Annotated in this window: 41 protein-coding genes and 1 pseudogene (1 of these 42 running past the window's edge); 22 read left to right on the top strand and 20 right to left on the bottom strand. The window is 64.9% G+C overall.

Annotation, left to right across the window (positions count from 1 at the left end; translation table 11 throughout):
• Positions 1-87: 87 nt before the first annotated feature.
• Positions 88-693, bottom strand: a pseudogene (locus tag AX767_RS22180) (serine hydrolase domain-containing protein); the annotation flags it as partial.
• 188 nt (positions 694-881) lie between these two features.
• Positions 882-1,643, bottom strand: a complete 762-nt coding sequence (locus tag AX767_RS20795; protein ID WP_068633196.1) for an SDR family oxidoreductase — start codon at positions 1,641-1,643, stop codon at positions 882-884.
• A gap of 256 nt (positions 1,644-1,899) precedes the next feature.
• Between AX767_RS20795 and AX767_RS20790 the strand changes: the two genes are divergently transcribed.
• Positions 1,900-2,808, top strand: coding sequence for a ZIP family metal transporter (locus tag AX767_RS20790; RefSeq protein WP_068633194.1), 909 nt, complete (start codon positions 1,900-1,902; stop codon positions 2,806-2,808).
• A gap of 10 nt (positions 2,809-2,818) precedes the next feature.
• On the opposite strand, the gene AX767_RS20785 is transcribed toward AX767_RS20790, so the two are convergent.
• Together AX767_RS20785 and AX767_RS20780 are read right to left on the bottom strand one after the other, a co-directional pair.
• On the bottom strand, positions 2,819-3,373 hold the full coding sequence (locus AX767_RS20785; RefSeq protein WP_068633193.1) for a DUF2325 domain-containing protein: 555 nt from the start codon (positions 3,371-3,373) through the stop codon (positions 2,819-2,821).
• A gap of 55 nt (positions 3,374-3,428) precedes the next feature.
• On the bottom strand, positions 3,429-4,862 hold the full coding sequence (locus tag AX767_RS20780) for an aldehyde dehydrogenase family protein (RefSeq protein WP_068633191.1): 1,434 nt from the start codon (positions 4,860-4,862) through the stop codon (positions 3,429-3,431).
• A 61-nt stretch (positions 4,863-4,923) separates the two neighbouring features.
• On the opposite strand from AX767_RS20780, the gene AX767_RS20775 reads away from it, so the two are divergent.
• From AX767_RS20775 to AX767_RS20750, 6 genes are all read left to right on the top strand, one after another.
• Positions 4,924-5,688 carry a sterol desaturase family protein gene (locus AX767_RS20775; RefSeq protein WP_068633189.1) on the top strand — a complete coding sequence of 255 codons (765 nt, stop codon included), beginning with the start codon at positions 4,924-4,926 and terminating at the stop codon, positions 5,686-5,688.
• 1 nt (position 5,689) lies between these two features.
• On the top strand, positions 5,690-6,601 hold the full coding sequence (locus AX767_RS20770) for a fatty acid desaturase (RefSeq protein ID WP_156481101.1): 912 nt from the start codon (positions 5,690-5,692) through the stop codon (positions 6,599-6,601).
• 9 nt (positions 6,602-6,610) lie between these two features.
• Positions 6,611-8,512, top strand: a complete 1,902-nt coding sequence (locus AX767_RS20765) for a StlD/DarB family beta-ketosynthase (protein ID WP_068633185.1) — start codon at positions 6,611-6,613, stop codon at positions 8,510-8,512.
• A 10-nt stretch (positions 8,513-8,522) separates the two neighbouring features.
• A complete protein-coding gene (locus AX767_RS20760) occupies positions 8,523-9,446 on the top strand; it encodes a DUF6999 family protein (protein WP_068633183.1) in 924 nt (307 codons plus the stop codon).
• Positions 9,447-9,569: 123 nt separating this feature from the next.
• On the top strand, positions 9,570-10,397 hold the full coding sequence (locus AX767_RS20755; RefSeq protein ID WP_068633182.1) for an enoyl-CoA hydratase: 828 nt from the start codon (positions 9,570-9,572) through the stop codon (positions 10,395-10,397).
• 34 nt (positions 10,398-10,431) lie between these two features.
• On the top strand, positions 10,432-11,409 hold the full coding sequence (locus AX767_RS20750; protein WP_068633180.1) for an NAD(P)H-dependent flavin oxidoreductase: 978 nt from the start codon (positions 10,432-10,434) through the stop codon (positions 11,407-11,409).
• Positions 11,410-11,415: 6 nt separating this feature from the next.
• Here AX767_RS20750 and AX767_RS20745 read toward each other — a convergent pair whose 3' ends face one another.
• Positions 11,416-11,964: a peroxiredoxin gene (locus AX767_RS20745; protein ID WP_068633178.1), complete on the bottom strand. Its 549-nt coding sequence runs from the start codon at positions 11,962-11,964 to the stop codon at positions 11,416-11,418.
• A 113-nt stretch (positions 11,965-12,077) separates the two neighbouring features.
• Between AX767_RS20745 and AX767_RS20740 the strand changes: the two genes are divergently transcribed.
• From AX767_RS20740 to AX767_RS20730, 3 genes are all read left to right on the top strand, one after another.
• A complete protein-coding gene (locus AX767_RS20740) occupies positions 12,078-13,652 on the top strand; it encodes a phospholipase D family protein (RefSeq protein WP_068633177.1) in 1,575 nt (524 codons plus the stop codon).
• Between the two features lie 117 nt (positions 13,653-13,769).
• Positions 13,770-14,324, top strand: coding sequence for a hypothetical protein (locus AX767_RS20735; RefSeq protein WP_156481100.1), 555 nt, complete (start codon positions 13,770-13,772; stop codon positions 14,322-14,324).
• A gap of 6 nt (positions 14,325-14,330) precedes the next feature.
• Positions 14,331-14,591: a hypothetical protein gene (locus AX767_RS20730; protein ID WP_156481099.1), complete on the top strand. Its 261-nt coding sequence runs from the start codon at positions 14,331-14,333 to the stop codon at positions 14,589-14,591.
• A gap of 28 nt (positions 14,592-14,619) precedes the next feature.
• Here AX767_RS20730 and AX767_RS20725 read toward each other — a convergent pair whose 3' ends face one another.
• Together AX767_RS20725 and AX767_RS20720 are read right to left on the bottom strand one after the other, a co-directional pair.
• On the bottom strand, positions 14,620-16,521 hold the full coding sequence (locus AX767_RS20725; protein ID WP_068633170.1) for a YhgE/Pip domain-containing protein: 1,902 nt from the start codon (positions 16,519-16,521) through the stop codon (positions 14,620-14,622).
• A gap of 28 nt (positions 16,522-16,549) precedes the next feature.
• A complete protein-coding gene (locus tag AX767_RS20720; RefSeq protein WP_156481145.1) occupies positions 16,550-19,036 on the bottom strand; it encodes a sodium-translocating pyrophosphatase in 2,487 nt (828 codons plus the stop codon).
• 278 nt (positions 19,037-19,314) lie between these two features.
• On the opposite strand from AX767_RS20720, the gene ppa reads away from it, so the two are divergent.
• On the top strand, positions 19,315-19,854 hold the full coding sequence (ppa, locus tag AX767_RS20715; RefSeq protein ID WP_068633166.1) for an inorganic diphosphatase: 540 nt from the start codon (positions 19,315-19,317) through the stop codon (positions 19,852-19,854).
• A gap of 186 nt (positions 19,855-20,040) precedes the next feature.
• Positions 20,041-20,493, top strand: a complete 453-nt coding sequence (locus tag AX767_RS20710; RefSeq protein ID WP_068633164.1) for a fasciclin domain-containing protein — start codon at positions 20,041-20,043, stop codon at positions 20,491-20,493.
• A gap of 3 nt (positions 20,494-20,496) precedes the next feature.
• Here AX767_RS20710 and AX767_RS20705 read toward each other — a convergent pair whose 3' ends face one another.
• The 3 genes from AX767_RS20705 to AX767_RS20695 are packed head-to-tail and all read right to left on the bottom strand — an operon-like array spanning position 20,497 to position 23,106.
• Positions 20,497-20,883 (bottom strand): FHA domain-containing protein, encoded by a 387-nt coding sequence (locus AX767_RS20705; protein WP_068633162.1) that lies wholly within the window; start codon positions 20,881-20,883, stop codon positions 20,497-20,499.
• Positions 20,884-20,935: 52 nt separating this feature from the next.
• The gene (locus tag AX767_RS20700) at positions 20,936-22,147 is read right to left on the bottom strand and encodes a GNAT family N-acetyltransferase (protein ID WP_068633160.1); all 1,212 of its coding nucleotides are present in this window, start codon (positions 22,145-22,147) and stop codon (positions 20,936-20,938) included.
• Positions 22,148-22,197: 50 nt separating this feature from the next.
• Positions 22,198-23,106, bottom strand: coding sequence for a DMT family transporter (locus AX767_RS20695; RefSeq protein WP_237288511.1), 909 nt, complete (start codon positions 23,104-23,106; stop codon positions 22,198-22,200).
• A gap of 112 nt (positions 23,107-23,218) precedes the next feature.
• On the opposite strand from AX767_RS20695, the gene AX767_RS20690 reads away from it, so the two are divergent.
• Complete coding sequence (locus tag AX767_RS20690; protein ID WP_068633157.1) at positions 23,219-24,898, top strand: NAD+ synthase; 1,680 nt, start codon at positions 23,219-23,221, stop codon at positions 24,896-24,898.
• A gap of 11 nt (positions 24,899-24,909) precedes the next feature.
• Entirely contained in the window at positions 24,910-25,248 is a 339-nt protein-coding gene (locus AX767_RS20685) for a P-II family nitrogen regulator (RefSeq protein ID WP_068633155.1), read from the top strand.
• Here the strand turns inward: AX767_RS20685 and AX767_RS20680 are convergent.
• The 6 genes from AX767_RS20680 to AX767_RS20655 all read right to left on the bottom strand — a co-directional run bounded on the left by AX767_RS20680 (position 25,245) and on the right by AX767_RS20655 (position 28,571).
• Positions 25,245-25,835, bottom strand: coding sequence for a TIGR00730 family Rossman fold protein (locus AX767_RS20680; RefSeq protein ID WP_068633153.1), 591 nt, complete (start codon positions 25,833-25,835; stop codon positions 25,245-25,247). The genes AX767_RS20685 and AX767_RS20680 overlap by 4 nt on opposite strands.
• A 27-nt stretch (positions 25,836-25,862) precedes the next feature.
• Positions 25,863-26,261 (bottom strand): diacylglycerol kinase, encoded by a 399-nt coding sequence (locus AX767_RS20675; RefSeq protein ID WP_068633151.1) that lies wholly within the window; start codon positions 26,259-26,261, stop codon positions 25,863-25,865.
• A complete protein-coding gene (locus AX767_RS21475) occupies positions 26,258-26,824 on the bottom strand; it encodes an RDD family protein (protein WP_068633149.1) in 567 nt (188 codons plus the stop codon). Before AX767_RS21475 ends, AX767_RS20675 begins: the two co-directional genes overlap by 4 nt.
• A gap of 12 nt (positions 26,825-26,836) precedes the next feature.
• Positions 26,837-27,364 (bottom strand): DUF3106 domain-containing protein, encoded by a 528-nt coding sequence (locus AX767_RS20665; protein ID WP_168164846.1) that lies wholly within the window; start codon positions 27,362-27,364, stop codon positions 26,837-26,839.
• Positions 27,365-27,576: 212 nt separating this feature from the next.
• Entirely contained in the window at positions 27,577-28,008 is a 432-nt protein-coding gene (locus tag AX767_RS20660; protein ID WP_068633144.1) for a DUF3619 family protein, read from the bottom strand.
• Complete coding sequence (locus AX767_RS20655; protein ID WP_068633142.1) at positions 28,005-28,571, bottom strand: RNA polymerase sigma factor; 567 nt, start codon at positions 28,569-28,571, stop codon at positions 28,005-28,007. The genes AX767_RS20660 and AX767_RS20655 overlap by 4 nt, the downstream gene beginning before the upstream one ends.
• A 261-nt stretch (positions 28,572-28,832) precedes the next feature.
• On the opposite strand from AX767_RS20655, the gene AX767_RS20650 reads away from it, so the two are divergent.
• From AX767_RS20650 to AX767_RS20620, 7 genes are all read left to right on the top strand, one after another.
• Positions 28,833-30,617 carry an acetolactate synthase 3 catalytic subunit gene (locus AX767_RS20650; protein ID WP_068633140.1) on the top strand — a complete coding sequence of 595 codons (1,785 nt, stop codon included), beginning with the start codon at positions 28,833-28,835 and terminating at the stop codon, positions 30,615-30,617.
• A gap of 105 nt (positions 30,618-30,722) precedes the next feature.
• Positions 30,723-31,214 carry an acetolactate synthase small subunit gene (ilvN, locus tag AX767_RS20645; protein WP_068633138.1) on the top strand — a complete coding sequence of 164 codons (492 nt, stop codon included), beginning with the start codon at positions 30,723-30,725 and terminating at the stop codon, positions 31,212-31,214.
• Positions 31,215-31,265: 51 nt separating this feature from the next.
• On the top strand, positions 31,266-32,282 hold the full coding sequence (gene ilvC, locus AX767_RS20640) for a ketol-acid reductoisomerase (RefSeq protein ID WP_068633136.1): 1,017 nt from the start codon (positions 31,266-31,268) through the stop codon (positions 32,280-32,282).
• A gap of 87 nt (positions 32,283-32,369) precedes the next feature.
• Positions 32,370-33,194, top strand: a complete 825-nt coding sequence (gene pssA, locus AX767_RS20635; RefSeq protein WP_068633135.1) for a CDP-diacylglycerol--serine O-phosphatidyltransferase — start codon at positions 32,370-32,372, stop codon at positions 33,192-33,194.
• Positions 33,195-33,371: 177 nt separating this feature from the next.
• Complete coding sequence (leuA, locus tag AX767_RS20630; protein WP_068633133.1) at positions 33,372-35,075, top strand: 2-isopropylmalate synthase; 1,704 nt, start codon at positions 33,372-33,374, stop codon at positions 35,073-35,075.
• Between the two features lie 42 nt (positions 35,076-35,117).
• Entirely contained in the window at positions 35,118-36,656 is a 1,539-nt protein-coding gene (locus AX767_RS20625) for a 2-isopropylmalate synthase (protein ID WP_068633131.1), read from the top strand.
• Between the two features lie 117 nt (positions 36,657-36,773).
• A complete protein-coding gene (locus tag AX767_RS20620) occupies positions 36,774-37,985 on the top strand; it encodes a serine hydrolase (RefSeq protein ID WP_068633129.1) in 1,212 nt (403 codons plus the stop codon).
• A 25-nt stretch (positions 37,986-38,010) separates the two neighbouring features.
• Here the strand turns inward: AX767_RS20620 and AX767_RS20615 are convergent, their stop codons facing one another.
• The 3 genes from AX767_RS20615 to aat are packed head-to-tail and all read right to left on the bottom strand — an operon-like array spanning position 38,011 to position 40,334.
• The gene (locus tag AX767_RS20615; RefSeq protein ID WP_068633127.1) at positions 38,011-38,805 is read right to left on the bottom strand and encodes an IclR family transcriptional regulator; all 795 of its coding nucleotides are present in this window, start codon (positions 38,803-38,805) and stop codon (positions 38,011-38,013) included.
• A 30-nt stretch (positions 38,806-38,835) separates the two neighbouring features.
• Entirely contained in the window at positions 38,836-39,585 is a 750-nt protein-coding gene (locus tag AX767_RS20610) for an arginyltransferase (protein ID WP_068633126.1), read from the bottom strand.
• Positions 39,582-40,334: a leucyl/phenylalanyl-tRNA--protein transferase gene (gene aat, locus AX767_RS20605; protein ID WP_068633124.1), complete on the bottom strand. Its 753-nt coding sequence runs from the start codon at positions 40,332-40,334 to the stop codon at positions 39,582-39,584. The genes AX767_RS20610 and aat overlap by 4 nt, the downstream gene beginning before the upstream one ends.
• Before the next feature lie 82 nt (positions 40,335-40,416).
• Between aat and AX767_RS20600 the strand changes: the two genes are divergently transcribed.
• Positions 40,417-42,744 (top strand): xanthine dehydrogenase family protein molybdopterin-binding subunit, encoded by a 2,328-nt coding sequence (locus tag AX767_RS20600; protein WP_068633122.1) that lies wholly within the window; start codon positions 40,417-40,419, stop codon positions 42,742-42,744.
• 10 nt (positions 42,745-42,754) lie between these two features.
• Here AX767_RS20600 and pobA read toward each other — a convergent pair whose 3' ends face one another.
• Positions 42,755-43,089, bottom strand: the 3' end of a protein-coding gene (gene pobA / locus AX767_RS20595; protein WP_068633120.1) for a 4-hydroxybenzoate 3-monooxygenase. The gene runs 847 nt beyond the window's last position; only the last 335 of its 1,182 coding nucleotides appear in the window; the start codon falls outside the window, past its right edge; it ends in the stop codon at positions 42,755-42,757.

Raw genomic sequence — 43,089 nt, 5'->3', positions numbered from 1 at the left:
GCGATCGGTCGCCAGTGGCTCCGCGATGCGCTGCTGCCGCACCGGTTCCGGCACGTAATAGCTGGTGTCGGTCATTCCGAGCGGATCGAGCAGACGGGCCTTTTCAAAGGTGTAGAGCGACTGGCCCGACGCCACTTCGATCACACGTCCGAGGATGTCGGTCGACTGGCTGTAGTCCCAGGTCGTGCCGGGCTGGTAGGCCAGCGGCAGTTTGGCGAGGCGCTGCGAGAACTCGGCCAGTGTCGGGTCGCCCGCGCCGAGGTTCGCGGCGTTGTAGGCCTGTTTGACCAGGCCCGGGCCGAAGAATCCGTAGGTGAGGCCGGAGGTGTGGCGCATCAGGTCCTGCACGCTGATCGGCCGGCGCGCCGGCACGGTCTCAAGCACCGGCTTGCCGTCAGCGCCCGGTTTCTCTACGCCGACCGTCATGTTGGCGAACTCGGGCAGGTACATCGCAATCGGGTCGTCGAGCTTCAGCTTCCCATCTTCGACCAGCATCATCGCGGCCACCGTGGTGATCGGCTTGCTCATCGAGTAGATGCGAAAGAGGCCGTCCTTGACCATCGGCGTGCCGGCGGCGGTATCGAGCTTGCCGATGGCATCGAACCAGGCGACCTTGCCCTGACGCGACACCAGCAGCACCGCGCCGGGGATCTTGTTGGCGGCGACGTCGGCTTTCAGCACGTCGCTGAGCATCTGCAATCGTTCGCCGGACAGGCCGACGCGCTCGGGGCTGGCGGCCGGCAGCAGTTGTGCTGAGGCCAGGAGTGGCAGCGCCAGGGCGACACCGAGCAGGGTGCGGCGCGCGATGCGGTTCATGGAATTCACGGTTCTGTCTCCTTCTTGTTGGAAATGTCAGGGCGGTCTGTGCCGCCTTTTTCCCCTCAGACGCAGCGGCCGCCGTCGACCTCGATGCACACGCCCGTGATGAACGATGCCTCATCGCTCGCCAGATACAGGGCCGCATTGGCGACATCGAGCGCGGTCGAGAAACGGCCGAGCGGAATGGTGGCGCGGAACTTGGCCTTGCGTTCTTCGGTGAGCGGGCCGCCGGCGAATTCGGCCGCCAGGCCGGTGTCGGGGTTGAACACCGGGTTGATGCAGTTCACGCGGATGTTGTCGGGGCCGAGCTCGGCGGCGAGCGACTTGCTGGTCGTGATGACCGCGCCCTTCGAGCCGTTGTACCAGGTGAGGCCGGGCCGCGGACGCACGCCCGCGGTCGAGGCGATGTTGATGAAGCTGCCGCCGCCGTTGGCCTGGAAGGCCGGCACCGCGAACATCGTCGCCAGGTAGATGCTCTTCACATTGACCGCGTAGCAGCGGTCGAATTCTGCTTCGCTGACTTCGAGGGCCGGGCGGTTGCGGTGCGTCCAGCCCGCGTTGTTGACCATCGCGTCGAGCTTGCCATGGCGCTCGACGGCGGCGGCCACCAGCGCCTTCATATCGGCGGATTTCGTGACGTCGGCTGCGAAGAACGAAGCGCGGCCGCCCTCGCGCAGGATGGCGTCGACCACCAGCTGCCCCGCGGCCGGGTTGATGTCGTTCACGACGACCTGCGCGCCTTCGGCGGCCAGCCGCTTGGCGATGCCTTCGCCGATGCCGCCGCCGGCGCCGGTCACGATGATCGATTTGTCTTTGACGCGCATGGCGTGTGTCTCCAGAAGTGTGGTGAAAAAGTGAGGGGTGCCAGTGTAGGCAAGGCCGTTAGCCCCCTACACTCGATCGCTTAAATAAGAACGATTATCATTTGCAGGCCGAGGCGGGCATTCGTTTGGCATCGGCGCCTACGACGGCCAGGGGTCAATCCGTCGCCCTGCGAATCGTTCGACGTTTTAAAACCGTGACAACCGGGCCGACCGCCCTGGTGACCCGCCGCGTCCCGCGGCAAAGGAAACCCGTTCGATGGAAGACCTGCAAACCACCGCGCTACCGAGGCGCAACCGCGCCCTGCGCGAGTGGCTGGGCCTGGGCATCGTCGGTGCGGGCGTGTTGGTGCTCGTGGCGCAGTTCTGGCATGACGTGCAGGGCAATCCGGTGGTGCTGGAGGCACTCATCGGCGGCTCCGTCGCGGCATTGGCCACGGCGCTTGGCACCTTGCCGGTGTTGTTCGCGCAACGTCTCTCCGACAGGGTGCAGGACACGCTCTTCGGTTTTGGCGCAGGTGTGATGCTGGCGGCCTGCGCGTTTTCGCTCGTGATCCCCGGCATCGCAGCTGCCAAGGCCGGCACCGCGTTCGGCGGTGGCCCGTGGGTGGGCGGCGGCATCGTCGGCATCGCGATCCTGCTCGGTGGACTGGCGTTGCTGTTGATGGAGCGCGTGTTGCCGCACGAGCATTTCATCAAGGGGCGCGAAGGCCACTCGGCGCAGAAGCTGCGACGCACGTGGCTCTTCGTGATCGCGATCGCCTTGCACAACCTTCCCGAAGGGCTGGCAATCGGTGTCGGCTATGCGGGCAACGAAGGTCTGCGCGCCGACGCTCTGGCCATGGGCATCGCCATCCAGGACGTGCCGGAAGGCCTGGTCGTCGCGGTGGCGTTGCTGGCGGCCGGCTATAAGCGCTCGTTCGCGGTGACGCTCGGCATGGCCTCGGGGTTGATCGAGCCGGTGGGCGCTGTGCTGGGCGCCGCCGTTGTCGGCTACTCGGCCGCGCTGCTGCCGTGGGGGCTGGGTTTCGCGGCAGGCGCGATGCTGTTCGTCATCAGCCACGAGATCATTCCGGAGTCGCACCGCAAGGGGCACGAGGCGTGCGCGACCGGCGGCCTCATGGTCGGCTTCGTGCTGATGATGTTGCTCGACACGGCGCTCGGCTGAGCGCTGCGCTTCAAGACTCTCCGGTCGCGCTGGCTTCGCGTCCGGCGCGCGCCATGAAGCGGATCGGCTGCGGCTGATCGACCAGCACGCAGCGCTTGCCGGTGCGCTTGCAATGGTCCTGCACGCGCCAGTACGCGTCGTGGCTCACGCAGCCGGTCTGGCAAATCACGAGGTCGGCAGCGCGCAGGCTCGCTTCGAGTGCCTCGCTGTCGTCCGCATCCGCACCGTCGTGCTGCAGGAACTGGCCGCCCGCGCGCTCGATGACGCGCCGCGTGGCGCGCGCGTTCGGCGCGTCCTTGCCGATGCAGAGCACGGCCTTCTGGTGCACGTCGAGCGGCACGGCAGCGAGTTCGAGCGCTGCGCGATCTTCACGCGCGAAGGCGAGCGCCGTGTCGCGGGCGATGAGCAACGCGCGCAACTGCAGCGTGTCGGATTCGAGGCGCACGATGCGCGCCTGTTGCTCGGTCAAGAGGCCGGCACAACGCCGTTGCACCGCGCCGTATTGCGCCAGCAGCGCGCGGTGTTCGCGCAGCAGCAGGTCGACATCCGACGGTGCAGCGATCATGCGGAATCCTTTCAGTGGAAGACCGCCAGATGATAGCGATTCTTATCTTGGCTGCTTAACCGTGTCGCACCGCCACGGTCTTCAACGTGGTGAACCCGTACAGCGCCTCGAAGCCCTTTTCGCGTCCGTAGCCCGACGACTTCACGCCGCCGAAAGGCAGCTCGACACCGCCGCCCGCGCCGTAGTTGTTGATGAACACCTGGCCGGCGCGCACGCGCTTGGCCATGCGGAACTGGCGCGCGCCGTTGGTCGTCCACACGCCGGCGACCAGGCCGAACTGCGTGGCGTTGGCGAGCGAGACGGCTTCGTCTTCGTCGCTGAACTGCATCGCGGCGAGCACCGGGCCGAAGACTTCTTCCTGCGCCAAGCGGTGCATCACCGGCACGTCGCGCAGCAGCGTGGGCGCCTGGTAGAAGCCGGTCTCGGGCGCTTCCTCGACGACGATGCCTTGCGCCACCATCGGGATGCCGTCGTGCTGTGCATCGCTCAGGAAGTCCCACACGCGCTGCTGCTGCGATTGGCGGATCAGCGGACCGACGTCGAGGTCCATCGCGGCCGGGCCGACGCGCAGCGCCTCGAAGGCGTGGCCGAGGCGCTCGAGCACCAGCTCGTACACCTCGCGCTCGATCAGCACGCGCGAGCCGGCCGAACAGGTCTGGCCGCCGTTCTGCACGATCGCGTTGATGAGCACCGGAATCGCGGCGCCGAGGTCGGCGTCCGCGAAGATGATCTGCGGGCTCTTGCCGCCCAGCTCGAGCGTGACCGGGCAATGTCGCTCCGCCGCGACCTGCTGGATCAGCGTGCCGACCGACGGGCTGCCGGTGAAGCTGATGTGGTCGATGCCCGGATGCCGCGCGAGCGCATCGCCGACCTCATGGCCGTAGCCGGTGACGATGTTCAGTGCGCCCGCCGGGAACCCGACTTCGGCTGCCAGTTGTGCCACGCGGATGAGCGACAGGCAGGCGTCTTCCGCCGGCTTGACCACACACGCATTGCCCGCCGCCAGCGCGCCGCCGACGCTGCGCCCGAAGATCTGCATCGGGTAGTTCCACGGAATGACGTGGCCGGTGACGCCGTGCGGCTCGCGCCAGGTGAAGACGCTGTAGCCGTCTTGGTACGGAATGGTTTCGCCGTGCAGCTTGTCGCAGGCGCCGGCGTAGAACTCGAAGTAGCGCACCAGCGCCAGTGCATCGGCGCGCGCCTGCTTCACGGGCTTGCCGCAATCGCGTTGCTCCAGCAGCGCGAGCTCGCCGGTGTGCTCGGCGATCTTCTGCGAAAGCTTGTAGAGCAGCCGGCCGCGGTCGGCCGCGCTCACCTTGTGCCAGACGTTGTCGAAGCAGTCGCGCGCTGCGCGCACCGCGGAATCGATGTCGTCGGCGTTGCTGCGCTGCAGCTCGTCGAAGACCTGGCCATCGGAAGGATCGATGACGGGGAGGGTGCGGCCGGAGGCGGACGGCACGTTGGCGTTGGCGATGAAATTCAGTTGCATGGCGGAATTCTCCTGCAAGCGTCGCGGATCCGCTCGCGAGCGGTGCTGAGATACTCCGGCTGTGGCACAAATTTTCCAGTCCCTCTCCGCAATCCAGGCCATGGCCTGGGGTCTGCTGTTCTTCGGCAGCATCTACCTCAGCTTCGGTGCGATCACCTGGTGGCTCACGCGCAAGCTGCTGCCTGCGCTCGCTATCGGGCGCGTGCTCGACCCCCGGCCGCTGCGCGCCGGGCAGTTGCGCGAGGAGTTCACGCAGTCGGGCCTGTCGATCCTGATTTTCGGGCTTGGCATGGTGTTCCCGTGGGGATTGCTGCAGCTGGGTTGGGCCCGGCTCGCTGTAGACCCGTCGGGCTGGCGTATCGCCGCCGAGATCCTGGTGCTGGCGGTTTGGAACGACGTGCATTTCTGGATCAACCACCGCTTGCTGCACACGCGCTGGCTGCGTCGCTTCCACGGCCCGCATCACCGCTCGATGGTGAGCACGCCGTTCTCGAGCTACAGCTTCCATCCGATCGAGGCGGCCATGCTGGGCAATGTGATCCTGCTGCCGATGCTGGTGCACGACTTCAGCTTCTGGGCGCTCGCATCGGTGCCGATCTTCAGCCTGTTCTTCAACAATGTTGGGCATGCCAACTACGACTTCTTCACGCGCGTGTCGTATGGCCATTGGTTTGCCGCGAGCCGGCGCCACCATCTGCACCATGCGTGTCACAGCGGCAACTACGGCTTCCAGTTCACCTTCATGGACCGGTTGTTCAGGACACGGCTGGCGGGTGACGCAGCCGATGCGCAATTGAATGCGTTCCGGGCGCGGCAAAAAAGCTGACATGCGCGAGCGACCGCGATTGCGCAACCTCCGCGACTGGCAAAGCCTCGCCTACCTCGCCGCGCTCCCCGCGCTCGCGGCTTGGCAATGGTTCAATGGTTTCTCATGGCCGCTCTACGCGCTGCTGCTGTTCCTCACGCTCGGCATCGGCGTGATTCACCACAACCACACGCACCTGCGCATGTGGCGCGGTCGCACCGCCAATCGCGTGACGGACTTCGGCATCACGCTGCTTCAAGGCCATCCGACTTTCGTCTTCTGGCCGGCTCACGTCGCCAACCACCATCGGCATCGCCATGGACCGAAAGACGTTGCGCGCACCTATCGCTTCGCGGGCGGCGACACCAATCATCTGACCGGCTACCTCCTGCATCCGCTGCAGGCCGCTTGGGTTCTTTATCCGCTCTTCATCAACTGGTTGAAGGCGCTGCGACGCCAACGCTCCGGTGCCTTCGGCTACTGCGTCGCGCAGTACGGCGTGTGGCTCGGCTCGTGGGTGGTGCTGCTCGCCATCGACTGGAAGAAGGCGCTCGTCTTCGTGATCGTGCCGCAGCTGCACGGCCTGCACTGGCTGCTCGCGACCAACTACCTGCAGCACGCACATGCGGATGGGCATCCGCCGGGAGCGTCTGGCGATACGCAAGGGCGCACGCTCAACTACGCGCGCAACTTCGAGGGTCTGGTCAACCCGCTCCTGTTCAACATCGGGCTCCACACCGCTCACCACGAGAACCCGCATGCCCACTGGTCCGAACTCACCCGGCTGCACCGCGCGCACTACCGCCACCGCGTCGACCCCGCCCTCAACGAACGCGGCCTGGTGCCGTACATGCTGCGCGTCTACCTGCTCGGCGCGGTGCTGCCGCGCTTTCGCAGCCACTCGCTCATGGCTGTGAAGCCAACCACCCACTGAACCGACGACATGCCTGTTCCTTTCAAAAGCGTCTACCTCCAGAGCGCCGGCTACTTCATGCCGGGCGCACCCATCGGGAACGAGCAGATGGATGCGTTCATCGCGCCACTCAATCGCATGTCGCAGCGGATCAAGCGCCGCATCCTGGCCGAGAACGGCATCCGCCAACGCCACTACGCGATCGATGCCGAAGGCGAAACGGTGTTCAACAACGCGCAACTCGCAGCCGGTGCCGTGCGCGATTGCCTTCAGCGCGGTGGCGTCGATCTCGCGAGCGTGTCGCTGCTCGCGACCGGCTCTTCGGGCGGCGACACGCTGATGCCCGGCTTCGCCAACATGTTGCAGGGCGAACTCGCCGCGCCGCCGATGGAAACGTTGTCGGTGCACGGCATTTGCGCCGCGGGCGTGTCGGCGATCCAGGCGGCGGCGCAGGGCATCGAGCTCGGCGCACACACCAGCGCGCTGGCGGTCGCGAGCGAGCTGCCATCGCGGCTTTTCAAGCGCTCGCGCTTCGCGGCGCGCGGCTACGAAACGGACTTCGATTCGCACTTCCTGCGCTGGATGCTGTCCGATGGTGCCGGTGCGTTGCTGCTGTCGAATGCCGCATCACTCGCGGGCCAGCCGGGGCTCAAGCTGCGGCTGAAGTGGGTGCACCAGCGCGCGTTCTCCGGCGACTATCCGGTCTGCATGCAACTGGGCCTCACCGAAGACCGGCAAAAGGGCCACCTCGACTACGGCTCCTGGCAGGAAGCTGAAGCCGCGGGCGCACTCTCGCTGCGGCAAGACATCCGGCTGCTGCCGCATCTGTTCGACATCGGCATCCACGAGTACGCGACGCTGGTCAAGGACGGCTGGGTCGACCCGGCCCGTGTCGACCACTTTCTGTGCCACTACTCGTCCGAGAAATTCATCCCGGTCGTGGAAGACCTGATGGGCAAGGCGGGTCTCGCGATTCCGCGCGAACGCTGGTGGAGCAACCTGGCGTGGCGCGGCAACACCGGCGCGGCGTCGATCCTGATCATGCTGGCCGAGTTCTTGCACACGCGGACCGTGAAACCGGGCGAACAGATCTTTTGCTACGTGCCGGAGTCGGGTCGCTTCATGGCGGCCTACATGCTGCTCGAGGTGGAAGGCGAGGGCGCTTCGAAGTCCGAGGCCCGGCCAACGGTCCAGGCCGAGATCGCGACGCAGAAAGCGGACGTGATCGCGCCGCCGCACGACCCCGCACAGGCACCGGCCGCGTTGCGCGACCTGCTCACCGAGCTCGCGTCGATCTGGCACGACTACCGCTCACAGGTCTGGCGCACACCGCTCGTGCGCAAGATCCGCGAGCGCCGCTTCACGCCGCCCGACTACCTGAACTGGATGGAACACTGGGTGCCACAGGTGCGCGAAGGCAGCCTTTGGATGCGCGAAGGCGCGGCTTCGTTGAGCGGCGACTACGCCGCGCTCGCGGCGCTGATCGGCGTACATGCCGGCGAGGAGCAGAACGATTTCCAGATCCTGTTCGACGACTACCGCAAGGCTGGCGGCACGGTGAGCGAGATCACCGCGCTGCGGCGCAACCCGGGTGGCGAGGCGCTCAACGCCTACCTGCACGGCTTGGCCGCCACGCGCGACCCGATCGGCTTGCTGGGCGCGATCTACATCATCGAAGGCACCGGTCAGCGCATCGTGCCCGCGTTGTTGCCACTGCTGAAGGCATCGTTGTCGTTGCCGCCCGACGTGTTCCGTTTCCTCGAGTACCACGGCCACAACGACGAGCACCATTTGAGCCGCTGGCTGATGGCCGTCGAAATGGTGATGTCGCTCGACACCACCGGCCGCGCGCCGCAGCAGATCATCGACACAGCCAAACACACCGCCGCGCTGTACCTCATGCAGTTCCAGCATGTCACGCAGGACCGTTGAAGACCACGCCATGAGCACGACACCCACACCCCCGGACTTTCTTTCGAAGCCCTGGGATGAGCGCGACCCGAGCCCCTGGCTCGCGCTCTATCTCGACCAGAGCACGCCGCTGCCCGACGACGTGAAGACCGCGTGGCTCACCGATTCGAGCTCGGCCTCGCGCCAGTACCTGTTGCCTTTCTTCCGGCCACTGGCGCGCGCTTTCATCATCCTGCTGCAGGTGGTGAAGGTGTTCGTGCCGCGCAACTGGTCGCACTCCGGGCTGCTGCACCGCTTTCTCGCGTGGGGGCTCAAGCGCTTCGTGTCGCCCGAGGCGAACTGGCTGATCCTGCGGCACTTCCACCTGGGCTCGCAGGTGCTTGCCTTCATCGGGCGCAATTCGCCGGCACCGGTGGCGACGAGCCCGCTGGAGCCGGCCGACATCGACGCGCTGAAGGACCACATGTTCCTGAAGCACGACCTGAACCTCTTCAACTTCGTGATTCGCCTGAACAAGGCGCTGCGGGAGCAGGGCCTCGAACTGCGCAAGCCCCAGCACCTCGATCTGTCGATGATTCGCAACCCGGACCTGAAGCTCGAAGACATGCCGCGCGGCAAGCTCAATTTCCTCGACCTGCAGAGCGCCATCGAGCTCTTCACGCCGCTCTACCAGCTGATGCTGACCGACAACGACTTCTGGCGCGCGGCCAACTCGCTGCAGCTGGACGAGACCATCGGTATCTACACGGCCACGCTGCTCGCGGCGCCGGAGCATCTGGTGCTGGTCAATAACAAGCATCCGCTGGTGCCGCTGTCGACCTTGCGCGCCGGCCACCGGCTGGTGATCCACGGGCTCTCCACTGAAATGCTGCACAGCCTGTTGCAGCGTTTTCAGGTGGCGCAGGCCGAAGGCGTCGCGGTCAACACGACCAGCGGGCCGACCGCGGCCGCCTGAACCCCGCCGCGTCGGCATGCACGCGATTGATGTGCGCGAATCAGTGCATCGAATCCGCTGGGCGGCCAGGCCTGCGAAGCTCGTTGCGGCGCCAGCCGCATCGCATCACCACAACGACTACACATGACCACCACCTCCATCGACACCGGCACCCCCGACCTTCTCGCCTCCCTCGACACGGGCGTGCTCACCCTCACGCTCAACCGCCCCGATGCGCGCAATGCGATGTCGCGCGAGATGAACCAGGCGCTGCAAAAGCAGCTGGCATCCGCCGAGGTCGACCCGGCAGTCAAGTGCATCGTGCTCACGGGGGCCGGCAAGGGGTTTTGTGCCGGCGGCGACGTCAAGGGCATGGCCAGTTCGGGCGACGGCACCGTGGGGGCATTGACGATCGACCAGGCCATCCACGTCCAGCGCATCAACCAGCGCGAGACGGCCGGACGGTTGTTCAAGATGCCCAAGCCGACCATCGCTGCGCTACCGGGCGCAGCGGCTGGTGCCGGCCTGTCGCTGGCGCTGGCCTGCGACCTGCGCATCATGTCGAGCGCCGCGATCATGACCACCGCTTTCGCGCGCGTCGGTTTTTCGGGTGACTACGGCGGCACCTATTTCATGACGCAGCTGGTCGGCGCGGCCAAGGCGCGGCAGTTGTATTTGCTGTCGGAACGCGTGAGCGCCGAAGAGGCGCTCGCCCTCGGCCTGACCAACTGGGTGTGTGCACCCGAAGCGCTGGCCGAGCGCACTCGCGAGATTGCGCTGCGTCTGGCGAACGGCCCGACCGTCGCCTACCGCTATATGAAGGAAAACCTCAATCGTGCGATGGCCGGCGAGGTGGATGATTGCCTCGACCTCGAAGCGACGCACCACATCCATTGCGGCCAGACCGAAGACCATCGCGAAGCCAGTCGCGCCTTCGTCGAAAAGCGCGAGCCGGTGTTCAGCGGCCGCTGAAATCCATTCCCATCGACCTGACAGGCAAGACCCCATGAAGACCCGTATCACCGAACTCTTCGGCATCGAGCACCCGATCATCCAGGGCGGCATGCACTACGTCGGCTTTGCCGAGCTGGCGGCGGCCGTGTCGAACGCCGGCGGGCTCGGCATCATCACCGGCCTCACGCAGCGCACACCCGAGCTGCTGGCGCAAGAGATTGCCCGTTGCCGCGAGATGACCGACAAGCCGTTCGGCGTGAACCTCACCTTCTTGCCGACGGTGAGTTCGCCCGACTACCCGGGCTACATCAAGGCCATCATCGAAGGCGGCGTGAAAGCAGTCGAGACGGCCGGCAACAACCCGCAGAAGTGGATGCCAATGCTGCACGAGGCGGGCATCAAGGTCATCCACAAGTGCACCTCTGTGCGGCACTCGCTCAAGGCGGAGTCGATCGGTTGCGACGCCGTGAGCGTCGACGGCTTCGAGTGCGGCGGCCATCCCGGCGAAGACGACGTGCCGAACTTCATCCTGCTGCCGCGCGCGGCCGAATCGCTCAAGATTCCGTTCGTGGCGTCGGGCGGCATGGCCGACGGCCGCTCGCTGGTCGCGGCGATGGCGCTCGGCGCCGAAGGCATGAACATGGGCACGCGCTTCATCGCCACGAAGGAAGCGCCGGTGCACGAGAACGTGAAGCGCGCCATCGTCGAAGCGAGCGAACTCGACACGCGCCTGGTGATGCGCTCGCTGCGAAACACCGAGCGCGTGCTGAAGAACGATGCGGTCGACCGCCTCATCGTGAAGGAACGCGAGCTCGGCGCCAACCTCAAGTTCGAAGACATCCTCGAAGAAGTGGCCGGCGTCTATCCCAAGATCATGAAAGACGGCGACATGGATGCGGGTGCGTGGTCGTGCGGCATGGTCGCGGGCCTGATCCACGATGTGCCGACCGTGAAGGAACTGATCGACCGCATCATGGCGGAGGCCGAATCGATCATCGTCGAGCGGCTGTCGCGCGCCATCGGGCGTTGACCCGGGCTATTTGCGCAGCGCCTCGACCGCCTTGAGCATGCGCTCGACGTGCTTGTCGGGGTTGAGGTTCTGGTAGTAGTAGGCCACCTTGCCGTCGGGCGCGATCACATACGAAAGCCGGTTGGCGAAGTCGGGCCGTGTTTGCATGAGGGCGTCATAGCTCTGGATCACGGCCTTCGACTCGTCGGAGGCCACCGGGAAACGACTCTGGCAGGACTTGACTGAAAACCGGGTCAGCGTGCCGATGTCGTCTGCCGAGATGCCGATGACGGTGGCGCCCAGCGCGGCGAACTTGTCAGTGGCCTCGGCGAATGCGTGGGCTTCGAGCGAGCAGTCGCTCGAATCGGCCGCCGGAAAGAAATACACCACCACCGGCCCCTTGGCGAGAGCGTCGGCGAGCGAGTAGCGGAAGGTCTTGCCGCCCAGCGCAGCGTTCGCCGTGAACTTGGGCGCAGCATCGCCGATGTCGAGAGCGGCTTGCGCCGAAAAACCGCAGAGCGAAAGCGTCATCGCCAAGGCGGCGCGTGAGAGGATCGAATGCGATGCGTGGCCCATGATGTGGCTCCTGGCAGATGTGGCTTCGATTCTAGGTTGAGGCGCTGTCGGACAACCGGCTGAAACCGGTGCGCGCGCATCTGCGTACTCGAAACAGCCCAGAGGAAAAAACCATGAAGACGCTGAAACTGACCTTGCGCGCGGTGTTTGCCGCCGCCTTGGTTGCCATGCTCGGCGCCTGCGGCACCTTGCCGCCGCCGCGCGAACGCCCTGCGGTCCAGGCCATGGCGGCAGATCCATCGACCAAGCTCGCGAAGATTGCGCAGGCGTCGACGCCGCCCGGCGAGCATTCGGGCTTTCGCCTCATGCCGCTCGGGGTCTATTCGCTCGATGCGCGCATCCAGCTCGCGCAGCGTGCCGAACGCTCGCTGGTGGTTCAGTACTACCAGCTCGAGAACGACGCCGTCGGCCGCTTGTTGTTGCGTTCGCTGCGCGAAGCGGCGCAGCGCGGCGTGAAGGTGCGCGTGTTGGTCGACGACCTCTACACCGCCAAGAGCCAGCAATTGCTGCTGGCCTTGTCGGAAACGCCGAATGTCGACGTGCGCCTCTACAACCCGTTTTGCTGCGCGCGCAACGGTTTGCTTTCGCGCTTCCTGGCTTCGCCTTCGGAAATCGGGCGGCTCAATCACCGCATGCACAACAAGCTGTTCATCGCCGACGGCAAGATGGCGGTGGTCGGCGGTCGCAACATTGCCGACGAGTATTTCGTGCTGAGCGAGGCGCAGAACTTCATCGACATGGATGCGCTGGCCGTCGGCAAGGTGATCCCGCAACTCGAAACCATCTTCGATGCCTACTGGAACAGTGAGCAGGTGCGGCCGATCGACGAGGTCGTGCGTTCGGACGACGGTCGTCAGCTCACCGGCGTGGACTTCGACAACTGGGTCGGCATGGCCGCGCCGCCGCCGAAGATCGAATTGCCGCCATCGGACATTCTGGGCTACGGCCCCATCGGCGAAGAACTCGACGGTGGCCGGCTCGGGCTCCTATGGGGCGAGGCGCTGGCGATCGCCGACCCGCCGAGCAAGCCTGCCTATATGACCGAGGACGAAGCCATCGCCACCAGCGTGACGATGAAGGTGTGGGGCCTGTTGCTCGAAGCGCAAAGCGAAGTCGAGCTAACCTCGCCCTATCTGGTGCCGGGCGAGAAGGGCATGGCCGCCTTCGACGATCTGCGCAAGCGCCAGGTGAAGCTCACCCTGCTGACCAACTCGCTGGCCGCCAACGACGAGCCGCTGGTGCACACCGGCTATGTGCGCTACCGGAAGCGCCTGCTGCTGAGCGGCGCCGACGTGTACGAACTGAGCCCGGAGCGCACCACCGCCGGCAAGCGCTTCGGCATGTTCGGCAAGTCGCTGGGGCGGCTCCATTCCAAGACCGCTGCCATCGACCAGCGGAAGATCTTCGTCGGCTCGATGAACCTCGATCCGCGCTCCGCCAGCCAGAACACTGAAATGGGCGTAGTGATCGATAGCCCGCAACTCGCGCGCGAGATGCTTCGCATCATCAACATCAGCAAGCTGCAGAACTCCTACCGATTGCGTCTGGCCCAACCGGCCGGGACGCTCGAATGGCTGACCACCGACGGCGAGCAGGAGATGGTGCTCACCACCGAGCCGGAATCGAGCTTCTTCAAACGCTTCTACAACTCGCTCATCGCGCCCATCGTTCCCGAGACGTTGTTGTGAACTAAAGGCTGTCTACCGCTTAGCAGAAATCTTCGATAGAGTTGATAACAATTGATACCGTTGGTAAGTAACTCTGTTTTCAAGGTGGATGCGGTGAGCAACACACGTCAAATTGTCATGCAGGTCGTCAAGCGCAACGGCGAACCGGCGCATCACGTCGAGTTCACGCTTGACGACAATTTTGCAGAGCGACTGCGTCAGCTCCGTTCGCTGGTGCCCCCGTTGACCGGGCTCAACCGAGCCCGCGACCTCGTCATCGACAAGGTGCGCGCCCGGCTGCCGGCCGCAATCTGGCGCTGCGGCGCCGGGGATGGGCAAGAGGCCAATCCGGTTGAGGGCTCGTGCATCGTGATCGCGGCCGAAGGATTCTTCAACTGCGGCGCGAAGGACAGCAAGTCCAAGGAAAAGCTGGTCACGTACACATTCCCGATCAGCCGCCTGATCGAGCTGCATGTCGAACGGCCGAGCGGCGAGACCTTCTTCATCCGGAACGGTATCTTCACCAACGACGAACCGGCGGATTCCTCGGCCGGCCGCTGGGTGGCGTTGCTGCACGAGGCCGAGCACTCGCGCTTGCCCGAAGGGCCTTCGCATTTCGACACGCTGCCGGGCGGGCCGCATTCCGATCTGCACATCCCGATCACCCAACCCGTGGCACTTGGCCGCAACTGAACTGCCATGAAACCCCTCTCGTCGTTTTTTGCAGGGGTGGTGAGCGCGGCGCTCGTCCTGGGCTGCGCGGCATCGTACGCGTTGACACACCCGAATTTCCAGAGTGCCGAACAGCTCCTGCAAGCAGCGATCGGTCACGTCCGCGGCGCGCAACAGGCCAACGGCCCGACCTTCGGAGGGCACGCCGCACGCGCCATTGAACTGATGCAGCAAGCACAGCAGGAGATCAGCATCTCCGACGAATACCACCGCGGTATTCGGTACTGAAGCCGTCACGCGCTGCGCGTAGACGCCATCAGACGTCGATGGTCGGCTTGTAGTCGTCCATCCCCACGGCCTTCCATTTGCCGAACAGCGCCATGAGCGCGACGGCCACGGCGCCTGACAGCACGACCATGCCGCACGCCGTGCCCCAGGCGTTGTCGAAGGCGCCGAACATCACGGCGCGGAAGGCCTGCACCACCCAGCTGAAGGGCAGCCAGTCGTGCACCGTGCGAAAGAAGCCCGCCGAAAGCTCGACCGGCAGCACGCCGCCACCTGCCGACAGCTGCAGCGTGAGGAGCAGCACGGTGAGGATGCGGCCGAAGTCGCCGAACACGTGGAGCATGGCCGTCAGCACCGCGAGGAACACGATCGACGCGAGCACCATCGTCACGCCGAGCGCCACGACGCGGGGCGCCTCGACGTGCAGCACCCCGATCAGCGTCGCCAGGACCAGCGCGCATTGCAGCAGCATGACCACGGCGGGCATCGTCATCTTGCCGAGCGTCTTCGACAACCGCGGATAGTGGTGGTGGTCGCTCAGCACGATGCGCATGTTGAAGATGAAACCCGCCATCACCGCGCCGATCCAGAGCGCGACCGACACCATGTTCGGGACGAACGCGCTGCCGTTGTTGGCCACCGGTGCAACCACTTCGATCTTCGGCTCGACCGAATCCGCCAGACCTTGCGCGCTGCCCTCGATGCGTGTGATCGAGGTCGGCAGAGCGGCTTCGATGGTGCGCACGCCGGTGAGGAGGCGATCGGCGCCCTGCGCCAGTTGTACGCCCCCCTGCATGAACTCGTCGAGCTTGCGGTCGTCGGGCAGCTTGCCGGCCATGGTGCGCACGCCCGCCGACAGTGCGGTCATACCGTCGGTGAGCCGGCCGACGCCGCTCTCGACCTGTGACGCGCCAGCGATCAGCATCTGGTTGCCTTCGATCGCCTGCGCGGTTCCGGCTTGCGCCTGGCCAAGGCCGGCGCGCAGCTTGTCGGCGCCCGCTGCCAACTCCGATGCGCCCGTGGAGAGCCGGTCGCCCACGAAAGGAATGCCAGCCGATTCCTTTTGCATGCGCCGGGCGCCGTCGCCCAGTTGCATCGCACCGCCGGCCAGTTGGCCGATGCCGTCGTCGATTTGCGCCAGGCCGCTGCCCAGTTCCCGTTGACCGGCGGCGACCTGTTGCGCGCCAGACTTCAGCGCGCGCAGGTCGGCGTCCGCCGGCAATTTACTGTCGATGGTGCGGATGCCGCCGTTCACCTGCTTGAAGCCGGTGCCGACTTCGCGCGCCGCGACGCTGTACTGCGCGGAGCCGCTGGCCAACATCTGGCTGCCGTCGCGCAATTGCAGCAGGCCTTGCTTTAGCTGGGTCAGGCGCTCCTGCGAGCCGGCGGCGGCGTTGAGCACCAGTCCCCAGCGCTGCTCGTTGAGCATCTCGTTGACCTGGTGGCCCAGTTCGCCGGCAAAGCGCCGCGCGAATCCGGCGGAGGTGTAGTTGTTGCCTTCGGATGTGTAGACGACGAGCTGGCCTGCGCCGCGCTGCGTCCCCGGCACGGCATTCGCGCTGAAATCGGCGGGGATCAGCAATGCGAAGGCGAGGGTGCCGCGTCGCACCTCGGCTCGCGCCGCTTCGGCGTCGGCCATCGGCCGGAAACCGAAGGCCCGCTTCTCGAGCAACGTGCGGTTGAGTTCCACGCCGACGTTCACAGTGCGGCCGAAATAGGTCACGCCCTTGTCCTCGTTGACGATCGCCACCGGCAGGTCGGCCGTGTGGCCGGCTGGGTCCCAGACGCTGGTGAGGTAGATCAGCGCATAGAGCGCCGGCACCGCGCCGATGGCGGCCATCGCGAGCAGGATGCGCGGAAAGCGCCGCACCAGCGTGAGCTCGGCACGTGCGATGGCCAGGATGCCGAGAAGAAGGGAGGAGAGGTAGCGCATGGGGCGGGCAGGATACCGCCCTTCGGCGTCAGGACCTGACCTTGACCTCGACGCGGCGCGCTTCGGCCGGCGGACCGTTGGCCTCGGTTTGCGCAGGCTTGGCCAGCTCGATCTTTTCGGCCGGCGCACCGGCCGCCTTCAGCGCTTCGCCGACCGCCACGGCGCGCTGCTTCGCAAGCTCGGCGTTCAGCGCAGGATCGCCGCTCGTGTCGTGGTAGCCGCTCACCACCACGGTGCTGCCGCTTTGCACTGCCTTGACCACGTCGGCCAGCGCCGCCCCAGCACCGGGCGCGACCTCGGCCTTGCCGGTCGCGAAATAGAACTTCACGATGCCGTCCTCGACCCTGAACGACGCGGCTTCGATGGCGGCCACCGCGCCCGACACGCTCGGCCCGGCAGGGGCCATCGCGGCGGGCGGCGCCATCACCTTGGGCGGCATCGCCGCAGCAGCATCGCCACCGTGGAACTTCACCACCAGCGGCACGATGAGCAGCGCGACGATGTTGATGATCTTGATGAGCGGATTGATCGCCGGGCCGGCGGTGTCCTTGTAGGGATCGCCGACGGTGTCGCCGGTCACGGCCGCCTTGTGCGCCTCGCTGCCCTTGCCGCCGTGGTGGCCGTCCTCGATGTATTTCTTGGCGTTGTCCCACGCACCGCCGCCGGTGCACATGCTGATCGCGACGAAGAGGCCGGTCACGATGGTGCCCATCAACAGGCCGCCGAGCGCTTTCGGGCCGAGCAGCAAGCCGACCAGAATCGGCACCACCACGGGCAGCAACGACGGGATCATCATTTCCTTGATTGCAGCGCCGGTCAACATGCTCACCGCGCGGCCGTATTCGGGCTTGCCGGTGCCGTCCATGATCCCGGGAATCTCGCGGAACTGGCGGCGCACTTCTTCGACCACTGCGCCGGCCGCGCGGCCCACGGCCTCCATCGCCATCGCGCCGAACAGGTACGGGATCATCCCGCCGATGAACAGGCCGACGATCACCATCGGGTCGCTCAGGTTGAAGTCGATCGCCAGGCCGTAGCCTTCCAGCTTGTGCGTGTAGTCGGCGAAGAGCACCAGCGCAGCGAGGCCGGCCGAGCCGATGGCGTAGCCCTTGGTCACCGCCTTGGTGGTGTTGCCGACGGCATCGAGCGGGTCGGTGATGTTGCGCACGCTGTCGGGCAGGCCCGCCATTTCGGCGATGCCGCCGGCGTTGTCGGTGATCGGGCCGTAGGCGTCGAGCGCCACCACGATGCCCGCCATCGACAACATCGACGTGGCCGCGACCGCGATGCCATACAGCCCGGCGAGCTGGTAGGAGCAGATGATCGCGATGCACACGCAGATCACCGGCCAGGCGGTGGAGCGCATCGATACGCCGAGGCCCGCGATGATGTTGGTGCCGTGCCCGGTGGTCGAGGCCTGTGCGATGTGCTGCACCGGCTTGTACTGCGTGCCGGTGTAGTACTCGGTGATCCACACCAGCGCGGCCGTCAAAGCGAGGCCGACGAAGCAGGCGCCGAACAGTTTCAACACGCTGCCGCTCGGCGCGATCGCGTTGTCCGGAATGATCCAGCTGGTGACGAACCAGAAAGCGATGAGCGACAGCACGCCCGCGACGGCCAGGCCCTTGTAGAGCGCCGGCATCACGTTCACCATGCCTGGCGACGCCTTCACGAAGAAGCACCCGATGATCGACGCAATGATCGATACGCCACCCAGCGCGAGCGGGTACAGCACCGCATTGACCGGGGCGGCCGCGACCATCAACGCGCCCAGCACCATCGTGGCGATCAGCGTCACGGCGTAGGTCTCGAACAGGTCGGCTGCCATGCCGGCGCAGTCGCCCACGTTGTCGCCCACGTTGTCGGCGATCACGGCCGGGTTGCGCGGATCGTCTTCCGGAATGCCGGCTTCGACCTTGCCCACGAGGTCGGCCCCCACGTCCGCACCCTTGGTGAAGATGCCGCCGCCGAGACGCGCGAAGATCGAGATCAGCGACGAGCCGAAGGCGAAGCCGATCAGCGGGTTCAGCAGGTTCGCGAGGTTGGCGCCCGGCGCCGCATTGCCCGCCAGGAACCAGTAGAAGCCCGTCACGCCGAGCAGGCCGAGTCCGACCACCAGCATGCCGGTGATCGCGCCACCGCGGAACGCGACATCGAGCGCCGGGCCGATGCCTTGCGTCGCGGCCTGCGCGGTGCGCACGTTGGCGCGCACCGACACGTTCATGCCGATGAACCCGCAGGCGCCCGACAACACGGCGCCGACGACGAAGCCGACGGCGGTGGTGAGGTCGAGAAAGATGCCGATCAGCAGGGCGAGCACCACGCCGACGATGGCGATGGTGCGGTACTGCTTGGCGAGGTAAGCCGCGGCGCCGGTCTGGATCGCGTCGGCGATCTCCTGCATGCGCGCGTTGCCGGGGTCTTTGGAAAGGATCCAGCTGCGCGCCCAGAAGCCGTAGCCCACGGCCACGAGGCCGCAGACGATGGCGAGGATCAGGGGGGTGTTGCCAATCATGCTTTGCATCTCCATGAAGTTTTTCTGACTTGTGGAGACGGACAGCCCTTGTCCTGCGTGCGAACTCTGCGTGCAACGCATACGGGATCTGGGTTATCCGTCGCGTTGCTTCCTCGAAGCTCTGCGCCGAAAGCGCCGAGCCGATTGGCCAACGGAGTCAATTTACAGGCAAAAGTCACGCCCTGTGTGACTGGTGAGTGACGCGGAAAGTAAAATTCGGGTTTGTCCGCATCCTCGCGAGTCCTTCGCGGTCCCTTTCCATCACTCGAACAAAAGACATGTCCTTCGACAAAGTTTCCCCCGGCAAGAACGTTCCCGACGCCTTCAATGTGGTGATCGAGATCCCGATGAACTCGGACCCGATCAAGTACGAAGTGGACAAGGAATCCGGCGCGCTGTTCGTCGACCGTTTCATGACGACGGCGATGTACTACCCCGCCAACTACGGCTACGTGCCGCAAACACTGAGCGGCGACGGCGATCCGGTCGATGTACTGGTGATCGCGCCGTATCCGCTGCTGCCGGGCGTGGTCGTGCCATGCCGGCCGCTGGGCATCCTGATGATGGAAGACGAAGCGGGCGTCGACGGCAAGGTGCTGGCCGTGCCCACCACCAAGGTGCTGCCGATCTACAGCCACTGGAAGTCGATCGACGACGTGAACCCGATGCGCCTGAAGGCCATCAGCCATTTCTTCGAGCACTACAAGGACCTGGAAGAAGGCAAGTGGGTCAAGATCCTCGGCTGGGAAGGCATCGAAGCCGCCAAAAAGGAAGTGCTTGACGGCATCGCCGCGTACAAGCCGCTCGGCGCGGCCTGATCTTCGCGAGAGGTTGAATCCGAGGCGCCTGCATCGCAAGATGCAGGCGCTTTTTGCTGGGCGATCGCTCCGAAAATACCAAATGGTTATAAAAAAGACCAGATAGTATTTAGGAGACTGATTGGTATATATTCAAACCGCACCAGTTTTTTGGTGTGACTTAATCCTCACTTTTTGGAGCCAATCATGAAGAAGACTTTGATCGCCCTTGCCCTTGCCACCGGTGCTGTGACTGCGTTTGCGCAGGACATCGTCGACACCGCCGTGAAGGCCGGAAACTTCAAGACGCTGGTCACCGCGGTGCAGGCCGCCGGACTGGTCGACACGCTGAAAGGTCCGGGCCCCTTCACCGTGTTCGCTCCGACCGACGCTGCGTTCGCCAAGGTGCCCAAGGCGCAACTCGACGCGCTGCTCGCCGACAAGGCCATGCTCACCAAGGTGCTGACGTACCACGTGGTGTCCGGCGCGGTGATGGCCAAGGACGTCAAGCCCGGCATGGTGAAGACGGTGGAAGGTGGCAGCCTCACGCTGGCCACGTCCGGCGGCGTGACGGTGAACGGTGCCAAGGTCGTGGCAGCCGACGTCAAGGCGAGCAATGGCGTGATCCACGCCATCGACACGGTTCTGATGCCGAAGTAAGGCTCAGCTTTTTTCGGTGGGTGCGAGCTTCCGCAGCTCGAGGTCGGTGAGTTTGCCCGGCACGGTGATGAGGCGCAGCACTTCGGCGTCGCTCACCTCGCCGCCGCTTGCCAGGAAGCGGATCACGCACTTGCCGACCTGCACCTCGTCGCCGTCGGCCAGGATGCAGCTGTCGACGCGTTCTCCGTTCACACGGGTGCCGTTGTTGCTTCTCAGGTCGCGCACGCGAACTTCGTCGTCGGCGCTCTCGAACACGGCGTGCGCGCGGCTCACCTCTGCGCTCTCGAGCACGAGTTCGCAGGTCGAGGCGCGCCCGACTACGAAGGGAAACTCGTTGAGGTGAATCTGCCTGGCGGCGCCTGCTTGCTGCAGGACGATAAGTCGGGGCATCGCAATCTCCGGCGGTTTGCGCGGCGGATGCTAGATCGCGCCGCGGCCCGCGTCAGTCCTTTTTGTGTATGGCGACCATATGGGTTTCGATATGGCCGGCCTTGAACGGGCTGCGTTCATCCAGATGCGCCATGTAGTTGTCGATGCCGGCGTCTTCGCGTTCCAGAAAGCGCTCGACCGCGTCCGCGAAGGACGGGTGGGCGAGCCAGTGGGCGCTGGTCGTCTTGACCGGCATCAGCGCGCGCGCCATCTTGTGTTCGCCCTGCGCGCCGCCTTCGAAGCGCTCCACGCCGTGGTCGATGCACCACTGCAGCGGCCGGTAATAGCAGGCCTCGAAATGCAGACAATCGACGCGTTCCAGCGCGCCCCAATAGCGGCCGTACGCGACTTTCGGCCCCGCGGTGCACGACACGCCCGGCTCGTCGGCGCTGAGCGCGATCAAGCTCGTCGCGATCGGCTTGCCCTCGCGCTCGGCGACGAACAGGAGCCAGGCTTGCGGCAGCGTGTCGGCCACGCGCTGGAAGAAGTCGCGCGTGAGGTAGGGCGCGTTGCCGTGCTCGCGGTAGGTGCGGGCGTAGCAGAGGTAGAAAAAATCCCAGTCGGCCGGCGTGATGTCGGCGCCGCGTGACCAGCGGAAGGTCACACCTGCATCGGCGACCTTTCGGCGCTCCTGGCGGATCTTCTTGCGCTTGTCGTGCGAGAGGCTCGCAAGGAACGCCTCGAAGTCGGCCCAGCCGCCGTGCGTCCAGTGGAACTGGACTGTGTGGCGGAGCATCAGACCGGCGTCTTCGCAGGCCTTGATGTCGTCTTCTGCACCGAACAGCAGATGCAGCGAGGACAGCGATTCCTGCTTGCACCACTGGATGAGCCCGTGCACCAACAAGGCCCGGCTCTCAGGGTCGCGCGCCAGCAGGCGTGCGCCGGGCACGGGCGTGAACGGCACCGCGACCACGGCTTTCGGGTAGTAGGAGAGGCCGTTCTGTTCGTAGGCATTGGCCCAGGCAAAGTCGAAGACGTACTCGCCGTAGGAATGGTCCTTGACGTAGACCGGGCAGGCCGCCACGAGTTGCTTGCCGCGCTTCAAGGTCACGAAGGCGGCGGTCCAGCCGCTTTCGGGCGTCGCGCTCTGGCTGTCGTGCATCGCGGCCAGGTATTCGTGCCGCATGAAAGGCGAGGGCGCCGCCTGCTGCGCGAGCAGGTCGTTCCAGGCGGCGGCATCGATGTCCGATGGCGCGGTGTGGATGTGGAGAACGAGATCGGTCAAACGCGGGATTCTGGGAGCTGTCGAGGCACCAGTTTAGAAACGAAAACGAATCAGCGTCGGCGTGCACCCAAATGTTCTGCCACCGCGATACCGCCGAGCACCAGCACGAGCGCCACCGCGTGGTACGGCGAGAGCGGTTCGCCCAGCACGATCACCGCGAGCAGCGGTCCGAAGATCGGCACCAGATTGAGGAAAACGCCGGCGCGCGAGGGGCCGATGAGTTCCACCGCACGGATGAAAGTGAGCTGCGTGACGAAGGACGGCAGCAGGCCGACGAAAGCCATCAACGCGAGGCCCGTGGCGGTCGGCACGATGAACTGCCCGCTCGCCACCTCCCAGGCCAGCAGTGGCAGCGAACTGAGGCAGGCGACGGCCGCCATCGCCGCGAAGAACACGATGCCCGGCACGGCGGGCCGCCCGCGCAGGCCCATCGTGTAGCCGGCGTAGAGCACGCAGGCGATCAAAATCCAGACGTCGCCGATGTTGAACGCGAGTTGCGCCAGCACGGCCAGGTCGCCACGCGAGGCCACCACCGCGATGCCGGCGAGCGTCAGCGCCACGCCGACGGCTTGCAGCCAACCGATGCGCGTGCGAAAGAAAAAGAGGCTGCCGACCAGCACGAGCACAGGAATCGTGCCCTGGATGATCGCGATGTTGATGGCCGTCGTGTGGTGCGCCGCGGTGTAGAAGAGCGCGTTGAAGCCGGTGAAGCCGAAGGTGCCCATCAGCACGATGCGTCGCCAGTGCGGCAACAGCGCACGCCGGTGCTGCCGGATCTGGCCGCGTGCCGTCAGCCAGAGCGCGACGCAGCAGATGACCCAGCGTCCGCCCGTCATCGCCATCGGCGACACCTCACCGACCGCCAGGCGCGCCGCGACCGCATTCGCCCCCCAGATCAGCGTGGTGAAAACGAGCAGCGCCCAGGCCTTGCGGCTGGCTTCGGTTGTGGGTGAGACCATCGTCGACGGGGTGACTGCAGACATCGCGACGAGGGTAACAGCCGGGCACGGAGCGTGCTGCGGACTGACCTGTGCCCTGCACGTCGGGCGCACGCCGCCTAACATCTTCACCATGACCTTGAAAATCGCCATTGCCCAGCTCAATTTCGTCGTCGGCGATCTCGCGGGCAACGCGCACAAGATCGTCGGCGTGGCACGCCAGGCCCACGCAGAAGGCGCCCGGCTGCTGCTCACGCCTGAGCTGTCGATCGCCGGGTATGCGGCCGAAGACCTGTTTCTTCGTCCCGCCTTCACCGAAGCATGCGATGCGGCGGTGCACGGCATCGCGGCTGCGCTGGCCGATCTGCAAGACATGTTCGTCGTGGTCGGCCATCCGCACGGCAACAGCCTGAAAAGCCGCTCGGTCGCGGTGCAGTTCCGCCACAACGCCGCGAGCGTGCTGAAGGCGGGCCGCGTCGTCGCGACCTACGCCAAGCGCGAACTTCCCAACTACCAGGTGTTCGATGAGCGCCGCTATTTCACGCCAGCACAGGACACTTGCGTGTTTGAGGTGGGCGGCATTTCCGTCGGCCTGCTGATCTGCGAAGACGCTTGGTTCGACGCGCCGGCGCAGCGCGCAAAGGACGACGGAGCCGAGGTGCTGGCGGTGATCAACGCGTCGCCGTACCACGTCGGCAAGGAAGGAGAGCGTGTCGCGCGCATGGCCGACCGCGCGCGGGCGGTGAACTTGCCGCTGGTCTACGCACACCTCGTCGGTGGACAGGACGAGGTGGTGTTCGACGGCGCGTCGTTCGTGCTGCAAGCCGACGGGCGGTTGGCGGTGCAGGCCGACAGCTTCCGGGAACAACTCGTTTTCGCAGAGGCCAAGCGCACCCAGGCCGCAATCGAATTCGTGGCGACGCCGTCCGGGATCGCCGCGCCGCGCGAGGCCGAGGCGCAACTGTGGGACGCGCTGGTGTTGGGCGTGCGCGACTACATCGGCAAGAACGGCTTTCCGGGCGCGATCCTCGGGCTCTCGGGCGGGATCGACTCGGCGCTGGTGCTGGCGATCGCGGTCGACGCGCTCGGCAAGGACCAGGTGCGCGCGGTGATGATGCCGTCGCCTTACACCGCCGACATCAGCTGGATCGACGCGCGCGACATGGCCGGGCGCATGGGCGTGCGCTACGACGAAATCTCGATCCGGGACACCTTCGAGTCGTTCAAGACGGCGCTGGCAGAAGAATTCCAGGGACGTCCGGAGGACACGGCGGAAGAAAATCTGCAGGCGCGCATCCGCGGCACGCTGCTCATGGCCCTGTCCAACAAGTTCGGCAGCATCGTGCTGACCACCGGCAACAAGAGCGAGATGGCGACCGGCTACTGCACCCTGTACGGCGACATGGCGGGTGGTTTCGCGGTCATCAAGGATCTGCTGAAGACGACGGTGTTCGCGTTGGCACGCTGGCGCAATGCGCACGATCCGTACGGCACCGGGACGGAGCCGATCCCCGAACGCATCATCACGCGCCCGCCGAGCGCCGAATTGCGGCCGGACCAGACCGATCAGGACAGCCTGCCCCCGTACGACATCCTGGACGGGATCCTGGCACGCTACATGCAAGACGACGAAGGCATCGACGAGATCATCGCGGCAGGCTACGAACGCGCGGTGGTCGAGCGGGTGGCGCGACTCATCAAGCTGAACGAGTACAAGCGGCGGCAGGCGCCGGTCGGCATCCGGGTCACCCACCGCAGCTTCGGCAAAGATTGGCGTTACCCTATCACCAGCAAGTTCAACGAAACCGCCTGAAGGCCCTACCCATGAAGCAGATCACCGCCATCGTCAAACCGTTCAAGCTCGAGGATGTGCGCGAGGCGCTGGCCGAAGTCGGCGTCACCGGGCTCACCGTCACCGAGGTCAAGGGTTTCGGCCGCCAGAAGGGGCACACGGAGCTGTACCGCGGCGCCGAATACGTGGTCGATTTCCTGCCCAAGATGAAGGTCGAGGTCGTGGTGAATACAGTCGACGTTGATCGCTGCGTCGAAGCCATCGTCAACGCTGCGCGCACCGGGAAAATCGGCGACGGCAAGATTTTCGTCACCAGCGTCGAGCGCGTCGTGCGCATCCGCACGGGCGAACTCGACGAATCTGCGATCTAGAGGTTTTCGGCGAGCCGGTCGTCCCGCGGATGTTGCGGCACCTCGGCTCGCAGCGCCGCCAGCAGCGCATGGGTGTCGGTGCCGGTCTGCACCAGGCTCATTTGCCAATCGCTCATGAAGCCCTCGCGCACGCCGTGCGCCAGGAATGCCAGCATCGTGTCGTAATAGCCGGCCACGTTCAGGATGCCGGTCGGCTTGTCGTGATAGCCCAGCTGGCGCCAGGTCCAGATCTCGAACAACTCCTCGAACGTCCCGATGCCGCCCGGCAACGCAACGAAGGCATCGGCGCGTTCGCCCATCATGGCCTTGCGCTCGTGCATCGTGTCGACGATATGGAGTTCGTCGCACAGCGTGTTGGCGAGCTCCTTGTCCACCAGCGCCTTCGGAATGATGCCCACCACGCGGCCACCTGCGGCGCGGGTGGCTTCGGCCACGGTGCCCATCAGGCCGGTGCGACCGCCGCCGTAGACGAGCTGGCCACCGTTGTGGCCGATCCATTGGCCAGCCGCGATGGCTGCCGCGGCATATTCGGGACGCTCGCCGGGACGCGAGCCGCAATACACGCAAATCGAAAATTCAGGGGTCATCCCCCGATCATGCCAAGCCTGCGTGACTCAGGCCATGAAGCGTTGCCAAAGTGCCGCCAGCCAGGTGCCGGCACACAGGAGCAACGACAGCAGCACGGCCGCGCTGCCCATGTCTTTCGCCCGCTTGGAAAGGTCGTGCCATTCCGGGCCGATCCGGTCGATCGCGGCCTCCACGGCGGTGTTGAGCAGCTCGACGATCATCACGAGCACGACCGTGCCCGCGAGCACGGCCACTTCGATCCAGCCGCGGCCCAGCCAGAGCGACAGCGGCAGCAGCACAATCGCCAGAATCGCTTCCTGGCGGAAGGCCGGCTCGTCCCAGCCGGCCCGCAGGCCCTGCAGCGAGATCAACGTGGCATGGAAAACGCGCTCGAAGCCCTTTCGGCTCTTTTGCGGATTGACGACCGGGTCGGGCAGGGCGCTCATTGGCGGCTCATGGGTTTGGAGGTGACCAGCCGGGTGCCGGCCCAGGCGTCGTGCCAGAACTGCTTTTGCGGATGAAAGCGCGACAGCAGGGCCCAGACGATCACCCAGCCGCAAATCAGCACGGCCGATTCGCCGCCCGACAGCTTGAACGGCGCGATGGCGGCGAGTGGCGGCAGAAACCAGACCCAGCTCAGGATGTAGCGCCCCAAGGCCTTGCCCTGGGTAATGGGCCGCCCGGCCGTGTCGACGATGCGGATGTTCCAGGTCTTCATGGCGAGCGTCTGGCCGTGAATCCAGAACCAGACGAAGTACACGCCGAACACCACGAACAGAAAGGCCTGCAGCAGGTGGCGGCGGTCGTCCATCGCGTTGCGCATCTGACCGAGCGTGCTGAAGAGCCAGCCGGCCATGAAGACGACGGCGAACATCAACATGCCTTCGTAGAGCCAGCAAGCCATCCGGCGCCAGAGGCCGGGGGTTGTCGCTTCCGTGACCACGTGCGCGATGCGGGCGGGGGCTGGAGGTTGATTTCGATTGGATTTTTCGGAAGAACTGGCGGTCATCGGCGGCGTGGATCAGGGCGCCGTCGAGGAGGGTTCGGTGACTTTGACCGGCGCAGCGGGCATTGTCGCAGGCGACGTAACGCGCGGCTCGGGCGGCGGCGCCAACTGGATGCGCGGCGCGTACTTGGCACCTGTCACTGGAGAGGGTACGGGTGCAAACAGCTTTTGCGCCGCAACGGGCCTGGCCGGCAACGCAGCGCCTCTGGGTCGTGCGGGTGCGCTTTCGGCGAGCGCGCGCCGCTGGTCTTCGCTAAGGGCCTGATAGGCCTCCCATTTGGCCTTGCGCTCGTCGGCCGGCAGCTGCTTGACGTCGGCGAAGTTCAGGCGGGCTTGCGCGCGCTGCTGCTGCGTGAGCGTCGCCCAACCCGTCATGCGGCTGTGCAGGACGGTTTGTTCTTCAGGCGTCATCTTCGCGTAGTTGCGGACCACGGCGAGCCATTTGCGCTTGTGCGCTGTGCTCAGGTTGTCCCACTCCGGCAAAAGCGGCTGCAGCGCCAACTGTTGCGAGAGGTTGAGTTCGGTCCAGACAGGCCGTGCCACTGCCTTGGGCGCAGAGGTGACCGCCGCTGGCGTTGCGACCCTGCCACCTTCGCCGGGCCGCTGGGCATGGGCCATGCTGCCAAAGAAGCAGACGCCGACCAGCGCTGCGCCCGCCCAAAGAAATGCGCCCGACAGAGGCGGGCGCGGGCAGATGGGCGCGAGAGCGCGTGATGAACGGCGAAATGGCATGCAGGAACGTGGGCAGTCTGGCGTCAGCGGGTGGGCGCCTTGTCGTCGTTTTTCAGGAATTGCGCGAAACCTGGATCGGTGTAGGCAGCCGTCGGCAGGTCGCCGGTGAGCAGCGCCGAATCGACTTCGGCCAACTCACTGGCGCGGTTGTCATCCTGCATGACGCTGATGGTGATGAGACCTGCCACAAGGGCGACCAGCGGCACCACCGAACCAATGCGCGTCCACCAGCCGCCACCGAGCGTGGCGGTGCCGCCGACATCGGCGACGACAACGGGTGCGGCGTGCAGCAGAGGCGCGAGCTTGCGGCGGCTGACGGCTTGCTGACGCGCCACGCGCAGGCGCTCGCCGATGTCGTGGGAAAGTTCGGCGTTGCCCTGCTCGAGCCGTGCCGTGAGACGACGGGCGAACCGGTCTTCGAGGACCGCGGAAGGGGTTGGAAGTGAAGTGTTCATAGCGAAATTCCCTTGGCCGTGAGCGCCTTGCTCAACGCATGGACGGCGCGCGAACAGTGGGTTTTGACGCTGCCTTCGGAGCAGCCCATTGCTGCAGCGGTTTCGGCGACGTCCATCTCTTCCCAGTAACGCATCAGAAAGGCCTCGCGTTGACGACCCGGCAATGCCGCGATCTCTTCTTCAATCTGGTGAAATACCTGTGCGCGCCGGGTGGTGTCTTCGGCGCTCTCCGTCTCCCTGGAGTCCGTCGGCGAAACAAAGTTCTCCAGCAGGTCGAATTCGCCGTCGTCATCGGGCGCTTCGAAGTCGCTCAGGTTGGAAAAAAGTGCGCGCCGTGTCTTTTGCCGGCGAAACCAGTCGAGCGTGCAGTTCGAAAGGATTCGTTGAAAGAGCATGGGCAACTCGTTCGGCGGCTTGTCCCCGTAATGCTCGGCCAGCTTCATCATGCTGTCCTGCACGATGTCGAGCGCGGCTTCCTCGTCACGAACGTGATAGATCGAGCGTTTGAAGGCGCGTCGTTCGACACTTTTCAGGAAGTCGGAGAGTTCTTTTTCGGTGGCCAAGCGGGTCCGGCGCGACAGGCGCCTGTGGGGAATGCAGTCTCGAGATTGCTTTGTGTTTTTGCCGCCGGGGATTATGCCTCCGCGGCCAATGTCATAATTCGCGCTGCCGTCAAAAGTCAAACGGCGAAAAGCAAACGGGTCCAGGTCCGGCGGTTTACGAGTCCGCTCATGTCCTTGGCCTCAAGTTCCGACGCGGCCTCACAAGGGTTGGCAAGGAGCACCCAAGGTTTTTCGTTCCCGAAAAAACGCCAAAGGTTCATCATGGAAATCTCGAAAGCAGAACTCGCTTCTGCAGCAGCCGCATCCTCCGGGATGGGCAATCAATCTCAAGAGCTCATGGGCGCTGAAGTGCTGGTCAAGGCACTGCAGGCCGAAGGTGTCGAATATCTGTGGGGCTATCCCGGTGGGGCGGTTCTCTACATTTACGACGCGCTCTACAAGCAAGACACCATCCAGCATGTGCTGGTGCGTCACGAACAGGCGGCCGTGCATGCAGCCGACGGGTTCGCACGGGCAACCGGCGAAGTCGGCGTGGCATTGGTCACCTCCGGCCCGGGCCTGACCAATGCAGTCACCGGCATCGCGACGGCCTACATGGATTCGATCCCGCTGGTCGTTATCAGCGGCCAGACCTCGACCGCGCAGATCGGTACCGACGCGTTCCAGGAGTGCGACACCGTCGGCATCACGCGTCCCATCGTCAAGCACAACTTCCTGGTGAAGGATGTGCGCGACATGGCGATGACGATCAAGAAGGCCTTCCACATCGCCCGCACCGGGCGTCCGGGCCCGGTGGTGATCGACATTCCGAAGGACGTGTCGTTTAAGAAAACCACCTACGCAGGCTATCCGGAGAAGGTGGAAATGCGCTCGTACAACCCGGTGCGCAGGGGCCACGGCGGACAGATTCGTAAGGCGCTGCAACTGCTGTTGAACGCCAAGCGCCCCTACATCTACACCGGCGGCGGCGTGTTGCTCGGCAACGCGTGCAACGAACTCCGCACGCTGGTCGACATGCTCGGCTACCCGGTCACGAGCACGCTGATGGGCCTGGGCGCCTATCCGGCAAGTGATCGCAAGTTTCTCGGCATGCTGGGGATGCACGGCACGGTCGAAGCCAACAACACGATGCAAAACTGCGATGTGTTGCTGGCCCTGGGCGCGCGCTTTGATGACCGAGTGATCGGCAATCCGAAGCACTTTGCTCAGAACGAACGAAAGATCATTCACGTCGACATCGATCCGTCGAGCATCTCCAAGCGCGTGAAAGTCGACATCCCGATCGTCGGCGATGTGAAGGATGTGCTGACCGAATTGATCTCCATGATCAAGGAAAGCACCACGCAGCCCGATGCTGGTGCGCTGTCCAGCTGGTGGACCACGATCGAAGCGTGGCGCAGCAAGGATTGCCTCAAGTACGACCGTGGCAACGGCGATGTGATCAAGCCGCAGTTCGTGGTGGAGACGCTCTGGAACATGACCCGGGACGCCGACACATACATCACGTCCGATGTCGGCCAACACCAGATGTGGGCGGCGCAGTACTACCGCTTCGACGAGCCGCGCCGCTGGATCAATTCCGGTGGGCTCGGCACCATGGGCGTGGGCATTCCGTATGCAATGGGGATCAAGCTGGCCAAGCCGCAGGCCGAGGTGTTCGCCATCACGGGCGAGGGCTCGGTGCAGATGTGCATCCAGGAGTTGTCCACCTGCCTGCAATACAACACACCGATCAAAATCTGCTCGCTCAACAACCGTTACCTCGGCATGGTTCGGCAGTGGCAGGAGATCGAGTATTCCGGCCGCTACAGCCACAGCTACATGGATGCGCTGCCGAATTTCGTCAAGCTGGCCGAGGCCTATGGCCATGTGGGCATGCTGATCGAACGTCCGCAAGACGTGGAGCCCGCGCTGCGTGAGGCGCGCAAGCTGAAAGATCGCACCGTGTTCATGGACTTCCGAACCGACCCGACCGAGAACGTGTTCCCGATGGTCAAGGCGGGTGCTGGCATCACCGAGATGCTGCTGGGTCCCGCCGATCTCTGATCGGCGCGACGTTTTTCTCAACTTTTTCAAGACGAATCTATTGCCCGCCGAGCCCGCGCATTACCGTGCGCAGGGGAGGGCGGCGAAAAGAGGAGTTCTTCGCTTATGAAACACATCATTGCCGTGCTGCTCGAAAACGAGCCTGGCGCACTGTCCCGCGTGGTGGGCCTGTTCTCGGCCCGCGGCTATAACATCGAATCGCTGACCGTCGCACCGACCGAAGATGCGAGCCTGTCGCGCATGACGATCGTCACCGCAGGTTCCGACGAGGTGATCGAACAGATCACCAAGCACCTGAACCGCCTGATCGAAGTGGTCAAGGTCGTCGACCTGACCGAGGGCTCGTACACCGAGCGCGAACTCATGATGGTCAAGGTGCGCGCGGTCGGCAAGGAGCGCGAAGAAATGATGCGCATGGCCGAGATCTTTCGCGGTCGCATCATCGACGTGACCGACAAGAGCTACACCATCGAGCTCACCGGCGACCACGTCAAGAACGACGCGTTCCTTGAGGCCATCGAGCGCAGCGCGATCCTCGAAACCGTGCGCACCGGCGCCAGTGGCATCGGCCGCGGCGAGCGCATCCTGCGCGTCTGAATTTCCCCCTCACCCATTTCAAACTCAACGAGTCAACGAAGGAGCATCGACATGAAGGTTTATTACGACAAGGACGCGGATCTCAGCCTCATCAAGGGCAAGACGGTCGCGATCATCGGCTACGGCTCGCAAGGCCACGCACATGCCCAGAACCTGAACGACAGCGGCGTCAAGGTTGTGGTGGGCCTGCGCAAGGGCGGCGCCTCGTGGGACAAGGTCGGCAAGGCGGGCCTGAAGGTCGCCGAAGTGGCCGATGCGGTGAAGTCGGCTGACATCGTGATGATTCTTCTGCCCGATGAGCAGATCGCCAACGTCTACAAGAACGACGTGGCGCCGCACATCAAGGAAGGCGCTTCGCTCGTCTTCGCCCATGGCTTCAACGTGCACTACGGCTTCGTGCAGCCGCGCGCCGACCTCGACGTCTGGATGGTCGCGCCCAAGGCGCCGGGCCACACGGTTCGCAGTACCTACACGCAAGGTGGCGGCGTGCCCCACCTCGTGGCCGTGCACCAGGACAAGACCGGCAAGGCGCGTGACCTCGCGCTCAGCTACGCCAGCGCCAACGGCGGCGGCAAGGCCGGCATCATCGAGACCAACTTCCGCGAAGAAACCGAGACCGACCTGTTCGGCGAGCAAGCGGTTCTGTGCGGTGGCACGGTCGAACTGATCAAGGCCGGTTTCGAGACGCTGGTGGAAGCCGGTTACGCGCCCGAAATGGCGTACTTCGAATGCCTGCACGAGCTCAAGCTGATCGTCGACCTGATCTATGAAGGCGGCATCGCCAACATGAACTACTCGATCTCGAACAATGCCGAATACGGCGAGTACGTGACAGGCCCGCGCATCATCAACGACGAGTCGAAGAAGGTGATGAAGCAGGTCCTGAAGGACATCCAGACCGGCGAATACGCCAAGAGCTTCGTGCTCGAAGCTGCGGCCGGCCAGCCCACGCTGATCAGCCGCCGCCGCCTGAATGCCGAGCATCAGATCGAAGTCGTCGGCGAAAAGCTGCGCGCGATGATGCCGTGGATCAAGAAGAACAAGCTGGTCGACCAGACCCGCAACTGACCGGTCGTCCCCCGGGACGCCAAGGGGCCACCGTTCGCGGTGGCCCTTTTTCATTGACTACACTGCGCTCCTCCAAAGGCTCACTTCATGCATGACGACACGCTCCCCGACGAGGTACAACCGCGCAAACGACGGAAGGGCATCTACATCCTGCCGAACCTGTTCACGCTGGCAGCGCTGTTCGGGGGCTTCTATTCCATCGTGATGGCCATGAACGCGCGCTTTGACATGGCTGCGCTGGGCGTGTTCGCCGCAATGGTTCTCGACAGTCTCGACGGCCGCGTCGCGCGCATGACCAACACGCAGAGCGCGTTCGGCGAGCAGATGGATTCGCTGTCGGACATGGTGTCCTTCGGGGCGGCGCCGGCGCTCATCGCCTACGAGTGGTCGCTCAAGGGTCTGGGTCGTTGGGGCTGGATCGCGGCATTCGTCTACTGCGCGTGCGCGGCATTGCGACTCGCGCGCTTCAACGTGAATACGGGCGTGGTCGACAAGCGCTGGTTCCAGGGCCTGCCGTCGCCGGCGGCTGCTGCGCTTGTCGCGGGCTTTATCTGGCTCATGACCGAATGGGGCAAGCGCGGCGGCGAAGTGCTGTATCTCTCGTGGACGAACATCACCTGGATCACGTTCGCCTTCACCTTGTACGCCGGGCTCACGATGGTGACGAACGCGCCGTTCTACAGCTTCAAGGACATCCAGATGAAGAAGAGCGTGCCGTTCGCCACGATCGTGCTGATCGCGCTGGGCATTGCGGTCATCAACATCCACCCGCCGACAGTGCTTTTCGGCGTGTTCGTGGCGTATGGGCTGAGCGGCTACATCGTCTATGCGTGGCGCAAGGCCAAGGGCCAGCAGGTGAGCATGATCAGCATGTCCACCGACGAGCCCGACGAACGGGGCCTGCACAAGTGACAGGCCCTGTGCTACATTCGCACCCCTCATGAAGAAGATTTCGCTGGCCCTACTAATCCTGCCCCACGGGCGGAGTCGGTAGCGCACGCGCGTATCCCTCACCACGGCCCGTTCGCACCAGCAACGGGCCGTTTTGTTTGGGGTTGCTGGTGATCACACCACCACAGAGAAATCGACATGTTGAAGCAACCGCAAGCCAAGTACCGCGCATCCGCACCGATCGGCCTCAAGGACCGCACCTGGCCCGACGCCGTGCTGACCAAGGCCCCGATCTGGCTGTCGACCGATCTGCGCGACGGCAACCAGGCGCTTGTCGAGCCGATGGACATCGCACGCAAGATGCGCATGTTCGAAACCCTGGTGGCGATCGGCTTCAAGGAAATCGAAATCGGTTTTCCGTCGGCCTCGCAAGTGGAGTTCGACTTCGTGCGGCGGCTCATCGATGAAGACCGTATCCCGGACGACGTGACGATCCAGGTGCTCACGCAGGCACGCGACCATCTCATCACCCGCACATTCGAGTCGCTGGAGGGTGCGCCGCGCGCGATCGTTCATCTCTACAACGCCGTGGCGCCGATCATGCGCAAGGTGGTACTGGGCATGGACGAAAACCAGATCGTCGAACTCGCGACCACGCATGCGCGCATGTTCATCCAGTGCGCAGCGCAGCAGCCCGACACCCGATGGACTTTCCAGTACTCGCCGGAAATGTTCTCGGGCACCGATCTCGCGTTCTCCAAACGCGTGGTCGATGCAGTGACGGCGATCTGGGCGCCGACGCCCGAGCGCAAGTGCATCGTGAACCTGCCATCGACGGTCGAGCACTCCACGCCGAACATCTTTGCCGACATGATCGAGTGGATGCACCGTCACCTCGAGCGTCGCGATGCGATCGTTTTGTCGGTGCACCCGCACAACGACCGTGGCACCGGAACCGCTGCCGGCGAATTTGCATTGATGGCCGGCGCAGACCGCATCGAAGGCTGTCTCTTCGGCAATGGCGAACGCACCGGCAACCTCGACCTGGTCAACGTGGCGCTCAACCTCTACACGCAGGGTGTGTCGCCGGAGCTCGACTTTTCCAACATCGACGAGATCCGCGTGACGGTGGAGCATTGCAACCAGATCGCGGTGCATCCGCGCCATCCCTACGTGGGCGACCTCGTCTACACCTCGTTCTCCGGGTCGCATCAGGATGCGATCAAGAAGGCGTTTTCGGCGCGCAAGGCGGGCGACATCTGGGACATGCCGTACCTCCCGATCGATCCGAAGGACGTAGGCCGCAGCTACGAAGCGGTGATCCGCGTGAACAGCCAATCGGGCAAGGGCGGCATGGCCTACCTGCTCGAAAGCGAATACGGCATCGAAATGCCGCGCCGCCTGCAGATGGAATTCATGCAGTCGGTGCAGCGGGTGATGGACGTGGCGGGCAAGGAACTCACTGCGGCCGACCTCTACGCCTTGTTCGAACGCGAATACGGTCTGAAAACGGTGCACGCATTGCAGCGTCGGGTGCTCGAAGCGCAGGGTGAGGGCGCCAACGCGTCGGTGGTGCTGCGCGGCGACCTGCCCTGGGAAGACGAGATTCGATCGATCGAAGGACGCGGCAATGGCCCGATCGACGCGTTCATCCACGCGCTCGCTGACGCGACGGGCCACGCCGTGCGCGTGATCGACTACCACCAGCACGCGATCGGTGCGGGCGCTGACGCCAAAGCGGCGGCGTACCTCGAAATGCGCGTCGACGAATCGCAAACCCTCTTTGGCGTGGGCATCGACGCTGACATCATTTCGGCTTCCCTGAAAGCGATCGTGTCGGGGTTGCAGCGTGCCAGGGCGCAAGGTGCGCTCAGCGCACAATCCGCAATCACGCCGGCCTGACGCGTTGCTGCGCAGGGTCGCGAAAAAACAAGGAGATCCACGATGACCGACAAACTCATTATTTTCGACACCACCTTGCGGGATGGCGAGCAATCGCCCGGTGCATCGATGACGCGCGACGAAAAAATGCGCATCGCCAAGCTGCTGGAAAAGCTCAAGGTCGACGTGATCGAAGCGGGCTTTCCGGCCAGCTCGAACGGCGACTTCGAGGCGGTGAAGGCGATTGCGAATGCCATCAAGGATTCGACGGTGTGCGGTCTCTCGCGCGCCAACGACCGCGACATCGCCCGTGCGGCCGAGGCCCTGAAGGGGGCGGCGCGTGGCCGCATCCACACCTTCATCGCGACGTCGCCCCTGCACATGGAGAAGAAGCTGCGCATGTCGCCCGACCAGGTGTTCGAGCAGGCCAAGCTGGCGGTGCGCTTCGCGCGCAACCAGGTCGGCGATGTCGAATTCAGCCCCGAAGACGGCTATCGCAGCGACATGGATTTCCTGTGCCGCGTGATCGAAGCCGTGATCGACGAGGGCGCCACCACCATCAACGTGCCCGATACCGTGGGCTACGCGATTCCGGAGCTGTACGGCACCTTCATCAAGACCCTGCGCGAGCGCGTTCCCAACAGCGACAAGGCGATCTGGTCGGTGCATTGCCACAACGACCTCGGCATGGCGGTGGCGAATTCGCTGGCGGGCGTGAAGATCGGCGGCGCGCGCCAGGTCGAATGCACCATCAACGGCCTGGGCGAGCGTGCAGGCAACTGCTCGCTCGAGGAAGTGGTGATGGCCGTCCGTACCCGCAAGGACTATTTCGGGCTCGAGATGAACATCGATCCGCAGTACATCGTCGCGGCGAGCCGCATGGTGAGCCAGACGACGGGTTTCGTGGTGCAGCCGAACAAGGCCGTGGTCGGCGCCAATGCCTTTGCGCATGCCTCGGGCATCCACCAGGACGGCGTGCTCAAGGCGCGCGACACCTATGAAATCATGCGTGCCGAGGACGTGGGCTGGGCGGCCAACAAGATCGTGCTCGGTAAGTTGAGCGGACGCAACGCGTTCAAGCAGCGTCTGATCGAGCTCGGCGTGGCAATGGTCAGCGAAGCCGACATCAACGCGGCCTTCTCGCGTTTCAAGGAGCTCGCCGACCGCAAAAGCGAGATTTTTGACGAAGACATCCTCGCGCTGGTCAGCGCGGAAGAGGTGTCCCACGTTAACGAACAGTTTGGCTTTGTTTCCCTGGCGCAGCACAGCGAAACCGGTGAGCGGCCGCAGTCTAAAGTGGTTTTCACCGTGCATGGCCAGGAGGTCACCGGTGAATCCGACGGCAACGGGCCGGTCGATGCGTCGCTCAAGGCGATCGAGGCGCATGTGAAAAGCGGGGCGGAAATGGTGCTTTATTCAGTGAATGCGATCAGCGGATCGACCGAAAGTCAGGGTGAAGTGACAGTACGGCTCCAGAATGCCGGTCGCATCGTGAATGGCGTGGGCGCGGACCCCGATATCGTGGTGGCTTCCGCCAAAGCTTATTTGAGTGCGCTCAACAAGTTACAGAGCCAAGCTGAGAGAGTGGCAGCACAAGGTTAGGTTTTCGGGCGTTCCTTTGAGTTCGATTGAACAAGGATGCGCAAGTAACTGATATTGCGTGTCTTTTTTGATTTCGATACACTGCGGTCCTTCATTGACACCGCTGGAGAGTTTTTAATGCCTGAAGCCCGTCTTCACCGAGTTTCCAGCCAGCGGTTTCTGCCCGCCTTCAAATTGATCGCCGTCGCGCTCTGCGCCACGGCGTTTTTGCTGCCCGGCGCCCACGCCGCCAAAAAGGCGGCGCCGGCTGCCAAGAAGAGCCAGGCTGTGAGCGAGTCGCGCGGCAAGAGCGCGAAGAGCGTGGCACAGGCGCCGCGCGCAGCGGCGGCCGGCAAGCGCGGCGCCAAGGCGGAGAAGGTTGCACGCGCCAACGACAAGGCCGACCGCACGGTGCGCGGTGGCCGCAACGTCGTCGCCACGGTCCGGCAAAAGAACGGCAAGACGGTTGTCGCCGTGCAGCGTCGCTCTATCGTTCGCGTCGAAACGCCGCCCGTGCTGTCTTACGGCCAGTTGGCCGGCCTGAATCACACTGAAGACGCCCTCGACCTGAAGTCGAGCGCCGTGCTGGTGATCGACCAGGACACGCGCGAAGTGCTGTTCAGCAAGAACGACCACGCCGTGCTGCCGATCGCATCGCTCACCAAGCTGATGACCGGCCTGATCGTCAGCGAAGCGCGTTTGCCAACAGAAGAACTCATCACGATTACTCAGGATGACGTCGATACCGAAAAGCACAGCCGCTCGCGCCTGATGGTCGGCTCGACGCTATCCCGTGGCGAGCTGCTGCACCTGGCGCTCATGTCCAGCGAGAACCGCGCGGCGCACGCCCTCGGCCGCACGTACCCGGGTGGTCTGGCCACTTTCGTGAGCGTGATGAACGCCAAGGCCAAGTTGCTCGGCATGAAGGACACCCGCTACGTGGAGCCCACCGGCCTCTCCAGCAACAACCAGTCGAGCGCGCAGGATCTGGCTTTGTTGGTGAACGCCGCTTCGGCCGATGCCACCGTGCGTGAACTCTCGACTTCGCCCAACTACCAGGTCGAAGTCGGCAACCGCACGCTGCAGTTCAACACCACCAACCGCCTCGTGAAGAATCCGGACTGGGACATCGGCGTGCAAAAGACCGGCTTCATCAACGAAGCAGGTCAGTGCCTGGTGATGCAGACCCGCATTGCCGGCCGCAAGCTGATCATGGTGTTCCTGGATTCGGCCGGCAAGCTCAGCCGCATCGGTGACGCGGAGCGCGTGCGTCGTTGGGTCGAAGCGACCCACATGATGGCGCCGTCGGCGCGCCAGAACATCGCCGCGACTGCGCTCGCAGGCGACTGACCCGCGCCTGTTTCGCCGCCGCCGGTCAGGCGGCCGGCGTCGCGCTGCTCGCGCTGTAGCCCAGCGCCCCCGAGATCTCGTTGGCCGTGGCTTGAAGCTTCGGCAACCAGCCATCGTCCAGTCGGTCGGCCGGTGCCGAGATCGACAGGCCGGCAACCAGCTTGCCCTGGTCGTCGTAGATGCCGGCGGCCATGCAGCGCACGCCCAGTTCCAGTTCCTCGTTGTCGCGCGCCATGCCGTATTGGCGCGCCTTCGACAGTTCGCGCTCGAGCGCCGGCAACTGTGTGATGCTGTTGCGCGTGTGGCCGGCCAGCCCGGTGCGGGTGGCGTAGGCGCGCACCCGCTGCGGATCGTCCGCGGCCAGAAAGAGCTTGCCGGTCGAGGTCAGATGCAGTGGCGCCCGCCCGCCGATCGCGCGCACCACCTGCATGCCCGAGCGTTCGCTGTACGAGCGCTCGATGTACACGATCTCGTCGCCCTGCCGCATGCTGAGATTGACCGGCTGCTGCGTCAGTTTGTGGAGCTCCCGCATCGGCGCGAGCGCCGCGTCGCGGACGTTCAGCCGGCCCTTGACCAGATTGCCCAGTTCCAGCAGCCGCATGCCGAGGCGGTAGCTGCCGGCCTCGGGCCGGTCGACGAAGCGGCCGACCGCGAGGTCGTTCAGGATGCGGTGGGTGGTCGACGGATGAAGGCCGGTTTTCTCACTGATTTCTTTCAGCGAAATCGCTTCTTCGCGGGAGGCGAGGACGTCGATCAGCGAGAACATGCGCTCGATGACCTGGATCACTGGCGTGGCGGGAACGTCGGAGGGTTTTCTCATGGCAGCTTGCGGTATGGACCGGCCGCCATTTTACTTTGTGAAATCAGCGGGTGCCTGCCAACAGCCCTCGATCAGCATTTCATGCGGCGCATAGCGCGCCTTGTAGTTCATCTTGGCGCTGCCTTCGATCCAGTAGCCCAGGTACACGTGCGGCAAGCCCAGCTGGCGCGCCTGCTCGATCTGCCAGAGCACGCCATAGTTGCCATACGCCGCACCTGCGTCGGGCTCGTAGAAGGTGTAAACAGCTGAGATGCCATCGTCCAGGACGTCGAGGATCGACACCATCTTGAGCGCGCCGGCGCTGCCGTCGGCCAGTGTTTCGCGAAACTCCACCAGCCGCGAATTGACGCGGCTCTGCAGCAGGAATTGGGTGTACTGGTCGATGCTGTCGTGGTCCATGCCGCCGCCCGAATGGCGGCCGGTCTGGTAGCGCAGATAGAGTTGGTAGTGCTCCGGCACGAAGCACAGCTTGAGCACCCGCGCCTGCAGATCGGCATGTTGAGTGCGCGCGCGGCGCTGGCTGCGCTTGGGCTTGAATTCGTTCACCTTCACGCGCAGCGGAATGCAGGCGGTGCAGCCGTCGCAATAGGGGCGATAGGTGAACATCCCGCTGCGGCGGAACCCGTTGAGCACCAGACCCGAATACGTGTCGGCGTGGATCAGGTGGCTCGGCGTGGCGACTTGCGAGCGCGCCTGCCGGTCCGGCAGGTAGCTGCACGGATAGGGCGCTGTCGCATAAAACTGCAGCGTATGGAGCGGGAGGTCCTTGAGGTGCGTCACGTGGTCGATGAGGGTCGCGCAGACAGGAGTTCGTTCCAGTATATGGGTTCGAATTGCCACCGGGGCACAGGCAGGTTTCGGGTTTCCGCCACGTGCGAAACGAATCTGGCACGCGGCAACTCGTGCGCGCCCAGGCTGCCGAGGTGAGACGTTTTCTGCTGGCAGTCGATCATCTCGACGCCGCCCCGTCGGCACAGGCAAACCAGTGCAGCCAGCGCGATCTTGGAAGCGTCGGGGCGGCGCGCGAACATCGACTCGCCGAACACCGCACGCCCGATCCCGACGCAGTAGAGCCCGCCGGCCAGTTCGCCGTCGATCCAGGTCTCGACGCTGTGTGCATCGCCTGCGCGGTGCAGCGCGCAGTAAGCGTCGACCATCTCCGGAACGATCCAGGTGCCCGATTGCCCGAGGCGCGGCGCCTCCGCGCAGGCTGCGATCACGTCCTTGAACGCGTAATCGATCCGGATCTCGCACCGCGCCGTGGCGGCGAAGCGCGTCAGCGTCCTGCGCAGCGATCGATGCAGCTTGAACTGCGCCACCTGGAGCACCATGCGCGGGTCCGGGCTCCACCAGAGGATCGGCTGGCCGTCGCTGAACCACGGAAAGACACAGTGGCTGTAGGCCTGCCGCAACGTGGCCACATCGAGCGCGCCGCCAGCCGCGAGCAGGCCGGGCACAGGGTCGGCGTCACCCCATGCCGAGGCGGGGTCGGGAAGCGGGTCGCCGGGTTCGAGCCAGGGAAGTTGCATGCCTCAGGTATACACGGCTTCGGGCACCAGCCAGAAAGCGCCGAAGCTCCTATAGTGCGTTTTCCCCCCGAGAGAACACACCTTGAGCACAGAAACCACCCCCACCCGTTTCGGCAGCGGCCAGGCCGTTCGCCGCCTGGAAGACGATGCGCTGCTGGCCGGCGCCGGCCGTTACACCGACGACGTCAGCCTGCCCGGCCAGTCGCACCTCGTCTTCGTTCGATCGCCGTATCCGCATGCCCGCATCGGCGCGATCGACACCGCTGCCGCGTCGGCCATGCCTGGCGTGCTGCGTGTGTTCACCGGCGCCGAGCTGGCCGAGGCAGGCGTCCAGCCGATGCCCGGCGCTGCGGGCTTCAAGCGGGCCGACGGCAGCCCCTGCGCCACGCCGCCGCGCCGGGTGCTCGCGCACGAACGTGCACGCTTCGTCGGCGAGCCGGTGGTGGCCGTGGTCGCCGAGACGATCGAACAGGCGCGCGACGCGGCCGAGGCGGTGCGCATCGACTACGACGACCTGCCGATGGTGGTCGACCTGGCGGGCGCTACCGCCGACGGCGCGCCCTTGCTGTGCGACGAGGCGACCGGCAACATCGCGGCCGAAATGCGGCACGGCAGTGCCGAGGCCACGGCCGCGGCCTTCGCCACCGCGAAGCATGTCGTGGCGCTGGACATCGTCAACCAGCGGCTGGTGGCGCTCACCATCGAGCCGCGTTCGGTGCTCGCCGACTATGACCGCGCCACCGATCGAATCACCGTCCGCATGAGCACGCAGATGCCTTCGGGCGTGCGCGACTCGGTCTGCGCGGCCATCGGTCTCGCCAAGGACAAGGTGCGCGTGGTGGTGGGCGACGTGGGCGGCGGCTTCGGCATGAAGACCGGCGCCTATCCGGAAGACATCGCGGTCGCCTACGCGGCCCTTCATGTGAAGCGGCCGGTGAAGTGGGTGGCCGATCGCAGCGAAGAATTCGTCTCCAGCGCGCATGGTCGCGACATCGAGGCGAAGGCCGAGCTGGCGCTCGCCGCCAACGGAAAAATCCTTGGCCTGCGCATCCATACCCTGGCCAACGTGGGCGCCTACGCCACCGGCACCGGCGTCGCGATCCAGCTCCTGATCGGCCCATGGGTGCAAACCAGCGTCTACGACATCCAGACCATCGACTTCCATTTCAAGGCAGTGCTCACCAACACCGCGCCCACGGGTGCGTACCGCGGCGCCGGACGCCCCGAGGCGATTTACACGATGGAACGCCTGATGGACGAAGCCGCGCGCCAGACCGGCATCGACCGCATCGAGATCCGCCGGCGCAACTTCATCCGCCCCGAACAGATGCCGTACACAAATCCGATGAGCCAGACCTACGACACGGGTCAGTTCGAGAAAGTGATGGACCAGGGGCTTGCGCTCGCGGATTGGGACGGCTTCGAGTCGCGTGCGGCCGCTTCGGCGAAGCAAGGCAAGCACCGCGGCCTCGGCATCGCCACGTTTCTCGAGTGGACCGGTGGCAATGTGTTCGAAGAGCGCGTGACGGTTTCCGTGCTGGCCGATGGCGTCATCGAAGTGTTCTCCGCCGTGAACGCGATGGGGCAGGGCATCGCGACCTCGCTCGCTCAGCTGGCGGTCGACGCGTTCGGCGTGCCGATCGAGAAGGTGCGCATCGTGCTGGGCGACACCGACCGCGGCGATGGCTTCGGCAGCGCCGGATCGCGCTCGCTGTTTACAGGCGGCCCGGCGGTGCGCGTCGGCTCCGAGAAGACCATCGACAAGGCGCGCCAGCTCGCCGCGAAAGAATTCGAAGCGGCAGCCGACGACGTGACCTATGCCAACGGCGTGTTCACCGTGGCCGGCACCGACCTGAAGCTCGACATCTTCGCCCTCGCCGCGAAGCAGCCCGAGCATGAAATCTTCGTGGAATCGACGACCACCGCCGCCGGGCCGAGCTGGCCGAACGGCTGCCACATCTGCGAGATCGAGATCGACCCGCCCACGGGGGAAGTCGCCGTGGTCGCGTACAGCTCGGTCAACGACGTGGGGCGTGTCGTCAATCCGATGATCGTGCGCGGCCAGCTCGAAGGCGGCGCCGTGCAGGGCATTGGCCAGGCGCTGTACGAACGCGTGGTGTACGACGTCGAAACCGGCCAGCCGGTCACCGGCAGCCTGATGGACTACGCCGCGCCGCGTGCCGACATCATCGGCGCGATGTTCACCATGGAAATGGACGAGTCCACGCCCTGCAAGAACAACCTGCTCGGCGTGAAGGGCGTGGGCGAACTCGGCACCATCGGCGCGACGCCGGCCATTGTCAACGCGGTGGCGGACGCCTTGGCGCGCAACGGCCTCGCGGCCAGGGCGCCTCGGCTCGACATGCCGTTGTCGGCCGACCGCCTCTGGGCACTGATGAACGAGGCCTGAGGCGCAGCGCTCAGAACTCTTCGAGCGGCAGACCCACGTAGTTTTCCGCGAGCGACGTCGAGGCCGCGTGCGAATGCACCAGGTAGTCGAGCTCGGCTTCCTGGATCTTCTGGCCGAACTCGCCGGTGTCCGGGAAACGGTGCATCAGCGAAGTGAACCACCACGAAAAGCGCTCCGCCTTCCACACGCGGCGCAGGCACAGGTCGGAGTAGCGATCGAGTGCGGAAGCGGACTTTTCACCGTAGAAAATTTCGAGCGCACGCGACAGGTAGCCCACGTCGGCGGTCGCCAGGTTCAGCCCCTTGGCGCCGGTCGGCGGCACGATGTGCGCCGCGTCGCCGGCCA

It is taken from the genome of Variovorax sp. PAMC 28711, from assembly GCF_001577265.1.
Taxonomy (GTDB): Bacteria; Pseudomonadota; Gammaproteobacteria; order Burkholderiales; family Burkholderiaceae_C; genus Variovorax.
Note: the sequence above shows the minus strand (reverse complement) of the source record. Positions and strands in the feature narration are given on the sequence as shown.

Coding starts and splice junctions, on each gene's coding strand:
- AX767_RS20785 (WP_068633193.1), bottom strand. CDS start 3,373: ATGATCGCTGCACCGTCGGATGTCGACCTGCTGCTGCGCGAACACCGC.
- AX767_RS20625 (WP_068633131.1), top strand. CDS start 35,118: ATGACCGACAAACTCATTATTTTCGACACCACCTTGCGGGATGGCGAG.
- AX767_RS20790 (WP_068633194.1), top strand. CDS start 1,900: ATGGAAGACCTGCAAACCACCGCGCTACCGAGGCGCAACCGCGCCCTG.
- AX767_RS20730 (WP_156481099.1), top strand. CDS start 14,331: ATGAAACCCCTCTCGTCGTTTTTTGCAGGGGTGGTGAGCGCGGCGCTC.
- ppa (WP_068633166.1), top strand. CDS start 19,315: ATGTCCTTCGACAAAGTTTCCCCCGGCAAGAACGTTCCCGACGCCTTC.
- AX767_RS20615 (WP_068633127.1), bottom strand. CDS start 38,805: ATGAGAAAACCCTCCGACGTTCCCGCCACGCCAGTGATCCAGGTCATC.
- AX767_RS20720 (WP_156481145.1), bottom strand. CDS start 19,036: ATGATTGGCAACACCCCCCTGATCCTCGCCATCGTCTGCGGCCTCGTG.
- AX767_RS20660 (WP_068633144.1), bottom strand. CDS start 28,008: ATGAACACTTCACTTCCAACCCCTTCCGCGGTCCTCGAAGACCGGTTC.
- leuA (WP_068633133.1), top strand. CDS start 33,372: ATGTTGAAGCAACCGCAAGCCAAGTACCGCGCATCCGCACCGATCGGC.
- ilvC (WP_068633136.1), top strand. CDS start 31,266: ATGAAGGTTTATTACGACAAGGACGCGGATCTCAGCCTCATCAAGGGC.
- AX767_RS20695 (WP_237288511.1), bottom strand. CDS start 23,106: ATGGTCTCACCCACAACCGAAGCCAGCCGCAAGGCCTGGGCGCTGCTC.
- AX767_RS20690 (WP_068633157.1), top strand. CDS start 23,219: ATGACCTTGAAAATCGCCATTGCCCAGCTCAATTTCGTCGTCGGCGAT.
- AX767_RS20685 (WP_068633155.1), top strand. CDS start 24,910: ATGAAGCAGATCACCGCCATCGTCAAACCGTTCAAGCTCGAGGATGTG.
- AX767_RS20735 (WP_156481100.1), top strand. CDS start 13,770: ATGCAGGTCGTCAAGCGCAACGGCGAACCGGCGCATCACGTCGAGTTC.
- AX767_RS20765 (WP_068633185.1), top strand. CDS start 6,611: ATGCCTGTTCCTTTCAAAAGCGTCTACCTCCAGAGCGCCGGCTACTTC.
- AX767_RS20725 (WP_068633170.1), bottom strand. CDS start 16,521: ATGCGCTACCTCTCCTCCCTTCTTCTCGGCATCCTGGCCATCGCACGT.
- AX767_RS20650 (WP_068633140.1), top strand. CDS start 28,833: ATGGAAATCTCGAAAGCAGAACTCGCTTCTGCAGCAGCCGCATCCTCC.
- AX767_RS20795 (WP_068633196.1), bottom strand. CDS start 1,643: ATGCGCGTCAAAGACAAATCGATCATCGTGACCGGCGCCGGCGGCGGC.
- AX767_RS20620 (WP_068633129.1), top strand. CDS start 36,774: ATGCCTGAAGCCCGTCTTCACCGAGTTTCCAGCCAGCGGTTTCTGCCC.
- AX767_RS20680 (WP_068633153.1), bottom strand. CDS start 25,835: ATGACCCCTGAATTTTCGATTTGCGTGTATTGCGGCTCGCGTCCCGGC.
- aat (WP_068633124.1), bottom strand. CDS start 40,334: ATGCAACTTCCCTGGCTCGAACCCGGCGACCCGCTTCCCGACCCCGCC.
- AX767_RS21475 (WP_068633149.1), bottom strand. CDS start 26,824: ATGACCGCCAGTTCTTCCGAAAAATCCAATCGAAATCAACCTCCAGCC.
- AX767_RS20705 (WP_068633162.1), bottom strand. CDS start 20,883: ATGCCCCGACTTATCGTCCTGCAGCAAGCAGGCGCCGCCAGGCAGATT.
- AX767_RS20745 (WP_068633178.1), bottom strand. CDS start 11,964: ATGGGCCACGCATCGCATTCGATCCTCTCACGCGCCGCCTTGGCGATG.
- AX767_RS20750 (WP_068633180.1), top strand. CDS start 10,432: ATGAAGACCCGTATCACCGAACTCTTCGGCATCGAGCACCCGATCATC.
- AX767_RS20760 (WP_068633183.1), top strand. CDS start 8,523: ATGAGCACGACACCCACACCCCCGGACTTTCTTTCGAAGCCCTGGGAT.
- ilvN (WP_068633138.1), top strand. CDS start 30,723: ATGAAACACATCATTGCCGTGCTGCTCGAAAACGAGCCTGGCGCACTG.
- AX767_RS20710 (WP_068633164.1), top strand. CDS start 20,041: ATGAAGAAGACTTTGATCGCCCTTGCCCTTGCCACCGGTGCTGTGACT.
- AX767_RS20780 (WP_068633191.1), bottom strand. CDS start 4,862: ATGCAACTGAATTTCATCGCCAACGCCAACGTGCCGTCCGCCTCCGGC.
- pssA (WP_068633135.1), top strand. CDS start 32,370: ATGCATGACGACACGCTCCCCGACGAGGTACAACCGCGCAAACGACGG.
- AX767_RS20755 (WP_068633182.1), top strand. CDS start 9,570: ATGACCACCACCTCCATCGACACCGGCACCCCCGACCTTCTCGCCTCC.
- AX767_RS20740 (WP_068633177.1), top strand. CDS start 12,078: ATGAAGACGCTGAAACTGACCTTGCGCGCGGTGTTTGCCGCCGCCTTG.
- AX767_RS20675 (WP_068633151.1), bottom strand. CDS start 26,261: ATGAGCGCCCTGCCCGACCCGGTCGTCAATCCGCAAAAGAGCCGAAAG.
- AX767_RS20770 (WP_156481101.1), top strand. CDS start 5,690: ATGCGCGAGCGACCGCGATTGCGCAACCTCCGCGACTGGCAAAGCCTC.